The sequence below is a fragment of the Pseudomonas sp. FG86 genome, from assembly GCF_057808775.1.
Map to the genome: position 1 here is coordinate 1 of NZ_JBMDIS010000053.1, position 43,278 is coordinate 43,278.

The 43,278-nt window shown below is 60.0% G+C and carries 39 protein-coding genes; 23 read left to right on the forward strand and 16 right to left on the reverse strand.

Annotated elements, in window-relative coordinates; genetic code table 11:
* The coding region (locus ACODSV_RS25425) for a hypothetical protein (protein WP_489078349.1) at positions 1 to 431 on the forward strand (431 nt) is incomplete at its 5' end.
* Here the strand turns inward: ACODSV_RS25425 and ACODSV_RS25430 are convergent.
* Positions 428 to 895, reverse strand: coding sequence for a TIGR02444 family protein (locus ACODSV_RS25430; protein WP_150054499.1), 468 nt, complete (start codon positions 893 to 895; stop codon positions 428 to 430). The genes ACODSV_RS25425 and ACODSV_RS25430 overlap by 4 nt on opposite strands.
* 50 nt (positions 896 to 945) lie before the next feature.
* On the opposite strand from ACODSV_RS25430, the gene ACODSV_RS25435 reads away from it, so the two are divergent.
* The 3 genes from ACODSV_RS25435 (at position 946) to ACODSV_RS25445 (ending at position 4,227) form a co-directional block, all read left to right on the forward strand.
* Positions 946 to 2,856, forward strand: a complete 1,911-nt coding sequence (locus tag ACODSV_RS25435; protein WP_024078045.1) for an ATP-binding cassette domain-containing protein — start codon at positions 946 to 948, stop codon at positions 2,854 to 2,856.
* On the forward strand, positions 2,856 to 3,422 hold the full coding sequence (locus tag ACODSV_RS25440) for a mechanosensitive ion channel family protein (protein WP_024078044.1): 567 nt from the start codon (positions 2,856 to 2,858) through the stop codon (positions 3,420 to 3,422). Before ACODSV_RS25435 ends, ACODSV_RS25440 begins: the two co-directional genes overlap by 1 nt.
* A 172-nt stretch (positions 3,423 to 3,594) precedes the next feature.
* Positions 3,595 to 4,227 (forward strand): LysE family transporter, encoded by a 633-nt coding sequence (locus ACODSV_RS25445; protein ID WP_024078043.1) that lies wholly within the window; start codon positions 3,595 to 3,597, stop codon positions 4,225 to 4,227.
* A 93-nt stretch (positions 4,228 to 4,320) separates the two neighbouring features.
* On the opposite strand, the gene ACODSV_RS25450 is transcribed toward ACODSV_RS25445, so the two are convergent.
* The 4 genes from ACODSV_RS25450 to ACODSV_RS25465 are packed head-to-tail and all read right to left on the reverse strand — an operon-like array spanning position 4,321 to position 7,467.
* The gene (locus tag ACODSV_RS25450) at positions 4,321 to 5,061 is read right to left on the reverse strand and encodes a penicillin-binding protein activator LpoB (RefSeq protein WP_150054582.1); all 741 of its coding nucleotides are present in this window, start codon (positions 5,059 to 5,061) and stop codon (positions 4,321 to 4,323) included.
* A gap of 3 nt (positions 5,062 to 5,064) precedes the next feature.
* Positions 5,065 to 5,652, reverse strand: a complete 588-nt coding sequence (lpoB, locus tag ACODSV_RS25455; RefSeq protein ID WP_024078041.1) for a penicillin-binding protein activator LpoB — start codon at positions 5,650 to 5,652, stop codon at positions 5,065 to 5,067.
* Between the two features lie 35 nt (positions 5,653 to 5,687).
* Positions 5,688 to 6,059 carry a YcfL family putative periplasmic lipoprotein gene (locus tag ACODSV_RS25460; protein ID WP_024078040.1) on the reverse strand — a complete coding sequence of 124 codons (372 nt, stop codon included), beginning with the start codon at positions 6,057 to 6,059 and terminating at the stop codon, positions 5,688 to 5,690.
* A gap of 10 nt (positions 6,060 to 6,069) precedes the next feature.
* Positions 6,070 to 7,467 (reverse strand): COG3014 family protein, encoded by a 1,398-nt coding sequence (locus ACODSV_RS25465; RefSeq protein WP_069077257.1) that lies wholly within the window; start codon positions 7,465 to 7,467, stop codon positions 6,070 to 6,072.
* A 316-nt stretch (positions 7,468 to 7,783) separates the two neighbouring features.
* On the opposite strand from ACODSV_RS25465, the gene ACODSV_RS25470 reads away from it, so the two are divergent.
* Positions 7,784 to 9,679, forward strand: a complete 1,896-nt coding sequence (locus ACODSV_RS25470) for an FTR1 family protein (protein WP_150054581.1) — start codon at positions 7,784 to 7,786, stop codon at positions 9,677 to 9,679.
* 2 nt (positions 9,680 to 9,681) lie between these two features.
* Positions 9,682 to 10,137 carry a YaiI/YqxD family protein gene (locus tag ACODSV_RS25475; protein ID WP_150054580.1) on the forward strand — a complete coding sequence of 152 codons (456 nt, stop codon included), beginning with the start codon at positions 9,682 to 9,684 and terminating at the stop codon, positions 10,135 to 10,137.
* A 111-nt stretch (positions 10,138 to 10,248) separates the two neighbouring features.
* Here the strand turns inward: ACODSV_RS25475 and elbB are convergent, their stop codons facing one another.
* Positions 10,249 to 10,914, reverse strand: a complete 666-nt coding sequence (elbB, locus tag ACODSV_RS25480; RefSeq protein WP_041161052.1) for an isoprenoid biosynthesis glyoxalase ElbB — start codon at positions 10,912 to 10,914, stop codon at positions 10,249 to 10,251.
* Positions 10,915 to 11,030: 116 nt separating this feature from the next.
* On the opposite strand from elbB, the gene ACODSV_RS25485 reads away from it, so the two are divergent.
* Positions 11,031 to 12,266, forward strand: coding sequence for a sterol desaturase family protein (locus ACODSV_RS25485; RefSeq protein ID WP_024078035.1), 1,236 nt, complete (start codon positions 11,031 to 11,033; stop codon positions 12,264 to 12,266).
* On the opposite strand, the gene ACODSV_RS25490 is transcribed toward ACODSV_RS25485, so the two are convergent.
* Positions 12,247 to 12,894, reverse strand: a complete 648-nt coding sequence (locus tag ACODSV_RS25490) for a DedA family protein (RefSeq protein ID WP_024078034.1) — start codon at positions 12,892 to 12,894, stop codon at positions 12,247 to 12,249. The genes ACODSV_RS25485 and ACODSV_RS25490 overlap by 20 nt on opposite strands.
* A 207-nt stretch (positions 12,895 to 13,101) precedes the next feature.
* On the opposite strand from ACODSV_RS25490, the gene hemB reads away from it, so the two are divergent.
* Both hemB and ppk1 read left to right on the forward strand, forming a co-directional pair.
* Positions 13,102 to 14,115, forward strand: a complete 1,014-nt coding sequence (gene hemB / locus ACODSV_RS25495; protein ID WP_024078033.1) for a porphobilinogen synthase — start codon at positions 13,102 to 13,104, stop codon at positions 14,113 to 14,115.
* An 18-nt stretch (positions 14,116 to 14,133) separates the two neighbouring features.
* The gene (gene ppk1, locus ACODSV_RS25500; RefSeq protein ID WP_150054579.1) at positions 14,134 to 16,362 is read left to right on the forward strand and encodes a polyphosphate kinase 1; all 2,229 of its coding nucleotides are present in this window, start codon (positions 14,134 to 14,136) and stop codon (positions 16,360 to 16,362) included.
* 490 nt (positions 16,363 to 16,852) lie between these two features.
* Here the strand turns inward: ppk1 and ACODSV_RS25505 are convergent, their stop codons facing one another.
* Positions 16,853 to 18,094: a hypothetical protein gene (locus ACODSV_RS25505; RefSeq protein WP_150054578.1), complete on the reverse strand. Its 1,242-nt coding sequence runs from the start codon at positions 18,092 to 18,094 to the stop codon at positions 16,853 to 16,855.
* A gap of 228 nt (positions 18,095 to 18,322) precedes the next feature.
* Positions 18,323 to 19,825, reverse strand: a complete 1,503-nt coding sequence (ppx, locus tag ACODSV_RS25510; protein ID WP_150054577.1) for an exopolyphosphatase — start codon at positions 19,823 to 19,825, stop codon at positions 18,323 to 18,325.
* A gap of 499 nt (positions 19,826 to 20,324) precedes the next feature.
* On the opposite strand from ppx, the gene ACODSV_RS25515 reads away from it, so the two are divergent.
* The 5 genes from ACODSV_RS25515 to ACODSV_RS25535 all read left to right on the forward strand — a co-directional run bounded on the left by ACODSV_RS25515 (position 20,325) and on the right by ACODSV_RS25535 (position 25,617).
* Positions 20,325 to 20,978, forward strand: coding sequence for a DUF1120 domain-containing protein (locus ACODSV_RS25515; RefSeq protein ID WP_150054576.1), 654 nt, complete (start codon positions 20,325 to 20,327; stop codon positions 20,976 to 20,978).
* 139 nt (positions 20,979 to 21,117) lie between these two features.
* Entirely contained in the window at positions 21,118 to 21,762 is a 645-nt protein-coding gene (locus ACODSV_RS25520; protein ID WP_150095185.1) for a DUF1120 domain-containing protein, read from the forward strand.
* A 98-nt stretch (positions 21,763 to 21,860) separates the two neighbouring features.
* Positions 21,861 to 22,577: a fimbria/pilus chaperone family protein gene (locus ACODSV_RS25525; RefSeq protein WP_024078027.1), complete on the forward strand. Its 717-nt coding sequence runs from the start codon at positions 21,861 to 21,863 to the stop codon at positions 22,575 to 22,577.
* Positions 22,578 to 22,583: 6 nt separating this feature from the next.
* Entirely contained in the window at positions 22,584 to 25,091 is a 2,508-nt protein-coding gene (locus ACODSV_RS25530) for a fimbria/pilus outer membrane usher protein (protein WP_223817833.1), read from the forward strand.
* A 10-nt stretch (positions 25,092 to 25,101) separates the two neighbouring features.
* Positions 25,102 to 25,617 (forward strand): DUF1120 domain-containing protein, encoded by a 516-nt coding sequence (locus tag ACODSV_RS25535; protein ID WP_190300921.1) that lies wholly within the window; start codon positions 25,102 to 25,104, stop codon positions 25,615 to 25,617.
* A 4-nt stretch (positions 25,618 to 25,621) separates the two neighbouring features.
* Here the strand turns inward: ACODSV_RS25535 and ACODSV_RS25540 are convergent, their stop codons facing one another.
* The 4 genes from ACODSV_RS25540 to ACODSV_RS25555 are packed head-to-tail and all read right to left on the reverse strand — an operon-like array spanning position 25,622 to position 28,461.
* Entirely contained in the window at positions 25,622 to 26,359 is a 738-nt protein-coding gene (locus ACODSV_RS25540; RefSeq protein ID WP_024078024.1) for an amino acid ABC transporter ATP-binding protein, read from the reverse strand.
* Positions 26,346 to 26,996 (reverse strand): amino acid ABC transporter permease, encoded by a 651-nt coding sequence (locus tag ACODSV_RS25545; protein ID WP_024078023.1) that lies wholly within the window; start codon positions 26,994 to 26,996, stop codon positions 26,346 to 26,348. The genes ACODSV_RS25540 and ACODSV_RS25545 overlap by 14 nt, the downstream gene beginning before the upstream one ends.
* Positions 26,993 to 27,661, reverse strand: coding sequence for an amino acid ABC transporter permease (locus ACODSV_RS25550; RefSeq protein WP_017736949.1), 669 nt, complete (start codon positions 27,659 to 27,661; stop codon positions 26,993 to 26,995). Before ACODSV_RS25550 ends, ACODSV_RS25545 begins: the two co-directional genes overlap by 4 nt.
* A gap of 14 nt (positions 27,662 to 27,675) precedes the next feature.
* Entirely contained in the window at positions 27,676 to 28,461 is a 786-nt protein-coding gene (locus ACODSV_RS25555; protein ID WP_024078021.1) for a transporter substrate-binding domain-containing protein, read from the reverse strand.
* A gap of 255 nt (positions 28,462 to 28,716) precedes the next feature.
* Between ACODSV_RS25555 and ACODSV_RS25560 the strand changes: the two genes are divergently transcribed.
* The 6 genes from ACODSV_RS25560 to ACODSV_RS25585 all read left to right on the forward strand — a co-directional run bounded on the left by ACODSV_RS25560 (position 28,717) and on the right by ACODSV_RS25585 (position 35,990).
* Positions 28,717 to 29,412, forward strand: a complete 696-nt coding sequence (locus tag ACODSV_RS25560; protein ID WP_024078020.1) for a FadR/GntR family transcriptional regulator — start codon at positions 28,717 to 28,719, stop codon at positions 29,410 to 29,412.
* Positions 29,413 to 29,534: 122 nt separating this feature from the next.
* Positions 29,535 to 29,864, forward strand: coding sequence for a thioredoxin TrxA (gene trxA / locus ACODSV_RS25565; protein WP_024078019.1), 330 nt, complete (start codon positions 29,535 to 29,537; stop codon positions 29,862 to 29,864).
* Positions 29,865 to 30,097: 233 nt separating this feature from the next.
* The gene (rho, locus tag ACODSV_RS25570; RefSeq protein ID WP_017845130.1) at positions 30,098 to 31,357 is read left to right on the forward strand and encodes a transcription termination factor Rho; all 1,260 of its coding nucleotides are present in this window, start codon (positions 30,098 to 30,100) and stop codon (positions 31,355 to 31,357) included.
* 156 nt (positions 31,358 to 31,513) lie between these two features.
* Positions 31,514 to 33,496, forward strand: coding sequence for an acyltransferase family protein (locus ACODSV_RS25575; RefSeq protein WP_150053871.1), 1,983 nt, complete (start codon positions 31,514 to 31,516; stop codon positions 33,494 to 33,496).
* 59 nt (positions 33,497 to 33,555) lie between these two features.
* Positions 33,556 to 35,022, forward strand: coding sequence for a 4-hydroxy-3-polyprenylbenzoate decarboxylase (gene ubiD / locus ACODSV_RS25580; protein ID WP_150053872.1), 1,467 nt, complete (start codon positions 33,556 to 33,558; stop codon positions 35,020 to 35,022).
* Positions 35,022 to 35,990 (forward strand): CDP-6-deoxy-delta-3,4-glucoseen reductase, encoded by a 969-nt coding sequence (locus ACODSV_RS25585; RefSeq protein WP_024078016.1) that lies wholly within the window; start codon positions 35,022 to 35,024, stop codon positions 35,988 to 35,990. The genes ubiD and ACODSV_RS25585 overlap by 1 nt, the downstream gene beginning before the upstream one ends.
* 128 nt (positions 35,991 to 36,118) lie before the next feature.
* Here the strand turns inward: ACODSV_RS25585 and ACODSV_RS25590 are convergent, their stop codons facing one another.
* A complete protein-coding gene (locus tag ACODSV_RS25590) occupies positions 36,119 to 36,601 on the reverse strand; it encodes a sn-glycerol-3-phosphate transporter (protein WP_150056163.1) in 483 nt (160 codons plus the stop codon).
* A 329-nt stretch (positions 36,602 to 36,930) separates the two neighbouring features.
* Here ACODSV_RS25590 and ACODSV_RS25595 point away from each other — a divergent pair, with 329 nt between their 5' ends.
* Positions 36,931 to 39,318 (forward strand): TonB-dependent receptor plug domain-containing protein, encoded by a 2,388-nt coding sequence (locus tag ACODSV_RS25595; RefSeq protein WP_024078014.1) that lies wholly within the window; start codon positions 36,931 to 36,933, stop codon positions 39,316 to 39,318.
* Between the two features lie 40 nt (positions 39,319 to 39,358).
* Positions 39,359 to 40,012 (forward strand): gamma-glutamylcyclotransferase, encoded by a 654-nt coding sequence (locus tag ACODSV_RS25600; RefSeq protein WP_024078013.1) that lies wholly within the window; start codon positions 39,359 to 39,361, stop codon positions 40,010 to 40,012.
* Here the strand turns inward: ACODSV_RS25600 and glpT are convergent.
* Positions 40,009 to 41,346, reverse strand: a complete 1,338-nt coding sequence (gene glpT, locus ACODSV_RS25605; protein WP_024078012.1) for a glycerol-3-phosphate transporter — start codon at positions 41,344 to 41,346, stop codon at positions 40,009 to 40,011. The two genes, ACODSV_RS25600 and glpT, sit on opposite strands and share 4 nt — an antisense overlap.
* Positions 41,347 to 41,640: 294 nt before the next feature.
* Entirely contained in the window at positions 41,641 to 42,618 is a 978-nt protein-coding gene (locus ACODSV_RS25610) for an NADPH:quinone oxidoreductase family protein (protein WP_069077247.1), read from the reverse strand.
* Between the two features lie 150 nt (positions 42,619 to 42,768).
* Between ACODSV_RS25610 and ACODSV_RS25615 the strand changes: the two genes are divergently transcribed.
* Positions 42,769 to 43,176, forward strand: coding sequence for a flagellar basal body-associated protein FliL (locus ACODSV_RS25615; RefSeq protein ID WP_024078010.1), 408 nt, complete (start codon positions 42,769 to 42,771; stop codon positions 43,174 to 43,176).
* Positions 43,177 to 43,278 lie beyond the last annotated feature (102 nt).

Below are 43,278 nucleotides of genomic sequence, written 5' to 3' on the forward strand. Positions count from 1 at the left end.
CTGCTGCAAAACCAGCCGCCAAGCCAGTTGCTAAAACTGCTGCTGCAAAACCAGCCGCCAAGCCAGTTGCTAAAACTGCTGCTGCAAAACCAGCCGCTAAGCCAGTTGCTAAAACTGCTGCTGCAAAACCAGCCGCCAAGCCAGTCGCTAAAGCCGCTGCTGCAAAACCAGCTGCCAAGCCGGTCGCTAAAGCCGCTGCTGCAAAACCAGCCGCCAAGCCGGCCGTTAAAGCCGCTGCCGCGAAACCAGCCGCCAAGCCAGTGGTTAAAGCCGCTGCTGCGAAACCCGCTGCTGCCAAGCCTGCACCGGCCAAGCCAACGGCTCCAGCAGCGCCTGCTGCTAGCCCGGCAGCGACCACCGCTCCAACCGCATCGGCCAGCAGCACCCCTGCACCGGTAGCGCCAAGCACCACCCCAACCAGCGCTTCCTAAGTGCCGGTGACTTCGACGCGCAGCTGCTGCAGCGCGTCGGGGTCAAGGTTGGCGGCATCCTCAGTCGCCAGTCTTTCCAACCATTGCGGTTGACCCACGCCATCACCCGCCTGCCATCCCAGAACCAACGCCTCCAGGCGTGTCAGCAACTGTCGCTCGGCATCCAGCTCCAGGGCCTTGACCCGTTCCCGCAATGCCGCCAATGATTCATCCTGCTGTGCCAGCTCTCGCCATTGCACCCGCACCCGACGCAAGGGTTCGATGACCTGCATCTGCCAAGGCCGGGCAATTTGTTGCAGTGCCTGCACGCGCTCGGGTACACACCCTACACCTCGTTGTTCCAGCCAGGCCCCGCAAAGCAACAGGCACACATCCGCTCCTTGTTCCTGGAGGCGCAGGCAGGCGGCCTCCACGCCCGGACGGGTGTAAGTCGAGAGGGCAAAGCTCCACAGGTCAGCACACATATTCACACCCAAGCCAGCGGCCTGCGAAGCTGGTAGACTCCGCCGCCATTATGATCCGACTTCAAAGCCTAACATTACAGCGTGGCCCGCAACGTCTTCTCGAAGACGCCGAGCTGACCCTGCACGCCGGTCACAAAGCCGGCCTGATCGGTGCCAACGGCGCCGGCAAATCCACGTTGTTCGCCCTGTTGTTGGGTGAGCTGACCCCGGATTCCGGGGACTGCCTGCTGCCGGCCGACTGGCGCATCGCCCATATGCGCCAGGAGATCGACACCCTGGACCGCATTGCGATCGACTACGTGCTCGATGGCGACCTGCGCCTGCGCCAGGTTCAGCACGACCTGGCCGAGGCCGAGAAAGCCCAGGACGGTGCCGCCCAGGCGCGCCTGCACTCGGAACTCGACAGCGCCGACGGTTACACCGCCGACGCCCGCGCGCGCAAGATGCTGGCCGGCCTTGGCTTTACCAACGAGCAGATGGACCGCCCGGTCGCTGACTTTTCCGGCGGCTGGCGCATGCGCCTGAACCTGGCCCAGGCGCTGATGTGCCCCTCGGACCTGTTGCTGCTCGATGAGCCGACCAACCACTTGGACCTCGATGCAATCCTGTGGCTGGAGGACTTCCTCAAGAACTACCAAGGCACCTTGCTGCTGATTTCCCACGACCGGGATTTCCTCGACGCCGTGGTCGACAACATCGCCCACGTCGAACAGAAGAAAATCACCCTTTACCGGGGTGGCTACACCGCGTTCGAACGCGCCCGTGCCGAGCGCCTGGCCCAGCAGCAACAAGCCTACGAGAAGCAGCAGGCGCAGCGTGCGCACATGGAAAGCTACATCGCCCGGTTCAAGGCCCAGGCCACCAAGGCCCGCCAGGCCCAGAGCCGGATCAAGGCACTGGAGCGCATGGAAGAGCTGTCGGCGGCCCACGTCGATTCGCCCTTTGATTTTGTGTTCCGCGAATCGGTGAAAATCTCCAGCCCACTGCTCGACCTCTCGGATGCGCGCCTGGGCTATGGCGACAAAACCATCCTCGAGAAGGTCAAGCTGCAGCTCACGCCGGGCGCACGCATCGGTTTGCTCGGGCCTAACGGCGCGGGCAAGTCGACGCTGATCAAGAACCTCTCGGGTGAGCTGCAGCCCCTGGCCGGCCGCCTGACCCGTGGTGAGAACCTGGTAGTGGGCTACTTCGCCCAGCATCAGTTGGACTCCCTCGATGCCAAGGCCAGCCCGTTGCTGCACCTGCAGCGCCTGGCACCGACCGAGCGCGAGCAGACCTTGCGCGATTTCCTCGGCGGGTTCGACTTCCGTGGCGCACGGATCGATGAGCCCGTGTTGAACTTCTCCGGTGGCGAAAAGGCTCGCCTGGCCCTGGCGTTGATCGCCTGGGACCGACCGAACCTGTTGCTGCTCGACGAACCCACCAACCACCTGGATCTGGAAATGCGCCTGGCGTTGACCATGGCCCTGCAGGAATTCAGCGGTGCGGTACTGGTGGTGTCTCACGATCGCCACTTGCTCAAGAGCACCACGGACAACTTCCTGCTGGTGGCCGATGGCAAAGTCGAAGAGTTCGATGGCGACCTGGACGACTATGCGCGCTGGCTGACGGATTACCGCCTGCGCAACGCACCGGTCAGCAACACCCCGGTCAACCCGGACAAGACCGACAAGAAAGCCCAGCGCCAGGCCGCTGCCGCGCTGCGCCAGCAGTTGGCGCCGCACAAACGCGAGGCCGACAAGCTGGAAGCCGAGCTGGGCAAGGTCCATGAACGCCTGGCCAAAATCGAAGCCAGCCTGGGCGACAGTGCCGTGTATGAAGCGGCCCGCAAGGACGAACTGCGCGACCTGCTGGCCGAGCAGGCCAAGCTCAAGGTCCGTGAAGGGCAACTGGAGGAAAGCTGGATGGAAGCCCTCGAACTGCTTGAAAGCCTGCAAGCGGAGCTGGAGGCGCTGTCCTGATGGATGCGTTGCAGCTGCCGTTCCCGGCGCAATGGGTCGAGCCGGTGTGGATCGGTGTGCAAATCCTGCTGATCCTGCTGGCCGGCTACCTTGCCCAGCGCTTTGTCGCAAAAGGCCTGACCCGCCTGGGTGAGCGTTACCCGTTCCCGCCACAATTGCTGATGCCGCTGCGCGGCGGCTTGCGCTGGCTGATCATGGGCAGCGCGCTGATCTTTGTGTTGGAGCGCCTGGGCGTTTCCGCCACGGTGTTGTGGACGGCACTGTCGGGGTTTGTGGCGGTGGCGGCGGTGGCGTTCTTTGCCATGTGGTCGGTGTTGTCCAACCTGCTGTGCGCGATCCTGATTTTCACGGTCGGGCCGTTTCGTCTCGGTGATATCGTTGAGCTGGTAGACACCGTCGACAAGCCCGGCGTGAAAGGCCGGGTGGTGGCGATCAACCTGCTCTACACCACGCTGATCGAGGTCGAGGAAGCAGGGACCGGCAGCGCAGTGGTGCAGGTGCCCAACAGCTTGTTCTTCCAGCGTTCGGTACGACGTTGGCGCGATACAAGCGTCTCACCTCTGTAGGAGCGAGCTTGCTCGCGAAGAACGTGAACGATACCGCGGGGAGCCTGACGCCCAGCGGCGCCTCTTGGTTTTTCGCGAGCAAGCTCGCTCCTGCAAGAAATCTATAGCCATTCCTTGGTCGTCGGAGTTAGCTTAAGGCACAACAATCGCTGACTCTTTCCCGAGGTGTGTAATGGCACTCGACACATGGCTGGCCTTTTTCCTGGCCAGTTGGATCATCTCCCTTTCTCCTGGCGCTGGCGCCATCGCCTCGATGTCCAGTGGCTTGCAATACGGTTTCCTGCGCGGTTACTGGAATGCCATCGGCCTGCAACTGGGCCTGGCGATGCAGATTGCGGTCGTTGCTTGCGGCCTGGGTGCCATTCTGGCGACATCTTCCACCGCCTTCTATGCGATCAAATGGTTTGGCGTGGCGTACCTGGTGTACCTGGCCGTCAAGCAATGGCGTGCGCTGCCCATGGACATGACCGATGACGCGGCGGTGCGCCCGATCGGCAAGCCGATGGCGATGATGTTCCGGGGTTTTCTGGTCAACGCCAGCAACCCCAAGGCGCTGGTGTTCATGCTCGCGGTGCTGCCGCAATTCGTGAACCCGCAGGCGCCGCTGTTGATCCAGTACCTGATCCTGGGTGCGACGATGATCAGCGTCGATATGATCGTGATGGCGGGGTATACGGGGTTGGCGTCGAAGGTGTTGCGGTTGTTGCGCACGCCTAAGCAGCAGAAGCGTATGAACCGCACGTTTGCCGGGTTGTTCGTAGGGGCTGCCGGCTTCCTCGCCAGCCTTCACCGCGCCACGGCATAACTGACGAAACCGAATCAAAACTGTGGGAGGGGGCAAGTCGAATCGTCGCACCGCCCCTCCCACATTAGTTTTGCGGTGTGTGTGAATAGGGCGTCAGCGCAGGATCTTCGGCGCTTCATCCCTTGGCAGGTTGTTGCGCAACACCGGCTGACCGGGGTCTTGATACCCTCCGCCCAGTTGCTCCGCCAACTGTCGCGCCACATCTTCACCCAGCGCTTTCGACACCTCCTTCACCACACGCGGCCGGTTCAGGCTTACGCGCACATCACGGCTGTTCACCAGCTTGGTGTCCTGGCCCTCACCCATGGCGGTGAACGCCGAGGTGATTTCGAAAGTGCGGGTGTTGATCAGGCTGAAATCCGCCACCAGTGTCAGCCCCAGCACCGCCGAGTAACTGTTGGTGTGGTCCAGGGCGTTGATGTCCTGGGTGAAGTCGATGTCTGACAGCGTGCCGAACAGCACGTAGTCCGCACCCTTGAAGTTGCCGGCCTTGATGCGTTTGATCACATCGTAGACGTCTGCCTTGGCGTCGGCCGTGTAAGGCGTGCTCTGCACCAGCTGGAACTGGCGCGACTTGAGGATCTCGCCCTTGATGTCACCGCTGAATTTACGCAGCTCGGTCTGTTCGATGTAGCGGGTGCGGCTTTCGTACTCGCTGTAGTTCGACGCGCCACTGGCGTGGTAAGCGCCGGCCTGGAAGTTGTTGCTGGCCGAGACCTGGTGAATGTACTCCTCGACCTGCGCCTCATAGGCCAGGTCGGTCACCGCGATCTTCGGCGCGGCCGAGGCGCCAAAGGCGCACAGCAGGCCGATCATGCCGATCCATGCACGCATTGCTTAGCGCTCCGTGGTTTTGCGGATTTCTTTTTCGTCCATCCATTCGGCCAGGCCGCTCTCGACGTCGATCAGTTGCAGGCTGAACTTGTAGAACACGTCCTTGTAGTCCGAGCTGCGCTTGACGATGGAGCTGATCGAGCCTTCCAGGCGGTACTTGGCGGCGACCATATTGCCGGTCTTGCTCACGGTGGATTTCTTGTACAGGCCGCTCTGGTTCTGCAGCTTGAGTTGGTCGACCTGGCTTTGCATATCGGTGTTGTCGCTGGCGAACCGCGCGGTGCCGGTCTTCATCAGCTGGGTCTTGATCGACGTAGTGATCTCGCGGGTATCGATGTACTCGCTGGTCTTGTTCTTCACGTCATACACCTGCACCACCGGGCGCCCCTGGAGGATGCCGGACTGGGCCAGGGAGCGGGTCATGCTCTCGGCGATCATCTGCAGGTCGGTGGAACCGAATTCGTTGGTCACCAGTTCCACAGCCTTGGTATCGCCGTAGCTGATATTTTTGCCGCCCAATACCGGTGAAGTATTGGCGCAGCCGCTGGCCAGGACGGCGACCACGGCGAGCATCGAGAAGCGTGCAAACATGGGGATATCTCTCTGTAAGCGGAGGGAGGAGGGCTTCAAGGCGTCTTCACTTCAAGACGGAAGTCCGCCGCCTGGGGCAAATTGGCGATGGCCGGCAGGAACGTGGCCTGGTTGGCATACAGGTTCAGCACTTTCCAGGTCTCTTCATCGCCTACCGGGAAACCGTCGGCGCCCAGCCAGGCGAAGCGGTAATACATCATCTGGTTGCTGCTGGTGATGTTGCTCAACTGCACCTTGGCCGTTAGAAAGCCGTTCTCGCGGGCGACGCGGATGGCACCGACGGCGATGCCCTTGAACTTGCCCATCACCACGATCTTGCTGGCGGCACTGCCGGGTGCCGGGGGCGGCGGGGTCGCGCAGCCGGCGAGCAGGACCAGCGCCAAGGCGCCGAGGATGAAATGACGCATAGCGCGCTCCTTAGGGTTGTTTGAGGGTGGCGATAGCCTGGGGTTGAGTGCTCGGGACCACATGGGCCGCGAGGCCGCCGGCGAACACCTGGTTGCCGACTACGCGCAGGGTGATCACCTGGTAGCGCTGATCGGCCTTGATCGTCACCAGCGTGCCGCCCAGGGCGTTGGGCAGACTGACCTGGTGCTCGCCATGCTTGAGGCGCAGGCGCGTGACTTGGGTCATATCCGGCAAGGTGCGCCAGGTCCGGGTGTCGGCGCCTTCGGCCACGGCCGAAGCAATACCCAGCACCAGGCCCGCCATGGGGTTGGTCTTGTTCAGGTTGTTTTGCGCCACGCCACGGCTGATCGCGCGCACGGTGGTGCGCAGGATGATCCCCGGCATGTCGTCACGCAGTGCGCGACGGGACATCGCGGTGGTGCTGTTGAGCGCGGTGAGGTTCTGCTGCCGCCCGTCGACACCGATTTGGGCGAAGGCCGGGGTGGAGGTGTCTGCCTTGATCACCGGGAACGACAGTGGGGTGATCACCAGGTTGCCGTTGATCGGTATCGGCAAGGGCAGGCGGATCGAATCGCGGGCCGGTGCCAGGCCGCTTTGGACCACGATCAGCACGTCGGTTTCATCGGCGCCGACCTTGGATTTATCCAGGTCCAGCAAGGCCTGTTCCAGCAGCGGGGTATTGGGGCGCAACTCGGCCGCCTTGCGATAACCCGGTGCGGCCAGGTCTTTTTCACCCAGGGCTTCGTAGACGAACCCGGCGAGGTAATGGCTGAACGCACTCTGGTAGCTGTTCTTCAGGCCGACCACTTCGGGAGCGTCCAGGGCTTGCACCGGATAGCCGCGCAGGTCCTTGATCTGGGTGGTCACGCCCTGGCGCTCGGCTTCGTCTTCGCGCTTGAGGTATTCCTTGTCGCGCAGGTCGGCGATCACGGCTTCGCGCTCGTGGGTCTTCTTGATCTCGGTGCGCGCGCCGTCGAAGTCATTCAGGGCCAGCAGGTTCAGGGCCATCTGGGTGGTCAGCATGACTTTTTCGTAGTCATAGCCTTCATAGCGACGCACTTTGTCGTTGACCAGGAAACTGCCGAATTGGGAAAGGTACTTTTCGCTGTCGAACTTGACCGACTCTTCCCATTTGTAGACTTGCAGGTCGGCGCTGCGCCAGGCGGTCTGGCTGCCAGTCAGGTCGCCCCTGGCCCGCAGCAATTCCCCTTTTTCAAAGAAATAGAGCAGGTCCTTGTCTTCGCCGGTGTTGTTCTTTTCCAGCAGGGTCAGGGCGGCGTCGACATTGCCCGTGGCCAACTGCTGATTGGTGGCTTGCAGCTCGGAATCGTAGCTACGAAACATCGAGCAACCGGACAACACGGTTACCGCCGCGAGCGCTAGCGGGGTTAAGGCGCGAAATGCCATGGCAAGCTTCTTCCCTGAACGTAATCAGCCGAGGTGCTGGTCGGCTCGAATCACCAATCGCAGGATGCACGGCGCGTCCTACTAATTCCTCATAAAAACGAGGAGCAAAATTCCCTTTCGCGATAACAGGGCGCGGCATTATAGGCGTCATTAATGGCAAAACAATGGCTTTTTGCTGTGATCTAATCGACAAAAAGCCATCATGGCTTTTCAAAAGGCTCGGTTCTTCTTCTGCTCGGCGAATCACATACGCCTTGAGTCAAAGCGCATAAACCTCAACAATGTGTTACTTCGTATTTCCCCTTGAGATTCATTCATGACTGCCCCCTTCCGTGTTCTCGCCTGGCTGGTGTTGCCGGCGTTGATGTCGTGCAGCTTCAACCTGTTGGCCGCGAGTCCTGAAGGCGCGCAAAAAGCCCTGCATTTGCTGGATTACATTGGCGCGGACTACCCCCCGACAGTGGCGGCGGGCAAAGTCGTTGATGAGTCGGAATACCGTGAGCAGGTGGAGTTTCTTGGGGTTTTGCAGGGCCTGGTCGCGGACTTGCCGTCGAAACCCGAGCACGCCGAGCTGGTAAAGGGTGTGGATGAATTACAGGCGGCCGTGACGGCTCGTCAGGATGGCGCGACCGTGGCCCGCCAGGCCCGTCAGTTGGGCGCCAAGCTCGCGGTGGCGTATGAAGTCAGCCAGGCCCCGGCAATCACCCCTGACCCAACGCGAGGTGCACCGCTCTATGCACAGCACTGTTCGGTCTGCCACGGCACGGCGGGTACCGGTGATGGCCCGGCGAGCGTGGGCATGACGCCACCTCCGGCGAACCTGCGAAATGCTGTACGCCTGGACCGCCTGAGCCTGTATGCGATCTACAACACCCTTGGCCTGGGCGTCGAAGGCACGGACATGCCGTCCTTCGCCGACCAACTGGACGATCGCCAGCGTTGGGACCTGGCCACTTACATCGCAGGCTTTACAGCCGATCCGGCCGCAGCCAAAAGCGAACACCCCTTCAACCTTGCCGACCTCGCCCGTCAGACACCCAATGAAGTGCTGGCCAGTGCCGGTCCGGCCGCTGCCGCGACGTTCCGGGCCCAGCGCGCGCAACCGCCGCAGGTCAAGCGTGGCCCGGCGCAGTTGCTCGACTACACCGCCGCGACCTTGGACAAGAGCCTTGCCGCGTTCCGCAACGGTGATCGTGAACAGGCCTACGACCTGTCGGTCGCTGCGTACCTGGAAGGCTTCGAGCTGGTGGAAAGCTCCCTGGATAACGTCAACGCCACTGTACGCAAAGACACCGAAAAGGCCCTGATGGCCTATCGGCAGTCGTTGCAGGATGGCTTGCCGATCGAACAGGTGCAGCAGCGTCTGGACGTGGCCAAGGGCAAGCTCACCGAGTCTGCCGGTTTACTGGGCGGCGACGGTTTGAGTTGGTCGCTGAGCTTTATTTCCGGGCTGTTGATCCTGTTGCGCGAAGGGTTGGAAGCGATTCTGGTGCTGGCGGCGATCCTCGCCTTCCTGCGTAATACCGGCCAGCAATCGGCGGTGCGCAGCGTCAATATTGGCTGGGGCCTGGCGTTGCTGGCCGGCCTCGCGACCTGGGCGTTGGCGGCGTATGTGATTGACGTCAGCGGTGCACAGCGCGAATTGCTCGAAGGCTGCACGGCGCTGTTCGCCAGCGTCATGGTGCTGTGGCTTGGCGTGTGGATGCACGACCGGCGCCACGCGGCAGCCTGGCAGGACTACATCAAGAGCAGCCTGGTGGGCGGCGGTGGGCGGTTTGGCTTTGCGGTGCTGGCGTTCTTCTCGGTGTACCGCGAACTGTTCGAGGTGATCCTGTTCTACGAAACCCTGTGGCTGCAAGCCGGCCCGGCCGGGCACAACGCTGTGCTGGCGGGTGGTGCCACGGCGCTGGTGCTGCTGGTGGGCCTGGCATGGGTGATCCTGCGCGGTTCGGCGAAGCTGCCATTGGCGCTGTTCTTCGGTATCAACGCCGCCCTGTTGTGCGCGCTGTCGGTGGTGTTCGCCGGGCATGGCGTGAAGGCGTTGCAGGAAGCGGGCATTTTCGGCACGCGACCAGTGGCGTTCTTTGACTTCGATTGGCTGGGTATCCACGCCGATGCCTACTCGCTGAGTGCACAGGTGGTGGCGATCCTGGCAATTGTGGTGCTATACAGCCGCAGCCGTGTGGCTGACAAGCGCCGATTGGCGGCCTGACCATGCGCGTGTGGATCGATGCCGATGCCTGCCCTCGGGCCGCCAAGGATCAGGTGGTGAAATTTGCCCTCAAGCGTCAGTTCGAGGTGGTGCTGGTGGCGGGGCAGAGCCAGATCAAGCCGAGCTTTGCCTGCGTGAAGCTGATCGTGGTACCCAGCGGTCCGGACGCGGCGGATGATTACCTGGTGGATCACGCAGTGCCCGGCGAATTGGTGATCTGTAGCGATGTCCCCCTGGCTGATCGCCTGGTGAAGAAGGGGGTTACAGCCCTTGATCCACGGGGCAAGGAATTCAGCCCGCAAAACATGAGTGAACGGTTGGCGGTACGCAACCTGTTCACCGATCTGCGCGAGCAGGGCCAGATGGGCGGCGGCCCGCCGCCCCATGGGGAAAAGGACAAACAGGCGTTTGCCAACGCACTCGACAGGATACTGACGCGGTTAATGCGCCAGATTTGATCCTGTGGAGATTGAGCGTTGTGGAGAAGGCGCTTGCTGGGGAGTGAGCTTGTTGTCGAGAGTGAGCTTGTTGTGGCAAGGGGGCTTGCCACAGAAGCCTATTCATCGCGACTAATCGTTTTCGTGCGTCAGCTCCAGCACTCGGTCCACCAGCTTATTGATGCCTGACGCGACCTCGCTGATGTTCTTGCCGAGCATGTAGGCCGGGGTGCTCACCAGCTTGCGCGCCTTGTCTTCGACAATGTCTTCAACCCCGCATTCCTGGTGGGTGGCGCCCATCTTGTCCATGGCGGCCGCGGTGTCGGCATCGTTGCCGATGGTGCAGGTGACGCCCGGGCCATAGATCTTCGCCGCCAGGGCCGGCGAGATGCAGATCAAACCTATCGGCTTGCCCGCTTCGGCAAAGGCTTCGGCGAGTGCCAAGACCTGCGGGTTGATACTGCAACCGGCACCTTCGACGGCGAAGTTCGACAGGTTTTTCGCCGCGCCAAACCCGCCAGGTACGATCAACGCGTCGAAGTCTTCGGCGTTGGCGTCACGGATGTCCTTCACGTTGCCCCGGGCAATGCGCGCCGACTCCACCAGCACATTGCGCGATTCAGGCATTTCTTCGCCCGTCAGGTGATTGATCACATGCAGTTGCGCAATATCCGGGGCAAAACATTGGACCTGAGCACCGCGCTGGTCCAGGCGCAGCAAGGTGATCACGCTTTCGTGAATCTCTGCGCCGTCATACACGCCGCAGCCGGAAAGGATCACTGCAATCTTTTTGCTCATGGGCATTTCTCCTGGGGTCTTGGCGTTAAATGTCTACTAATTTGTCATCTGTTGCCAATGGGAACTCTCGCCGCAGCACCTAATCTTGATGTAACAAAAATAGACCGGACTAGCCCATGGACTTCGTGCCTTACGCGGTACCGTTTTTCATCGCCTTGATCGTGGTTGAGTTGCTGGCCGATCGTTGGCGCAGCCAGCGTAACTACCGGGTGGCGGATGCCATCAACAGCCTCAGCACCGGCGTGCTGTCTACCACCACGGGCTTGTTGACCAAGGGCGTGGGGCTGCTGACCTATGCGTTCGCCCTCAAGCACCTGGCACTTATCGAGTTGCCTGCCCAGAGTGCCTGGACCTGGGTGTTCGCTTTTGTGTTCTACGACTTCTGCTACTACTGGCTGCACCGCATGGGGCATGAACGCAATATCCTGTGGGCCGCCCATTCGGTGCATCACCAGAGCGAGGACTACAACCTCAGCACCGCCCTGCGCCAGACCAGCACCGGCTTTCTGCTGAGCTGGATCTTCTACCTGCCCTTGGCCGTGCTTGGCGTGCCGCTGGTGGTGTTTATCAGCGTGGCTTCGCTCAACCTGTTGTACCAATTCTGGGTTCACACCCGCCATGTGCCCAAGCTTGGCTGGTTCGAGTGGTTCTTCGTCACGCCATCCAATCATCGGGCCCACCATGCACAGAACGCTCTCTACATGGATCGCAACTACGGCGGGGTGTTCATTATTTGGGACCGGCTGTTCGGCACCTTCCAGGAAGAAGACGACAACGAGCCGGTGATTTTCGGCGTGACCACGCCTTTGGCCAGTTGGAATCCGCTGTGGGCCAACCTGCAGTTCTATGCGCAGTTGTGGAGTGATGCGCGACGCACCGAACGCTGGTGGGACAAGCTGCGCATCTGGTTCATGCGTACCGGCTGGCGCCCGGCGGACGTGAAGGCCAAATACCCGTTGGCCAAGCCAGACCTGAGCCAGTTTCGTAAATTCGACGTGCCGCTGGACGCGCGCCAGCAGGTCTATATCGCCCTGCAATTTGCGGCGTATGTGGGGTTTGGCAGCTACTTGATGAATTTCGGCGAAGGTTTGCCCACGGCTGCGCTGATCCTGGGCTGGAGTGCAATGGCGCTGGGCCTGTTTACGTTGGGCGTGGCCCTGGAGAATCGCCCATGGGCGTTGAAGGCGGAGCTGGTGCGCCTGGCGCTGAACGTGCCCTTGGTGTGGCTGGCGCCGCTGCTGGGGCTATGGCCGGCCAGCCACCTGGGCTGGCTGGGGCTGCTCAGTTACAGCTTGCTCAGTGTGATCGGCCTCTATTGCTGCAGAGGCCGGCTTACTCGATTGGCGTCTTAGGCGCATCGACTTTAGCGGGCTCGGCCTGTTGCTGTTCGGCCAGTCGGGCCTTGGCGTCGGCGCACGCCTGGCGGGTGATGCGTGCGTTCTTGAAGCGGCGGCGTAGCCACAGGCCGAGGCCCAACAGCAATAATGCGCCCAACACCCACAGCTCGTACTTCTTGACGCTGCCCAGCATGCCTTCCAGCACCGCGCCGAAGTGATAGGCCGCGGCCCCGAGCGCGGCGGCCCAGACGGCTGCGCCTATCCCATTGAGGATCAGGTAGCGGGCCGGCGGGTAGCCTGACAAGCCAATCGCCACCGGCATCACCGTACGCAAGCCGTAGACGAACCGGAAGCTCAGCACCCAGATGTCCGGGTGCTTGCGGATATGTTCCAGGGCCTTATCGCCCATCAATTGCCAGCGCGGCTTGCGCGCCAACAGTTTGCGGCCGTGCTTGCGCCCCAGGAAGTACCACAGCTGGTCGCCGGCATAGCTGCCAAAAAAGGCAACGACGACCACCAGGTTGATATCCATGTATCCACGGAACGCCAGGAAGCCTGCGAGTACCAGGATGGTCTCACCTTCGAAGAACGTGCCTAGGAATAGGGCAAAGTAGCCGAAGTCATGCAGAAATTGTTGAAGCATGGTCTGGGTGCTGGCGAAATGAACGCGCAGCCTACGCCTTCGTGATCATTCATGAAAGTATCGAGATGTGTCACGAAGTGAACATTTCCTACAGAAACGACGAATGCGACTACAGGTCGCATCGATAAGCACAACTGTCATTCCTTCGTCATAATGGCCGCTTATAACTGCAACGCTCGCCCGTAAACACGGGCTCAGGAGTCTGTCGTGAGCTTTACCCCTGCCAATCGCCTGTTCCCTGCCACTCGTCTGCGTCGTAATCGCCGTGATGATTTCTCTCGCCGCCTGGTTCGTGAAAACGTGCTGACGACGAACGATCTGATCCTGCCGGTGTTCGTGCTCGACGGTGAGAATCGTCGGGAAGCGGTGGCATCGATGCCAGGGGTCGAGCGCTTGACCATTGATCTGCTGCTTGAAGAAGCCGCGAACTGGGTGGCGCTGGGTATTCCGGCGTTGGCGCTGTTCCCGGTGACCCCGCCTGAGCTCAAGTCCCTCGACGCTGCCGAAGCCTGGAACCCGGACGGTATTGCCCAGCGCGCCACTCGCGCCTTGCGCAAACGGTTCCCGGAGCTGGGGGTGATCACCGACGTGGCCCTGGACCCGTTCACCACCCACGGGCAGGATGGCATCCTTGACGAAGACGGCTATGTTCAGAACGACATCACCGTTGACGCGCTGGTCAAGCAGGCCTTGTCACACGCCGCCGCCGGTGCCCAGGTGGTCGCCCCGTCGGACATGATGGACGGTCGCATCCAGGCGATTCGCGAAGCCCTGGAACTGGCCGGCCACGTCAATGTACGGATCATGGCCTACTCGGCCAAATATGCCAGTGCCTACTATGGCCCGTTCCGCGATGCGGTGGGCTCGGCACTGAACCTGGGCAAGGCGAACAAAGCCTCGTACCAGATGGACCCGGCCAACAGCCATGAGGCCCTGCACGAAGTGGCGGCCGACCTGGCCGAAGGTGCCGACATGGTGATGGTCAAGCCCGGGATGCCCTACCTGGACATCCTTTACCGGGTCAAAGAGGAATTCAAGGTGCCGACCTTTGTCTATCAGGTCAGCGGTGAATACGCCATGCACATGGCCGCGATCCAGAATGGTTGGTTGAGCGAAGGGGTGATCCTCGAATCCCTGACTGCCTTTAAACGTGCGGGTGCTGATGGCATCCTGACCTACTTCGCTGCCCGCGCTGCCCAATTGCTTAGAGAGCAACAATAGCCCTCACAGGAACACTCGATGAATACCGAAGGACTCTCCGAAGTTGCCGTAAAAGACGCTCACCCGGTGGTTGAACAAATCGCCGAGACCCCGCCGGAGCTGGAGCCGGCCCCGCCCGTTGCGGTCGCCGAAGCGCCCGTGCCCGCGCCGGCACCGGTGGCGGTGGTGACCAACCTGGATGACAGCAGCCTGTACATCCACCGTGAGCTGTCACAACTGCAATTCAACATCCGCGTGCTGGAGCAGGCGCTGGATGAGTCCTACCCATTGTTGGAACGGCTGAAATTCCTGCTGATCTTCTCCAGCAACCTGGACGAGTTCTTCGAAATCCGCGTCGCCGGCCTCAAGAAGCAGATCACCTTCGCCCGTGAACAAGCCGGTGCCGACGGTCTGCAGCCACACCAGGCGCTGGCGCGCATCAGTGAGCTGGTGCACGGGCATGTCGATCGCCAGTACGCGATCCTCAACGACATCCTGCTGCCGGAACTGGAAAAACATCAGGTCCGCTTTATCCGTCGTCGTCACTGGACCACCAAGATCAAGACCTGGGTGCGCCGCTACTTCCGTGACGAAATCGCACCGATCATCACGCCCATCGGCCTCGACCCGACGCACCCGTTCCCGTTGCTGGTGAACAAGAGCCTGAACTTCATCGTTGAGCTTGAAGGTATCGACGCGTTCGGTCGCGATTCCGGCCTGGCGATCATCCCGGCACCGCGCCTGTTGCCACGGATCATCAAGGTACCGGAAGAGGTAGGGGGCGCTGGTGATAACTATGTGTTCCTGTCGTCGATGATCCACGCCCACGCCGATGACCTGTTCCAGGGCATGAAGGTCAAGGGCTGCTACCAGTTCCGCCTGACCCGCAACGCCGACCTGGCCCTGGATTCCGAAGACGTCGAAGACTTGGCCCGTGCCCTGCGCGGTGAGTTGTTCTCGCGGCGCTACGGCGATGCGGTGCGCCTGGAAGTGGCCGACACCTGTCCGAAGCACCTCTCGGACTACTTGCTCAAACAGTTCAACCTGGGCGAGAGCGAGCTGTACCAGGTCAACGGCCCGGTCAACCTGACGCGCCTGTTCAGCATCACTGGCCTGGACAGTCATCCAGAGCTGCAATACACGCCGTTCACGCCGCAGATCCCGAAACTGCTGCAAAACAGCGAGAACATCTTCAGCGTCGTGAGCAAGCAGGACATCCTGCTGCTGCACCCGTTCGAGTCCTTCACCCCGGTGGTCGACCTGCTGCGCCAGGCCGCCAAGGACCCGCATGTATTGGCCGTACGCCAGACCCTGTACCGCAGCGGCGCCAACTCGGAAATCGTCGACGCACTGGTCGATGCGGCGCGTAACGGCAAGGAGGTCACGGCAGTGATCGAGCTGCGTGCGCGGTTCGACGAAGAGTCCAACCTGCAACTGGCCAGCCGCCTGCAAGCGGCCGGTGCGGTGGTGATCTACGGCGTGGTGGGCTTCAAGACCCACGCCAAGATGATGCTGATCCTGCGCCGCGAAGCCGGCGAGATCGTGCGTTACGCGCACCTGGGTACCGGTAACTACCATGCCGGCAACGCCAAACTCTACACCGACTACAGCTTGCTGACCTCCGATGACGCCCTGTGTGAGGACGTCGGCAAGTTGTTCAGCCAGTTGATCGGCATGGGCAAGACTTTGCGCATGAAGAAGCTGCTGCACGCGCCGTTCACCCTGAAGAAGGGCATGCTCGACATGATTGCCCGCGAGACCCAGTTCGCCCTCGAAGGCAAGCCGGCGCATATCATCGCCAAGTTCAACTCGCTGACCGATCCGAAGATCATCCGCGCGCTGTACAAGGCCAGCCAGTCCGGCGTGCGCATCGACCTGGTGGTGCGTGGCATGTGCTGCCTGCGCCCGGGCATTGCCGGCGTCTCGCACAATATCCATGTGCGCTCGATCATCGGCCGCTTCCTGGAGCACACGCGGGTGTTCTACTTCCTCAACGGCGGCGAAGAGCAGATGTTCCTCTCCAGCGCCGACTGGATGGAGCGCAACCTCGACAAGCGCGTGGAGACCTGCTTCCCGGTGGAAGGCAAGAAGTTGATCATGCGGGTCAAGAAAGAACTGGAAAGTTATCTGACCGACAACACCCACAGCTGGAGCCTGCAGTCGGACGGGCGCTATGTGCGCAATACGCCAACCGGCAACCAGAACCCGCGCAGCGCGCAGGCGACGTTGCTGGAGAAGTTGGGTAGCCCGATTCTGTCGGTGAACTGAGGCGGTACTCGGGCTTAGGGAATGCCCTCAAACAGCGAAGATAGAAGACGGGGGCGAAAGCCCCGCGGTTTTTTTTATCTTGTTGGCTAACTGTCAGTCGCCCTTGCTGTTTTGGTTAAGGACTTAGCAATTGTTTTTTGTGATGACGTCGTCAGGGTTTACTCGTCCCCAGCGGTATCCACCCTTACAGACGACAGGGTTAGGTGCGCTGGGCTCAATGGCCGAAGTGCCATGTCCTGGGTTCAAGTCTCTTGCTATGTTCCAATCACTATCCAAGCCAGGGGAACTCCGCATTTCCATATCAGGGGTACTCCATATTCCCACCCACGCTTTCAGACCCCTGGCTTCAGCAGATCGCGGCATCGTGACTTGACTGACGGCCCATAGACACAGGAGGCCGCTGACAACCATTCTGCATTTCATAAGTGCAACTCCTTCTTTCGGTGCATGCAGCGCCGCGATGGCTATTGATGTCCCGCAAACCTGCTTTTCAGGGGAGCGGCGTCGTTACAGCAACAGCGGTTTGTGTGCTGTCCATGACCACTCCGGCCATGTACGTTCCATTTTTGGAAATGACCGTCACCTGGTTGTTTTTGCCGCCGCCAATCGACGGCAGGCATACCGTTCCTGCCGTCGGTGTCCAGGTGCAACCCTGTGAGTATTGGTCGCTGGTAAGGATGTTCAACCCAACGACATTACCGCTGGAAATCGCACCGGCTTCGCCCCATACGCTTCCACTCGGAAGAGGGATGATCGTGATGACCGGGATAGGGAGCACGGAGGGTACCCAGGTCATGTACTGGTATCGCCCATCTGCGGTGTTCTGGGACACCAGCACCAGGCCTTCCTCGTTGATATCGATGGCCATGTTTTTTGAGCCCGAGGACAAGTTCAGTACCAGGGGCATGGCATTCTTGCTGCTCCAGAAGGCACTTTTCGCCACGTTTACTGACGAGTTTGGATAAATGCATGTCCCCACAAACCTTGCGGTGTTAGTGGCGCTGCTGACCGTACAGTAACTAGCCCCAGTGGGCAGGGCCAAGTCAGTCAGGTTGTAGGATAGCCCGGTTTTTTCCGCGACTCGCGGGGTGGTATTACCTGCATTGTTCGGGCAATTGAGCGCGATTTGCGGGGTGCCGGTGGTGGGCCGGTTGATATCTGCGACGGTGCAATTGTCCCCCCAGCCGGACACGCGTTCAGGTGTCCCGCTGCCGGAGGCATAAAACACTACGGTTCCCCGGCTATCGGCATCGACGCTTGAACCCGCCACGTCGCCTTGGTCATTGATCGCAACGCTTTCGGTCGCGACATCTTTGGGGCGCAGCAGGGGGATTAACAATGTAGCGGGTAGCGAATCCAGCTTGGTGGGCGCCGTTCCGGGAGACGCGGCGTCCCACACCACTCCGAAGTGGGAATTGCTGGCGTCCCTGCAATTGCCCGCCACTTTCTCATTGTTGGACACTACCCAAACGCTGCAGGGTTGCCCGCTCGCCAGAGGGGGCAGTGCCGTTTGGGGGCCGTGTGCGGAGCCGTCGGCCACCCATGGGATGTTGTTGGCGGTGGCGCTGGCCGGCTTGCAGTTGCCCACGGTCGTGCCACTATCGTTGATGTCGACCGGCGTGCATTGTGCACCTACGGTTGCGGAGAAAGGTGTCCATGTGGCTGCATGAGCAATGCTCAGGCCAACAGTCCAGAGGCCTAAGCCTGTAAGCGTGATCGCTGATAATTTCATGGTGTGCCCTTCCCTGGAACGAGACGGTCTGTTGGCCCTTGGCGTTACTGCCTGTTACGCGAGGGGGTGAGCGTGAGTAAAAACTGATCGGCAGGCGTGCGCAACTGTCATATTTGACAGGTCTGTACGAGTGGTGACGGGGGGAAGAGCGAGGTGTCTTACGCGAGCCAATGTGGGAGGGGCGGTGTGCCCCTCCCAGATTTGGTTTGCGGTGTGTCTTGGATCGGCTCAGCGCAGGTTCAGGCTGAAACCCACCCGCGTCAGCCATTCCGCTTCCTGGGCGAAGTCCGCCTGGGTCAGCTGGTTTTCGTCCAGCCAGCCTTTCGGGAACACCACGTCCAGGCTGTCGCCGTTGGCGCGCAGGGTCACCTGGGGCATTTCCTGGGTGCCACGGATGTGGTGGAACAGGATTGCAAAACGCAGCAGCACACACAGGCGAATCAGCTTGATGCCTTCATCGCCGAACTCGGCGAATTTGTCCTTGGGAATATTACGGCGATGGCCGCGCACCAGCAGCGCAAGCATCTGTTGGTCTTCCCGGGAGAAGCCGGCCAGGTCGGAGTGCTCGATCAAGTAGGCGCCGTGCTTATGGTAATGGTAGTGGGCAATGTCCAGGCCGACCTCATGCACCTTGGCCGCCCAACCGAGCAGCTCGCGCCATACGCCGTCTTCCAGATCCCAGTCCTTGGCCACCTGGTCGAAGGCATGCAGGGCCTTGCGCTCCACGCGTGCCGCTTGTTCAAGGTCGACGTGATAACGCTCCATCAACGAACTGAGGGTGCGCTCACGCACGTCCTCATGGTGATGACGGCCCAGCAGGTCGTACAGCACGCCTTCGCGCAGGGCGCCGTCACAGTGGTCCATGCGTTGCAGTTCGAGGGCGTCGAAGATCGCTTCGAGGATCGCCAGGCCGGCGGGGAAGATGGTGCGACGGTCCGGCTTGATGCCATCGAAGTCGATTTTTTCGGCATCCCCCAGCTTGAACAGCTTGCGCTTGAGCCAGGCCAGGCCCTCGGCATTGACCTCGCCGGTACCATGGCCACCGGCCTTCAGGGCCAGGCCGATGGCGCGAATGGTGCCTGAAGAGCCGATAGCCTCATCCCAGGTCAAGCGGTGCAGGGCGTGCTCGATGCTCATGATTTCCAGGCGTGCCGCCGTGTAGGCCTGGGCATAGCGCGCCGGGGTAATCTTGCCGTCCTTGAAATAACGCTGGGTATAACTGACGCAGCCCATCTGCAGGCTTTCACGCAGCAACGGTTCGAAGCGCTGGCCGATGATGAATTCGGTACTGCCGCCGCCGATGTCGGCCACCAGGCGCTTGCCGGGGGTATCGGCCAGGGTGTGGGACACGCCGAGGTAGATCAGGCGGGCTTCTTCACGGCCGGAGATGACTTCTACAGGGTGCCCGAGGATCTCCTCGGCGCGGCGGATGAATTCGCCACGGTTGCGTGCTTCGCGCAAAGCGTTGGTGCCGACGATGCGCACGGCGCCCTGGGGCATGCCGTTGATCAGTTGGGCAAAACGCTTGAGGCAGTCGAGGCCGCGTTGCATGGATTCTTCATTGAGCTGGCGCTCATCGTCGATCCCGGCTGCCAGTTGTACTTTCTCGCCGAGCCGCTCAAGGATGCGGATCTCGCCGTTCTGGGCCTTGGCCACGACCATGTGAAAACTGTTGGAGCCCAGGTCGATGGCGGCGATCAGGGACAGATTCTTGGCTTGGGATTGCGGCATGGTTTGGGGGTCTCGGTCGATAACCTGACCATCGTGCCACGATCGACCGCTGGAGCCAACGCGTAGTGCCAGGGGATTTTTGCTGCGTGCTCGGTAGGGCAATTGAGTAAGGGATGTAAGAAATGTTCATAAATATTGTATTGCAAGGCGGATAGCCGCTGTAAGACATGTTCCGCTACCCGTAAATTTACTGATTTATTGGTTAAGTCCTACTTGATTTATTTTTGTATCTTATCGGTTGCGCTTTTATTCGTACGGCGCTGGTTGAAGGTTTCGCGTTACGCGGCTGATAGTTCTTACGGAAATTGATATTTTTTCCGGCTTTATCGCCGATGTGAAGCGTTGATACTTCCGGTCGGCGATTGTGCCGTGGTGTTATTGATCTATCGGTCAGCGTTTCAGGAAGAAGATATTGGTAGGCGTCGTCGCCGGGCGCGCATGAGGAGCTTTTTGATCTTTATTGATACACCCTCTAATTCTTGATTAAGGTGAGCTTTAGATGAAGAAGAATATAGCAATATTCGCAGGTGTATTTTTGGCTGTTGTTGGCTTGACAGCTCAAGCGGCAGATCTACGCGTAAAAGGATCCATTGCTCCTTCCAGCTGCAGCTTTACTATTACTAACTCGGTTATCGATTACGGCAGTATTGATCCGAATACACTCAGTGCAACAAATTACACCAAGCTCGCGAAGAAAAGCACGCCGTATGCAGTCAGATGCGGAACTCATGCCAAGGCCAAAGTGGGCATCAAGGCGGTGGATAACCGTGCCAGTACTCGTATCCCTAACTTGATGGTGTCTCAGTTCGGTGGTGCCTACACGGACACTTACAACTACGGCCTGGGCGCTAATGCCAAAAATCAGAAGGTCGGCGGTTATGTTGTTCACCTGCGTAATTCGGTCGCGGATGGTAAAGCGGTCAGCGTTCTGACATCCACCAATAATGGTGCAAGTTGGGGGGCTGGTGGCGAAGCCTTGGGGCTCGTTTCCAATATTGCTTCGTGGTACTCGGGCACCGCTACCCCTATTCAACTCAATACCCTTTCCGGAAACCTGGAAGTCCAGGCAGTCATCAATAAAACGTCTGAGCTCGACTTGAGTAGCCAGGTAAGCCTGGATGGTCAGGCAACACTGGAACTGCGCTACCTCTAAGACGTGTGCCCACCTGCCACAGGTTCCTGTCTCGTGAACGTTCCCTTTAACAGCATTGGCTTTCATTACCTGTCAGAGAGACGTGAGTGGGGCAGGATTACGAAACCTGCAACAGACAGTCTTGTGAACGGTAAATGTTATGAAAAAAATAGTTGCAGTGATGACCGGCATATTTCTGGTTGTTGCAGGTTTTAATGCCCAGGCTATTGATGTGCGTGTAAAGGGCTTCATTGTGCCCGCGAGTTGCAGCTTCACATTGGTCAATGCTGTCATCGATTATGGCACCATTGACCCTCAAATATTAAGCGCTTCAAACTACACCACGCTGGAAGCAAAAAGTACGCCTTATAATATCAAGTGCTCTTCTGGAACCCAGTTGGCTGTGACGGCTGTGGATAATCGTGCCGCCAGTAAAGTTCCGAACATGATGTGGCGTCAGTTCGATCTTCCAGTTACTGATAACTTCAATTTCGGGCTTGGGTTAACCGCGGCTAATCAAAAGATTGGTGGTTACATAATGCAACTACTTAATTCCATCGCTGACGGAAAGCCTGTTCTGCCTCTTTATGGGGACAGTCGAGGACGCTGGGTGGGGGGTGAGGGCGCGCTGGGGCAGGGGGGACATTTAACCAGCTGGTATTCAGGAACATTAGCACCTGTGCGGCTAACTGTTATTTCTGGACGTCTACAGTTTCAAGCCGTCATCAATAAAACCTCTGAATTAAATTTTAAGGATGTGGCCAGGTTGGACGGTCTCGCGACCTTGGAGTTGCGCTATCTCTAAGTAGTAGCTGATCTGGTCAGGGCAAATCAGTGCTCTTCCGAGGAGTGCTGGAAGTTGCACCAGCAGTTTTGATACTCGTTAAATGAAGGGAAGAACAAATGATAATAGTGTCAAAGGCAAAGGCTCTCCTTTCGTTGTTTGTATGCTTCAACTTTCTTTTATGCAGCGTGGCGGTGGGCGATGGTATGCAACCTGAAACCACTGTCGTCGTTTTGAATGAGGCCGATGGGGAGGCCAGCATCAATGTGACAAATACGGATGCCCGACCCGCGTTGCTGCATTCGACCATCGAGGATATTCCAGAAGATCTTGAGCCCCTGGTGGTGTTGACCCCGCCGGTTGCACGGGTCGATGGTGGTGAGCGGCAAATGGTGAGGTTCCTGATAACCGCCAAGGAACCGCTCAAGACCCAGCGGTTGAAGCGCGTTTCCTTCGAAGGCATTCCCCAGGCTCAACCCGGTTCGGGTGCAACCATCGGTATCAGCCTTCGACAGAATCTGCCGCTGATCCTGCATCCGAAGGGACTGCCGCGGCACGAGGCACCCTGGGAGTTGCTGGCATGGCAACTCAGGAACAAAACCTTGAGTGTGCGTAACGACAGCCCCTATGTGGTTCGTTTGGCGGCTGAAGTACGGCTCAATCCACAGAAAATCAGCACCAGCCTTCCCCGTACCTACATCCTGCCGGGCGAAGTATTGAGCGTGGAGTTGAAAACAGCGGCACCAGGGGCGACCTCCGTCACCCTCGAACCTGCCACCGTGTATGGTTTTTCCGTCGATAGCTACGAAGCGTTGCTCGTAGCGAACGCACCGTAATCCGCCATGAGCGATATCAACGGAGTCACCGGCACGGTTCGTAGTCGTTCACGTGAAAAACAAACACCCCAGCCGCTGTTCAGCGTCAATGGCCTGAGCCTGTCGGTGTGTGTAGTGATGATGTCGGGTGTGGCGACGGGGTCTTATGCGGCGCCGACATCGACCATCGCGGGTTTTGATCTGGCGACGTTGCAGGCGCGTGGCATCAGCCCTTCGGTTGCCCAGTATTTCCGTAGCGCCCCGCGTTTTAGCGAGGGCCTGAGGGTCGTAGACCTGACGGTGAATGGTGAACGTATTGGCTTGACGGATGCACGCTTCGATAGCGAGGGCGAATTGTGTTTTACCCGTGCTTTGCTGGAGCGCGCAGGCCTGCGTGTGCCTTCTTCGGTGATTGACGGGAGGGCTGCTGCTGATCATGCCTGCCATGATTTTCGTGCCGAGTACCCCAAGACGGTCACGACCCTGCGTCCTGGAAGTGAAGAAGTGGCGTTAGTGGTGCCCACGGACGCGCTGCACGATGGTCAGCGAGGTTCCGGCAGCTACGCTCGGGGGGGCACCGCCGCACTGCTCAATTACGATATTCAGGCAGTCAATAGTCACTCGCGAGCAGACACCAACCGTTATATGTCCGCCTCCACCGAGGTGGGTTTCAACCTGGGCGACTGGATTGCCCGCAGTCGCCAGCTCTACATCGCCAACGACCGTAACACCACGACCGAGCATCTGTACGCCTATGCACAGCGCGATTTTGCGCCGCTGGCCTCGACATTCCAAGTCGGACAGGTTTCTGGCATCAGCCCTGTGTTTGGTGGCGTGCAACTGATGGGGGCACAGCTGTTCCCTGACGGTATAGAAAACCGTGCGGCCAACGCGGGCGTCCTGGTGGAAGGGCAGGCTCTTAGCCAATCACGGGTCGAGGTGAGGCAGTCCGGTGCCCTGATCTACACAACAGTGGTGCCAGAGGGGCCTTTCGCCTTGAAGAACCTGCCCTTGCTCAATGGCACCAGCGATCTTAACGTCACCGTCATCGACACTCGCGGTGGCCAGCGCAGCTTTGTGGTGCCCGCCGCCTCGTTTCGTGCGGCAGTGCCCGTCAAGTCGGGCTACGCCGCGTCGGTGGGCAAGATTCGCGATGTCGAGCGGCGAGGCGCCAGGGAGCCCTTGATGGGCATGGGGAGTGGCACTTGGGCGGTGGGCAGGAACAGCGCGCTCAGCGCAGGTGTGCAGGCCACTGAAGGCTATAACTCGTTGGGATGGGCGCTGGACAGTAATTTCTCCCAGCGCTTTTCCGTCGGGGTGCGTAATAACCTGTCTCGAGACCATTCGAAAAAAGTGCAGGGCGCCCGAAGCAGTATTTCCGTAGGCGCTGCATTGCCCTGGGATGTGCAGATGGCGTTGAGCGCCACGACCCAGACGCAGGGTTACCGGGACGTACTCGATGCCGTATCCCGTGAAGGGCATGAAGGCTCGCGCTTCAAGAACCAGTACACCGCGGGTTTCAGCTGGGCGGACCCGCTATTCGGTGGCTTCTCTATCGGCTATACGCGTGGATCGCATTTCAACAGCCGCACTTCCGAGCACGTCTATGGCTCATGGAACAAGAACTTCATGTACGCCAACGTGGGCGTGACGGTGGATTCGCAAGTAGGCCAATCCAGCCAGGCAAAGGACAAGGGCCGAAACGATGACGGCGTAGGTGTGCGCTTGCAGGTCAGCGTGCCCTTGGGTGGCGATCGTTCCCTGAGTACGTATGCCCGCCGCCAGGGCCTGCGATCCAGCATCGGTACCGCCTATGACGAGCGCGTCGATGAAACGCTGAACTACCAGGTCCGCAGTGATCATGAGCTGGGTGAACCTGCTGGAAACACACTGGGCGCAACGCTCAATACGACATCCCGCTATGCCCAGGTGGGCCTGGGAATCAACCGCGATTCTTACAACACCAGCTACAGCGGACAGGTGCAAGGCGGTGTGGTTGCTCACTCGGAAGGCGTCACGCTATCGCCTTACCCTGTCGAGGACACGTTTGGCGTGGTCTCGGTCGGCGATATCCCTGGCGCACGGATTACCACGCCGCAAGGCCCCGTATGGACCGACCCATGGGGCAAGGCGGTCATTGCCGCCTTGCCGGCCTATCAAACCAGCCAGTTGGAAGTCGAAGGCAAAAGCTTGCCGAAACAAGTGGATATCAAGAATGGCACCCGGACCCTGGAGGCAGGGCGAGGTTCGTTCAGTCAGGTCAACTTCGATGTGGTGAAGGTGCGACGAGTGCTGCTGCGTGCCACCGACTCGGGAGGTAACCCTTTGCCCCAGGGCGCTGCGGTCCTGGGAGCTGACAATACTTTCCTGACCACGGTAGTGGGTGACGGCATGATTTTCCTGAGTAATGCCGATGCGTTGAAAACCCTGAAAGTATCCTCGTCGAATGCGACTTCTTGCGTACTGAAACTCGACCTCGCGGAGCAAACGAATGATGGCCAATTTTATGAAGCCGCTTCGGCGACCTGCCGCTAGGGCTGGCGCCTTGAAGCGTGCTGGTGTGCTGCTGGCGGGGCTGTTGCTGGCGGGTGAGGCCAGTGCGGCTTGTCGTTTGTCCTTGAGCCAGCCGCTGGTTGACTATGGCCTGCTGCGAAGTGACGGGCAGTCGGCCAGCCAGGCCGTTTCCATGGGCAAGCGCACAGTGCGTTTGAATGTGGTGTGCCCTGGGGCAACCGTGATTGCGCTGCGTTTTGACGGTACGCCCGCCAACGCTGAGGGCTACAGGTTTGGTCGGCAAGACTATTTCAACCTGACCCTCCAGCATCCCCTGCTGGATGGGAAGCCCGTGGAGCTGGCGCAGTTGTACAACCACGCCGAGCGAGGCGGGGCCCTGCGCCCAGGGCAGGTGCTGGTTGTGTTGGCAGGTGGGTTGCCTGCCACCGGGCATACCTTTTCAGCGCAGGTGCAGGTCGACACCTGGCTGTCGAGTGCGGCCATTGCCGTTCGCGATAAAACCACGCTGGAGGGCAATGGACGATTCGAGCTGGTGCCAGGAGGCTGACGGGTCAGGCGGAGGCCTCGGTAGTGCCGATGAAATTCGCGAGCTCGGCAGTCTGAGGGTTTGCAAACAGCACCTTGGGATCACCGACTTCATGCACCTTGCCCTGGTGCATGAACACCAGCTTATCCCCGACTTCCCGGGCAAAGCGCATTTCGTGGGTCACCATGATCAGGGTCATGCCGTCCTTGGCCAACTGGCGAACCACACTGAGGACTTCGTTGACCAGTTCCGGGTCCAGCGCCGAAGTGATTTCATCGCACAGCAGCACCTTGGGCGACATCGCCAGCGCACGAGCGATGGCAACGCGTTGCTGCTGGCCGCCTGAAAGGCGATCGGGAAAGGCGTCGAACTTCTCGCCCAGGCCAACGCGTTCCAGCATCTGCCGCGCCAATTGTGTCGCCTTGGCCTTGGGCACTTTTTGTACGACCTGTGGCGCAAGCATGACGTTTTCGCCCACCGTAAGGTGCGGGAACAGGTTGAACTGCTGGAACACCATGCCCACTTTCTGCCGCAGGCTGCGCAGGTCGGCACGGGCGGCGTCGAGGTATTCGCCGTCAACTTCAATCACGCCGTCGTTGATCGATTCCAGGCCATTGAGGGTTCGCAGTAAAGTGGATTTACCCGAGCCGCTGCGGCCGATGATCGCCACCACCTGGCCTTCTTCAACCGTCAGGTCGATGCCCTTGAGTACGTGGTGATCGCCGTAATACTTATGCAGGGCGGAAATTCTAAGCAGAGGCATGCAGTCTCCTTTCCAGGTAGCGCGCACTGAGGGACAAGGGGTAGCAGAGCAGGAAGTAACCGAGGGCCACCAGGCCGTAGACCATAAAGGGCTCGAAAGTGGCATTGGCGAGCATGCCGCCGGTCTTGGTCAATTCGGTGAAGCCGATGATCGAGGTCACTGCGGTGCCTTTGACCACCTGCACCGAGAAGCCCACGGTGGGCGCCACGGCAATTCGCAGGGCCTGGGGCAGGATCACGTAGCGCAGTTGCTCAAATGGGTTGAGGGCCAGGCTGGCCGAAGCTTCCCACTGCCCGTGGGCGATGGAGTCGACGCAGCCACGCCAGATTTCGGCGAGGTAGGCGCTGGTGAACAGCGTCAAGGCAATCGCCGCGGCCAGCCAGGGCGAGATATCCACGCCAAGCAGGGCGATGCCGAAAAACACCAGGAACAGTTGCATCAACAGCGGCGTGCCCTGGAACAGTTCGATGTAGGTGCGCGCGACATTACGCGGGAAAGCCTTGCGGCTGATGCGCATCGTCATCACCAGCAAGCCGATCAGGCCACCGCCGACAAACGCCACCAACGACAACAACAATGTCCACTGCAGGCCGGTGGCCAGGTTGCGAACGATGTCCCAGAAGGAAAAATCACTCATCGACTGTTCCTCATCACGAAGCGGCGGCCAATCCAGTTGAGCAACTGGCGAATCATCAACGCCATGCACAGGTACACCAGGGTGGTCAGGGCATAGGTTTCAAACGCGCGGAAGTTACGCGACTGGATAAAGTTGGCGGCAAAGCTCAGTTCCTCGGTGGCGATCTGCGAACACACCGCCGAGCCGAGCATCACAATGATGATCTGGCTGCTCAAGGCCGGCCACACCTTGCCCAGCGCCGGTAGCAGCACCACATGGCGGAATGCTTCGAAGCGTGTCATCGCCAGCGCTGCGGCGGCCTCCAGTTGCCCGCGCGGGATGGCCTGGATACCGGCGCGGATGATTTCGGTGGAGTAGGCCCCCAGGTTGATCACCATCGCCAGCACGGCGGCTTGCCACTCGGTAATCTTCAGCCCCAGGGACGGCAGGCCGAAGAAGATAAAGAACAACTGCACCAGGAACGGCGTGTTGCGGATCAACTCGACATACACCCCAAAGAACCAGGCGAATGGCTGGATTTTCCACGCCCGCACCACGGCCCCCACGGTGCCCAGGGCGACCCCCAGGATCGCGCCGATAGCGGTCAGCTCAAGGGTGAAGAGGGCACCGCGCAACAGCAGGTCGGTATTGGCCAGCACCGGCACAAAGTCGAATTGATAGGCCATCAATCAGCTCCGCTTCAGAGGTCAGCAGGCAGTGGTTCTTTGAGCCACTGCATCGCGTTCTTTTCCAGGCTGCCGTCCGCCTTGGCCGCGACCAGGATCTGGTTGACCTTCTCCAGCAACGCCGGCTCGTTCTTGTTCACGCCCACGTACACCGGCGAATCCTTGAGCTTCACTTTCAGCGCGGGCACGCGTTTCGGGTTGCGCTCGCTGATCGCTACCATCACCACGTTGCCGCTTGCGATCAGGTCGACTTGGCCGGCCAGGTAGGCGGCGATGGTCGAGTTGTTATCTTCGAAACGCTTGATGGTTGCCTCTTTGGGGGCGACGGCGGTCAGCTCGATGTCTTCGATGGCGCCACGAGTCACGCTGATGGTCTTGCCCTTGAGGTCGTCAGTGCTGGCGATGGGGGCGTCAGGCGGGCCGAACACCGCCAGGTAGAAGGGGGCGTAGGCCTTGGAGAAGTCGATGACCTTTTCACGCTCGGGGTTCTTGCCCAGGCTGGAGATCACCAGGTCGACCTTGCCGGTGGTGAGGAACGGAATGCGGTTGGTGCTGTTGACCGGCGTCAGTTCCAGCTTGACCTTGAGTTGGTCGGCCAGCAGCTTGGCGGTGTCGATATCCAGGCCGCGTGGTTTCATGTCGGGGCCGACCGAACCGAATGGCGGGAAGTCCTGGGGCACGGCGACCTTGAGGGTGCCACGGGCGACGATGTCGTCCAGACCGTTGGCCTGGGCGGGTGCCTGGCTCAGCATCAGGCTGGCAAACAGGGCAGTGAGCAGGGCGCTGTAGCGCTTGGTCATGGCAACTCTCCGAGAAGGGCGAAGGGAATTTCTGGATTTGCCCAGTGCACAGCCCATGCCATGACCGTCGCAATGGCCTGCAACGCTCGGATTTGTTGAGTTTAAGTGGTCTTACTGGTCTGAACAGTTGGCAGGCATTTCGCACCCTTTTCGGGCGTCGACAAAACCTGGCGAGCCCCTTTGGGGCGTAGCTTGCCGCCGGCTGCGAATAGCTTTACAACTAGCCGCTCAGTTGTCTGGAACCTTGAGTTTTTTATGAATTCCATCGCCCAAGCCGTACCGGAAGCGGCCCTGCAGGCCATCCGTAAACTGATCAAGGAGCAGGGCTTCGGGCCGGGTGATGCATTGCCATCCCAGCGCGACTTGGCAGTGCAGTTGGGCGTGAGTCGGGCGTCTTTGCGCGAGGCATTGTCGTCCCTCAGTGCTTTGGGCGTAGTCAGTGTGCAGCCAGGCAAGGGCGTGTTTGTGCAGGAGGTACAAGAGTCGCCGGGATTTGCCTGGCCCTTCGCGGCCCAGGCCACGCCGCTGGATATCTTCCAGTTGCGCTACGCGCTGGAGGGGTTTGCGGCGGGTTTGGCGGCAGTGACATTGACCCTCGATGAGCTGGATAGCCTTGAAGATAATGTCGAGGCCATGCGCAAAGTGCTCAAGGCCGGTGACTTCGAAGCTGCCGCCCGACTGGACTTCGAATTTCACCAGCGCATCCTCCTGGCCAGCGGCAATCAGGCGATGGTGAGCATACTCAGCGCCAGTGCCGAGGTGTTTCTGGAGAGCCAGAAACTACCGTTCATCCGGCCGGAGCGGGCCATGGAAACCTGGCAGGAGCACCGTCGAATCCTGCGTGCCCTGGCACGTCGCGCCAGTGCAGCGGCACAAAAAACCATGCAGGAACACGTGCGCAACGCGGCATTGCGTACTGGCATTGCCTTTGTGACTCCCGTAACGCCCTGAGTTGGGCCCATACCCAAACTCATGCACCACCATAGCAAGACTCAATCAGAGACGGCTTCCTGAACGGGGGAAGGGCAGCTATGATGGGCAACGTTTTTTTTGCTTACAATCCGGAGACATCCATGAGCAGCGATCTTATCAAGCACGTCACCGACGCGACCTTTGAGGCCGAAGTACTCAAGGCTGCTGGCCCGGTGCTGGTTGACTACTGGGCTGAATGGTGCGGCCCTTGCAAAATGATCGCTCCAGTCCTGGACGACATTGCGACCACCTACGAAGGCAAGCTGACCATTGCCAAGCTGAACATCGACGACAACCAGGAAACCCCGGCCAAGCACGGCGTGCGTGGTATCCCGACCCTGATGCTGTTCAAGGACGGCAACATCGAAGCGACCAAAGTAGGCGCGCTGTCGAAGTCCCAGTTGCAAGCTTTCCTCGACGCGCACATCTAAGCGTCAGCAAAAAGCCCCGCAAATCGCGGGGCTTTTTCGTGAAACAGGGCTAGACGCTCCGAAACTCAGGTGGTACATTCGGCCCCGCACTGGTTTCTCCACTGCCCCCTGCAAGCCGTCGCCGACGCATTCCTTTCGATTAGTACGCGATCCTGTCGCCTTCTCTGCGGCGCGGCCTCATTAAGCCAAAAGCTTAATTTCCCCCCCTCCATAAATGATTACGTCATTCCTATATGAATCTGACTGAACTCAAGCAAAAGCCGATTACCGAACTGCTCGAATTGGCCGAACAGATGGGCATAGAAAATATGGCCCGTTCGCGCAAGCAGGACGTGATTTTCTCCCTGCTGAAAAAGCACGCGAAAAGCGGCGAGGAAATCTCCGGTGATGGCGTGCTGGAGATTCTCCAGGACGGCTTCGGCTTCCTCCGCTCTGCAGACGCCTCCTATCTCGCCGGCCCAGACGATATCTATGTCTCGCCGAGCCAGATCCGTCGCTTCAACTTGCGCACCGGTGACACCATCGTTGGCAAGATCCGCCCTCCGAAGGAAGGCGAGCGTTATTTCGCCCTGCTCAAGGTCGACACGATCAACTTCGATCGCCCCGAGAACGCGAAAAACAAGATTCTCTTCGAGAACCTGACCCCGCTGTTCCCGACCGTGCGCATGAAGATGGAGGCCGGCAACGGTTCCACCGAAGACCTGACCGGTCGAGTCATCGACCTGTGCGCTCCCATCGGCAAGGGCCAGCGTGGCCTGATCGTCGCACCGCCGAAAGCCGGTAAGACCATCATGCTGCAGAACATTGCAGCGAACATCGCACGTAACAACCCTGAAGTTCACCTGATCGTATTGCTGATCGATGAGCGTCCGGAAGAAGTTACCGAAATGCAGCGCACCGTGCGCGGCGAAGTGGTTGCCTCGACGTTCGATGAGCCGCCAACCCGCCACGTGCAGGTTGCCGAAATGGTGATCGAGAAGGCCAAGCGCCTGGTCGAACACAAGAAGGACGTGGTGATCCTGCTCGACTCCATCACCCGTCTGGCTCGCGCCTACAACACCGTGATCCCGAGCTCCGGCAAGGTATTGACCGGTGGTGTTGATGCCCACGCCCTGGAGAAACCGAAGCGTTTCTTCGGCGCCGCGCGGAACATCGAAGAAGGCGGCTCGCTGACCATTATCGCCACCGCGCTGGTTGAAACCGGCTCGAAGATGGATGAAGTGATCTACGAAGAGTTCAAGGGTACCGGCAACATGGAATTGCCCCTGGACCGTCGCATCGCGGAAAAACGCGTGTTCCCGGCGATCAACATCAACCGCTCCGGCACCCGCCGCGAAGAGTTGCTGACCGCCGACGACGAACTGCAGCGCATGTGGATCCTGCGCAAGCTGCTGCACCCAATGGACGAAGTTGCGGCCATTGAGTTCTTGATCGACAAGCTGAAAACCACCAAGACCAACGACGAGTTCTTCCTGTCGATGAAACGTAAGTAATACGACGTTTCAGGTCCGAAAGAATGGCGCCCTCCGGGGCGCCATTTTTTTTGTGTCGAAAAAGGGAGGTTTGAGCGCGTCAAGTGTCAGTTAAGAAACAAAAAAGGTGAGCGAGGCTACGTTCATCCCCATTCGTATCTGGCTGACTCTAGATTTATGACCTCTCTTGCTTACCGAAGAGACATTGATGGCCTACGTGCTGTCGCTGTCCTTGCAGTCGTGCTGTTCCACTTTGGCGTTCCAGGCGTTACTGGCGGCTTTGTGGGGGTAGACATTTTTTTTGTGATTTCCGGCTTTTTGATTACATCGATCATCTGGCGCGAACGCCAGGCCGGGCGTTTCAGTTTCGTCGACTTCTGGGCTCGCCGCGCCCGGCGTATCCTGCCGGCGTTGTTCGTGATGATGGCCGCGACACTGGCAGTGGGTTGGTTCCTGTTGGCACCCAAGGACTACGAAGAGCTGGGACGGTCGGCGCACTACCAAGTGATCTTCACCTCCAACCTGCTATTTTCACGCCAGCACGGTTATTTCGACGCCTCCTCTGACATCAAGCCATTGCTGCACACCTGGTCGCTGGCGGTGGAGGAGCAGTTCTACATCCTCTTCCCGTTGTTGCTGACCCTGCTTTCCAGCCGCTTGAAACACTGGCGCCTGGCCTTGTTCGTGGTGTTGCTGGTGTCGTTTGGCCTGAGCGTCTGGGCCGTCGACCATCAACCGCAAAAAGCCTTCTTCCTGCTACACCTCAGGGCCTGGGAACTGCTGGCGGGTGCGATGCTGGCGGTGATGCCCAAGCGTGACTGGCGCGCTTCACCGGCACTCGCCCAGGGGGTCAGTCTGGTGTCCATGGCGTTGATCCTGATTGCTATATTCGCTTTCGATGCGTCCACGCCATTCCCCGGTGCCGCCGCTTTGCTGCCGGTGCTGGGTGTGGTTGGTTTGATCTGGGCCAATGGGCAGCGGCAAACCTGGGTCGGGCGGTTGCTCAGTTCGCGGTTGATGGTGGGCCTGGGGCTGATTTCTTATTCCTGGTACCTGTGGCATTGGCCGGTGTTCGTGTACGCCAACTATGCCGCGGTTGATGGCTTGGGCGCGCTTGATCTGACCGGGTTGTTATTGCTGAGCCTGGTGCTGGGTTATGTGTCCTGGCGCTTCGTGGAGGCGCCGTTTCGGGAAAAGCGCTTGCTGGCTGGGCGCAAGGCGATCCTGGCCGCTGCCGGGGCTGGCATCCTGTGCCTGGGCTTGACGGGCCTTGCGGTGCGCGAAGCCGATGGCGTGCCTTCACGCTTGTCCGAACAGGCGTTGCGGTATGCCCAGGCTAAGAAATGGAGCCCGGAACTCATGGCCTGCCTGGCGGACAAGGACACGCCCGATGAGCGACTGTTCTGCCACTTTGGCCCCAAAAGTCTGTCGGTGTCCGCGCTGGTGTGGGGCGATAGCCATGCCACCGCGTTGATTCCGGCGCTTGAAGATGGGGCCAAGCGCCACGACATCAGCCTGGTACAGGCCAGCTTCGCCGGTTGCGTGCCCTTGGACGGTCTGGAGAATATTTCTCGGTGTGCGCATTTCAATCGCCGCGTCGAGAAGGCCTTGGCCGATCAGTCGTTCAGTGATGTGGTACTGGCGGCGCGCTGGAGCCTGTACCTCTATGGGCAAATGTCGGGCGACAAGGAGCACGCGCTCAAGGACCCGAGCACCGGTGAGTACGTGCGCGCCGTGGCCGAACAACGCTTCGCCGAGGGCCTGCGCGAGCGCATCAAGGGGTTGCGCGCCGCCGGGCATCGCGTCTGGTTGGTCAAGGAAGTCCCGCTGCAGCAAATCATCGTGCCTTACCGCCTCAGTCGCCTGGCCATGATGCACCGCCCGGTGGAGGGAGAAGGGCTTGCGGTGGAGGAGCATGAGCGGCGCCAGGCTTTTATCACCCAGCTATTCGACGAGTTGGCGGCTGCCGACAGTGGCGTGGCGGTACTGGACCCGTCGCCCCTGCTGTGTGGCGTCGACGGTCTATGTCGGGTCGAACTCAATGGTCGCGCGCTGTACACCGATGATAATCACCTCTCCGACGTCGGTGCGCGGCACATCGAAGCCTTTCTGGAGCCACTGTTCAGTTCGCTGCAATCACGGGGGCTGACGGCCAATTAAGCTGCCAGCCGCGGTCAGAGCAGGTAGGATGTACGCCTATTTTACGGGTGGCATGGTTAATGAAATTCAAGGATCTTCGGGATTTCGTGCAGCAACTTGAGCAGCGCGGAGAGTTGAAACGTATCCAGGTACCGGTTTCCCCGGTGCTGGAAATGACTGAGATTTGCGACCGTACCCTGCGTAACAAGGGCCCGGCGCTGCTGTTCGAGAACCCGACCGGCTTTGATATCCCGGTGCTCGGCAACCTGTTCGGCACCCCCGACCGCGTGGCCTTTGGCATGGGCGCCGAATCGGTCAGCGAATTGCGCGAGATCGGCAAGCTGCTGGCATTCCTCAAGGAGCCCGAGCCTCCCAAGGGCTTGAAGGATGCCTGGTCGAAGCTGCCGATTTTCCGCAAGATCATTGCCATGGCGCCCAAGGTGGTCAAGGACGCGGTGTGCCAGGAAGTGATCATCGAGGGTGATGACGTCGACCTGGGCATGTTGCCGGTGCAGACCTGCTGGCCCGGCGACGTCGGCCCGCTGATCACCTGGGGCCTGACCGTCACCAAGGGCCCGAACAAGGATCGCCAGAACCTCGGCATCTACCGTCAGCAAGTGATCGGCCGCAACAAAGTGATCATGCGTTGGCTGAGCCACCGCGGCGGTGCCCTCGATTTCCGTGAGTGGTGTGAAAAGCACCCGGGCAAGCCGTTCCCGGTTTCCGTGGCGCTGGGTGCCGACCCGGCGACCATCCTCGGCGCCGTGACGCCGGTACCGGACAGCCTGTCCGAATACGCATTCGCCGGCCTGCTGCGCGGCAACCGCACTGAGCTGGTGAAGTGCCGTGGCAACGACCTGCAAGTACCGGCCACCGCCGAAATCATCCTCGAAGGCGTGATTCACCCCGGTGAAATGGCCGATGAGGGCCCTTACGGTGACCACACCGGTTACTACAACGAAGTCGACAGTTTCCCGGTGTTCACTGTCGAACGCATTACCCATCGAATCAAGCCGATCTACCACAGCACCTACACTGGCCGACCACCGGATGAGCCGGCGATCCTCGGCGTGGCGCTCAACGAAGTGTTCGTGCCGATCCTGCAAAAGCAATTCCCGGAGATCACCGACTTCTACCTGCCGCCGGAAGGCTGTTCGTACCGCATGGCCATTGTGACCATGAAGAAGTCGTACCCAGGCCATGCCAAGCGGGTCATGCTGGGTGTGTGGTCGTTTTTGCGACAGTTCATGTACACCAAGTTCGTTATTGTCACCGACGACGACATCAACGCCCGTGACTGGAACGACGTGATCTGGGCCATCACCACACGCATGGACCCCAAGCGCGATACGGTGATGATCGACAATACGCCGATCGACTACCTTGACTTCGCCTCGCCGGTGTCGGGGCTGGGGTCGAAGATGGGCCTGGATGCCACCCATAAGTGGCCGGGTGAAACCACCCGCGAGTGGGGGCGGGTGATCGTCAAGGATGAAGCCGTGACGGCGCGTGTCGATGCGATCTGGAAAGAATTGGGAATAGATTGATGCGTGTAACCCTGCAACCTTCCGGTGCGGTACTGGAGTTGGTCCCTGGCGAGCGAATTCTCGAAGGCGCCCGCCGCCTGGGCTACGAGTGCCCGCAAGCCTGTCGCAACGGCGTGTGCCACGTGTGTGCGGCGCTCCTGGTGGAAGGCCGCGTGCAGCAGGCCGGCGAGGTGCGCGACCATGGTGAGTTCTATACCTGCATCGCCGAGCCACTGGAAGATTGTGTGGTGTTGTGGGATGGCGTGCTGGCACCGGGTGAGTTACCGCTGCGCAAGTTGGCGTGCCAGTTGAGCGAGTGCGTGGAGGTCGGTGGCGATGTGTGGCGCGTGCGCCTGCGCGCCCCGGCCGGCAAGGCAGTGCGTTACCACGCTGGGCAATACCTGATGATCGAGCGGGAGAACGGCGAGAAGTCGGCGTTTTCCCTGGCCTCCGCGCCCCATGCCGGGCGCGACCTGGAGCTGCACGTGCTGGCCCGCGAGGACAGCGCGCGCAACTTGCTGGAGCAGTTGCAGCGCAACCGGATGGCTCGCATTGAGCTGCCGTTTGGCGACACCCACCTGGCTGAGCTGCCAGACGGGCCGCTGGTATTGATCGCCGCCGGCACCGGCATGGCGCAGATGCACAGCCTGATCGAGCATTGCCGCGCCTCTGGCTTCAAGCACCCGGTGCACCTGTATTGGGGCGTGCGTCGTCCAGAAGACTTCTACGAGATCGAGCATTGGGATCAATGGGCTCAACTGCCCAACCTGTTCCTGCACAAAGTCGTCAGCGACCTGTGTGGCTGGCAGGGTCGCTGCGGGCTGTTGCATGAGGCCGTGTGCGAGGACATTGCCGACCTGAAGGCGGTGCATGTCTACGCCAGCGGTTCGCCGGCGATGATCTACGGGACCTTGGACGCACTGGTGGAGGCCGGCATGGATGCGCACCAGATGCGCGCCGACGTATTCGCCTACGCCCCGCGGCCCTGACGCGATCAAACGGTGGGAGGGGCGGTGCGACGATTCGACGTGCTCCCATAGCGGTGTATCAGTCCAAATGAGCTGGCTGGCACTTCCCTATCGGGAGCAAGCCACCCGCCACAATGGTTTGTGCCGGCTCAGAATCGTACTCCGGTCGTCACCATCGCCGCATTGAACCCCAGCAATACCAGTTCCGCCGCCACCGGCCCGTAATGGGTGCCCACGGACGGAATGATCACCGGCGCCACGCCAAAATGGTTCAACGGGATCTTGTCGCGATATTCGCCGCGATAACCCTGGATCGCCCCGCCTGTCAGTTTCACATACACCGGATAGTCAGCCATGTCATAGCGCTTGCCCGCGTAGACGTAGTACGAACGCTGGCTGAACGAGTTGCGAAACGTCGCGCCGCCATATACCAGGCCTGACGGCTCATTGCGTTCCAGCCCGATCAAGTCTTGCTGGTTATTGTGGTCCGGGTCCGGCGCGAAGTGGCGAGTGTAGACGCTGGTCTGCGCATACCAGAAGCCTTTGTCGTCATTGGCGGGCGGCGCTTCGGCAGCGAGGGCCGTGGTGGCCTGGGCCAGGAACAGCAGGCCGGGCAGTCGATATTTTTTCATGGAGGCGACCTCGATAGTCGGTGTGAGAGGCGGCTAAGTGGGTCGTGATGTGCACGCTATTTTGACGGCTTGACGTGCGCCCAGGCTGAACCGGGGCTGAAAGTAGCGGGATTGCTGCCCTGAATCCTGACGAAAGGGCGGGGGGGCTTATACTTTTGCTTATTCTTTTAAGGTATTTAATTTATTTGATAGATATCTTTAAGCTATATATCAACGGACTACCGAACGACAGACACTAACCAATCACTGACCGCCACCGCCCGCCAGCCGGATCGATCGTACGCACTCAGCGCAATGAAGTTCTGAGTGTTGATTCCAAGGGGAGCGGTATGGGGAGCTACAAGAAACACGCGCTGTACTCAGCGATTTTGTCGGCCAATTTGCTGACCGCTGTGGGATTCAATCCAGTCCAGGCGGCTGAAACGCCCGCCGCCGATGTACCCAAACTCGACACGGTGATTGTCACCGGTACCCGTGCCCAGGAGCGCACGGCCAGCGCTTCACTGTCGCCTATCGATGTGATTTCCGGCGAGACCCTACGCAGTACCGGCTCCGATGAGCTGGGGGCGGTGCTGGCGCGCCTGATTCCGTCGATCAACTTCCCTCGCCCAAGCCTGGTGGACGGTGCCGAGCTGGTACGACCTGCACAGTTGCGCGGCCTGTCGCCGGACCAGGTGCTGGTGCTGGTCAACGGCAAGCGCCGCCACACCAGTGCGTTCGTCAACCTGGGCGGTGCGGTAGGGCGTGGTTCGGCCCCGGCGGATTTGAATGCGATCCCGCTGTCGGCGGTGGATCATATCGAAGTGCTGCGTGACGGCGCTTCCGCGCGCTACGGCTCCGATGCCATCGCGGGTGTGATCAACGTGATCCTCAAGCACGCTGACCATGGCGGCTCGATCTCCACCAAGTTTGGCGAATACAAGAAGGGCGATGGCATCCAGCGCAATATCAGCGGCAACACTGGCCTGGCTTTGGGTGACAACGGCTTTATCAACCTCTCGGCCGAAGGTGCCGACAACGACTACACCAACCGCGCCGGGGATGATTTCCGGCCGGGCAGCGTGGGTTCCACCACCTACGGCCAGCGCGTGTTCCGACAAGGCGAGCCGGCGACCAATGAAGGCAAATTGCAGTTCAACTCCGAATATTCCTTCAACGATGCGGCCGAGTTCTACTCTTTCGGCGGTTACAGCAAGCGACGCGGCGAGACGGCAGCGTTCTACCGGGCGAGCAATGCGTCCAACAACATCCCGGCGCTCAACCCCAACGGCTACCTGCCGCTGATCAAAGGCGACCTGGAGGACACCTCACTGGTGGTGGGCTTGCGCGGCTTGCTGGCCTACGACTGGCATTACGACTTCTCGGCCAATTACGGCAAGAACCAGTACGCGCTGAGCACCGAAACCATCAACACCTCCCTGGGCCTGGCCACGCCGCGCAAGTTCGATAACGGCACGTTGAGCAACGACCAGAAGCAAATCAGCCTGGACCTGTCTCGCGAGTTCGACGTGGGTTGGCTGCCTTACCCGGTGTCCGTGGCGTTTGGTGGTGAATACTTGCACCAGGGGTATGAAATCGAGGCGGGAGAGCCCGCCTCTTATTACCAGACCGGCAGCTCGGGGTTAGGTGGCTTTCGTGATGCTGATGCGGGCACCAGCACACGGCATAACTGGGCACAGTACCTGGATCTGGAAACCAACTTCACCGAAAAACTCAGTGCCTCGGCTGCCGTGCGCCATGAGGACTACAGCGACTTTGGCTCCAATGTCAGCGGCTCGCTGTCAGCGCGTTACGACTTCACCCCGCAAGTCGCGGTGCGCGGCAGTATTTCCAATGGTTTCCGCGCACCGTCCCTGGCCCAGCAGAACTTTGCCTACACCTCCTCGCAGTTGATCGGCAGTACGATCCAGGAAGCCGGCACCTTCCCGGCCAACAGCCAGGTGGCCCGTCTGCTCGGTGCCGAAGACCTCAAGGCCGAGAAATCGCGCAACTACAGCCTCGGCCTGGTACTGGAACCGGCCGATGACTTGACCGTGACGCTGGACGTGTACCGCATCGATATCCGTGACCGCATCAGCCTTTCGTCCAACCTGAACCTCAACCCGGCGGCGATTGCTTACCTGCAGGCCAATGGCGTGGGCAATATCAACTACACCAGTGCGCGGTACTTCACCAATGCCACCGACACCAGCACCGACGGCGTCGACCTGGTGGCCAACTATCGCTATCAACTCGATAACGGCATCCGCTGGAACAGCACCGTGGGCTACAACTACAACCACACCAAGGTCACCGACGTGAAAGCCAACCCGGCCGTCCTCGATAGCCTGGGGGTGAACCTGCTGCGAGTGGACCGTCGCGAGCGCATCGGTTTGCTCGGCGATACCACGCCCCAGCACAAACTGAGCCTGGGTAACGACTTCACCTTCGGCCGGTGGGCGTTGCACAGCAACCTGGTGCGCTATGGTGAATTCACCAGTTACCAGGCCGACAAGGTCAACGACCAGACCTTCAAGGCGGCCTGGGTGCTCGACCTGTCGGTGGACTACAAGCTGAAGAACTGGACCTTCACCCTGGGCGGCGACAACGTTACGGATAAATACCCGGAGAAGGTCAACGCCTTCGCCAGCAGTGGTGGCAATTTGGCCTATAGCACTTTTTCGCCATACGGTTACAGCGGCGCGTTCTATTACGGTAAAGTTGCTTACAACTGGTAACAGCTTTTCGCAGCAACACAGGAGACCTAAGCGATCCGCCATGACCGTTATTGAAACCGATCTTTTGCAATTGGCTTACCCTCCGCGGCTCGATCTGGGGCCGCAACTCACTCACGAACAGTTGATGAGCTCAATGCAGGCCACCATGGCCAGGCATAAGGGTGGGCCGGTCTGGTTATTCGCTTATGGTTCGCTGATCTGGCGCCCTGAGTGCTCCTCGACCGAGCGCGTGCGGGCACGGGTCCACGGTTATCACCGGGGCCTGTACCTGTGGTCCCACGAGCATCGGGGTACACCGGAACTACCAGGGTTGGTGTTCGGGCTGGATCGGGGCGGTTCGTGCAGCGGGTTTGCCTACCGCCTGCCGGAAGATCAGCTGGAGGCCTCGCTTTATGCCCTGTGGCAGCGCGAGATGCCTTACCCCTCCTATCGGCCGCACTGGCTCAGTTGCCGTCTGGAAGATGGCAGCCAGGTACAGGCGTTAGGGTTTGTCTTGGAGCGGCATTTACCCAGCTACGCCGGCAACTTGCCCGATATCGTGCTCAATCACGTATTGCAAAGCGCTTGCGGGCGTTACGGCACTACGCGCGATTATGTCGAGCAGACCGTCAACGCCCTGCGTAGCCACGCCATGCCAGACAAGAATCTGGAGGCGCGGCTCAAGCGTTGTGCCAAGGATTGCTCAGGTGATTAACGCGCCGAGCTGACACTGTTGGTGTGCCATAAGGTTGGGATCAGGAAGGCGATGGCCAGCAGGCACGCGCCGATCAACAGCACGAAGCCACCGTCCCAGCCGAAATGGTCCACCGTGTAGCCCATGGCCGCGCTCGCCGCCACCGAACCGCCCAGGTAACCGAACAGGCCGGTGAAGCCCGCTGCCGTACCGGCGGCTTTCTTCGGCGCCAGTTCCAGCGCCTGCAGGCCGATCAGCATCACCGGGCCGTAGATCAGGAAGCCGATGGAGAACAGCGCGATCATATCGACCATCGGGTTGCCCGGCGGGTTGAGCCAGTAGACCAGGGTGGCCAAGGTTACCAACGTCATGAACACGATGCCGGTCAGGCCTCGGTTACCGCGGAAAATCTTGTCCGACATCCAGCCGCACAACAGCGTGCCTGGAATACCGGCCCATTCGTAGAAGAAGTACGCCCAGGACGACTTGTCGACCGTGAAGTGCTTGGCTTCTTTCAAGTAGGTTGGCGCCCAGTCCAGTACGCCATAGCGCAGCAGGTAGACGAACACGTTGGCGAAGGCTATGTACCACAGCATTTTGTTGCGCAGCACGTACTTGACGAAGATTTCCTTGGCGCTGAATTCGTCTTCGTGGCTGGCGTCGTAGCCTTCCGGGTAGTCGTTCTTGTACTGCTCGATCGGCGGCAGGCCAACCGATTGCGGGGTGTCGCGCATGGTGATGAAGGCAAACGCCGCCACCAGCAACGCTACGGTTGCCGGCACATAGAACGCCGCATGCCAGTCGTTGAACCAGGCCATGCCCAACAGGAACAGCGGGCCGATCAGGCCTCCGCCGACGTTATGCGCGACGTTCCAGACCGAGACTACGCGGCCGCGTTCTTTTTGCGACCACCAGTGCACCATGGTGCGTCCGCTTGGCGGCCAGCCCATGCCCTGGGCCCAGCCATTGATGAACAGCAGAATGAACATCATGGTCACGCTGGACGTTGCCCAAGGTGCGAAACCGAAAATGAACATCACCCCCGCCGATACCAGCAGGCCGAAGGGCAGGAAGTAGCGCGGGTTGGAGCGGTCGGACACCAGGCCCATCAGGAACTTGGACAAGCCGTAGGCAATCGCGATGGCCGACATTGCCAGGCCCAGTTCGCCACGGGTGTAACCCTCGTCGATCAGGTAAGGCATGGCCAGGGAGAAGTTCTTGCGCAGCAGGTAGTACCCGGCGTATCCGAAGAAAATACCGGCGAAGATCTGCCAGCGCAGTCGTCGGTAGGTACTGTCTATTTTTTCTTCAGGCAGGGGTGCCTGGTGCGCGGCAGGACGAAAAAAAGCAAACATTCAAGAGCTCCAGATTTCTTGTTTTGACTGCGGATGCGAATGTTACAGTTTCGTTACCGAAAATAGCATCGCGTCTTATGTGCAAACACAAGAAAACAGAGCAAGCGCGTGTTCTCTTACGAACATGTCGATAATCGATACGTGGTGGTCGTTTAGCGCTTCTCAGACCAATGCAGAGCAAATGTGGGAGGGGGCTTGTCCCCGATGGCGGTGACTCAGTCAACAGTTGCATCAACTGACCCACAGCAATCGGGGGCAAGCCCCCTCCCACACTGATCGCATTTCACGTGGCTATCAGCGGGTCTGGACGACGACCTTGCCGACCGCCTTGCGCTGGCCGAGATCATTGATCGCCTGTGCGGCTTGTTCCAGCGGATACACCTGCGACACCAGCGGCTTGAGCTTGCCCTCGGCGTACCAGGCAAACAACTGGTGGAAGTTCGCCGCATTATCCTGCGGCTGGCGCTGGGCGAACGAGCCCCAGAACACCCCGACCACCGCCGCACCTTTGAGCAGCGCCAGGTTCACCGGTAGCTCCGGAATGCGCCCACTGGCAAACCCCACGACCAGCAGGCGGCCGTTCCAGGCGATTGCGCGGATGGCCTGGTCAAACAGGTCGCCACCCACCGGGTCGTAGATCACATCGGCGCCGTTGCCATCGGTCAGGCGCTTGATCTCGTCTTTCAGGCTGGCTTCGCTGTAATTGATCAGTTCATCGGCGCCGGCCGCCTTGGCCACCGCGAGCTTGTCGGCGCTGCTGGCGGCGGCGATCACGCGCGCGCCCATGGCCTTGCCAATTTCCACGGCGGCCAGGCCCACGCCACCGGAGGCGCCGAGCACCAGCAGGGTTTCGCCAGGTTGCAGGTTGGCCCGTTGTTTCAGGGCGTGCATCGACGTGCCGTAGGTCATGCTGAACGCGGCTGCGGTGTTGAAGTCCATGCTCGGCGGGATCGGCAGCACGTTATAGCCGGGTACGGCGACCTGTTCGGCAAAGCTGCCCCAGCCTGTCAGCGCCATGACCCGGTCGCCGACCTTCAGGTGGCTGACCTTTTCGCCCACTTCACTGACCACCCCCGCCGCTTCGCCGCCCGGCGAGAACGGGAAAGGCGGCTTGAACTGGTACTTGCCCTCAATGATCAAGGTATCCGGGAAGTTGACCCCGGCCGCGTGCACGTCCAGCAGGATTTCGTTCTTCTTGATCGCCGGGCTGGGGATCTCTTCCAGCACCAGGGTTTCGGCAGGGCCGAAGGCTTTGCACAGCACAGCTTTCATCGGACTATTCCTTTTGGCGTCGTGGCCGATAAGTGTAGGAGGGTACGCCCGGGGGTCAACGAGCATGCCCTGGCCTGATAAGTCGCCATAAGCTTGTGCTCAGCCTTGCTAGCGTTATGCTACCTGGCAATCGAATGTGAGGAATGAACTGTGAAAGCGTGGATCCCGTTGATGCTGGCCCTGACCTTGCCGATGGCAGCCCAGGCCGAAGAAGCCAAAGAAGGTGAGGCACCGAAGGTCAGCTATATCAGCCTGACTCCGCCGTTCGTGGGCAACTATGGCCTGGATGGCACGGCAAAGCTCAAGGTGTACAAGGCCGACATCGCCCTGCGCGTCACCGGCCCCGAAGCGGCGGCGCTGGTCAAATCCAACGATGCATTGATTCGCAACCAGTTGGTGGCACTGTTCACCCAGCAGACCAACGAGACCATGAGCAGTGTCGAAGGCAAGGAAAAGCTGCGCCAGGAAGCACTCAAGCAAACCCAGCAAGTGATGAGTGACGAAACCGGCAAACCGGTGGTGGAAGACCTGCTGTTCAATAACCTCATCATCCAGTAACTGTGGCGATCGCGCTTACTGTGGCGAGCCGGCTTGTTGTGGCGAGCGGGCTTGCCCTAATGCCGTTCAGTTAAGCGTACATCGCCTTCTGTAGGAGCGAGC

Coding starts and splice junctions, on each gene's coding strand:
- ACODSV_RS25430 (WP_150054499.1), bottom strand. CDS start 895: ATGTGTGCTGACCTGTGGAGCTTTGCCCTCTCGACTTACACCCGTCCG.
- ACODSV_RS25435 (WP_024078045.1), top strand. CDS start 946: ATGATCCGACTTCAAAGCCTAACATTACAGCGTGGCCCGCAACGTCTT.
- ACODSV_RS25440 (WP_024078044.1), top strand. CDS start 2,856: ATGGATGCGTTGCAGCTGCCGTTCCCGGCGCAATGGGTCGAGCCGGTG.
- ACODSV_RS25445 (WP_024078043.1), top strand. CDS start 3,595: ATGGCACTCGACACATGGCTGGCCTTTTTCCTGGCCAGTTGGATCATC.
- ACODSV_RS25450 (WP_150054582.1), bottom strand. CDS start 5,061: ATGCGTGCATGGATCGGCATGATCGGCCTGCTGTGCGCCTTTGGCGCC.
- lpoB (WP_024078041.1), bottom strand. CDS start 5,652: ATGTTTGCACGCTTCTCGATGCTCGCCGTGGTCGCCGTCCTGGCCAGC.
- ACODSV_RS25460 (WP_024078040.1), bottom strand. CDS start 6,059: ATGCGTCATTTCATCCTCGGCGCCTTGGCGCTGGTCCTGCTCGCCGGC.
- ACODSV_RS25465 (WP_069077257.1), bottom strand. CDS start 7,467: ATGGCATTTCGCGCCTTAACCCCGCTAGCGCTCGCGGCGGTAACCGTG.
- ACODSV_RS25470 (WP_150054581.1), top strand. CDS start 7,784: ATGACTGCCCCCTTCCGTGTTCTCGCCTGGCTGGTGTTGCCGGCGTTG.
- ACODSV_RS25475 (WP_150054580.1), top strand. CDS start 9,682: ATGCGCGTGTGGATCGATGCCGATGCCTGCCCTCGGGCCGCCAAGGAT.
- elbB (WP_041161052.1), bottom strand. CDS start 10,914: ATGAGCAAAAAGATTGCAGTGATCCTTTCCGGCTGCGGCGTGTATGAC.
- ACODSV_RS25485 (WP_024078035.1), top strand. CDS start 11,031: ATGGACTTCGTGCCTTACGCGGTACCGTTTTTCATCGCCTTGATCGTG.
- ACODSV_RS25490 (WP_024078034.1), bottom strand. CDS start 12,894: ATGCTTCAACAATTTCTGCATGACTTCGGCTACTTTGCCCTATTCCTA.
- ppk1 (WP_150054579.1), top strand. CDS start 14,134: ATGAATACCGAAGGACTCTCCGAAGTTGCCGTAAAAGACGCTCACCCG.
- ACODSV_RS25505 (WP_150054578.1), bottom strand. CDS start 18,094: ATGAAATTATCAGCGATCACGCTTACAGGCTTAGGCCTCTGGACTGTT.
- ppx (WP_150054577.1), bottom strand. CDS start 19,825: ATGCCGCAATCCCAAGCCAAGAATCTGTCCCTGATCGCCGCCATCGAC.
- ACODSV_RS25515 (WP_150054576.1), top strand. CDS start 20,325: ATGAAGAAGAATATAGCAATATTCGCAGGTGTATTTTTGGCTGTTGTT.
- ACODSV_RS25520 (WP_150095185.1), top strand. CDS start 21,118: ATGAAAAAAATAGTTGCAGTGATGACCGGCATATTTCTGGTTGTTGCA.
- ACODSV_RS25525 (WP_024078027.1), top strand. CDS start 21,861: ATGATAATAGTGTCAAAGGCAAAGGCTCTCCTTTCGTTGTTTGTATGC.
- ACODSV_RS25530 (WP_223817833.1), top strand. CDS start 22,584: ATGAGCGATATCAACGGAGTCACCGGCACGGTTCGTAGTCGTTCACGT.
- ACODSV_RS25540 (WP_024078024.1), bottom strand. CDS start 26,359: ATGCCTCTGCTTAGAATTTCCGCCCTGCATAAGTATTACGGCGATCAC.
- ACODSV_RS25545 (WP_024078023.1), bottom strand. CDS start 26,996: ATGAGTGATTTTTCCTTCTGGGACATCGTTCGCAACCTGGCCACCGGC.
- ACODSV_RS25550 (WP_017736949.1), bottom strand. CDS start 27,661: ATGGCCTATCAATTCGACTTTGTGCCGGTGCTGGCCAATACCGACCTG.
- ACODSV_RS25555 (WP_024078021.1), bottom strand. CDS start 28,461: ATGACCAAGCGCTACAGCGCCCTGCTCACTGCCCTGTTTGCCAGCCTG.
- ACODSV_RS25560 (WP_024078020.1), top strand. CDS start 28,717: ATGAATTCCATCGCCCAAGCCGTACCGGAAGCGGCCCTGCAGGCCATC.
- trxA (WP_024078019.1), top strand. CDS start 29,535: ATGAGCAGCGATCTTATCAAGCACGTCACCGACGCGACCTTTGAGGCC.
- rho (WP_017845130.1), top strand. CDS start 30,098: ATGAATCTGACTGAACTCAAGCAAAAGCCGATTACCGAACTGCTCGAA.
- ACODSV_RS25575 (WP_150053871.1), top strand. CDS start 31,514: ATGACCTCTCTTGCTTACCGAAGAGACATTGATGGCCTACGTGCTGTC.
- ubiD (WP_150053872.1), top strand. CDS start 33,556: ATGAAATTCAAGGATCTTCGGGATTTCGTGCAGCAACTTGAGCAGCGC.
- ACODSV_RS25585 (WP_024078016.1), top strand. CDS start 35,022: ATGCGTGTAACCCTGCAACCTTCCGGTGCGGTACTGGAGTTGGTCCCT.
- ACODSV_RS25590 (WP_150056163.1), bottom strand. CDS start 36,601: ATGAAAAAATATCGACTGCCCGGCCTGCTGTTCCTGGCCCAGGCCACC.
- ACODSV_RS25595 (WP_024078014.1), top strand. CDS start 36,931: ATGGGGAGCTACAAGAAACACGCGCTGTACTCAGCGATTTTGTCGGCC.
- ACODSV_RS25600 (WP_024078013.1), top strand. CDS start 39,359: ATGACCGTTATTGAAACCGATCTTTTGCAATTGGCTTACCCTCCGCGG.
- glpT (WP_024078012.1), bottom strand. CDS start 41,346: ATGTTTGCTTTTTTTCGTCCTGCCGCGCACCAGGCACCCCTGCCTGAA.
- ACODSV_RS25610 (WP_069077247.1), bottom strand. CDS start 42,618: ATGAAAGCTGTGCTGTGCAAAGCCTTCGGCCCTGCCGAAACCCTGGTG.